This window comes from Mesorhizobium sp. M0136 (genome assembly GCF_040322515.1).
Classification (GTDB): domain Bacteria; phylum Pseudomonadota; class Alphaproteobacteria; order Rhizobiales; family Rhizobiaceae; genus Mesorhizobium.
The window spans coordinates 54,935-112,605 of record NZ_JAMYTP010000005.1; the positions used below are offsets into that span (position 1 = coordinate 54,935).

General features: G+C 62.9%; 48 protein-coding genes (2 of these 48 running past the window's edge). 37 read left to right on the top strand and 11 right to left on the bottom strand.

Annotated features, from left to right (window positions below; all coding sequences use genetic code 11):
- The 4 genes in view from NKJ35_RS07430 to thrC are tightly spaced (at most 15 nt apart) and all read right to left on the bottom strand, a layout consistent with a single transcriptional unit that may run on beyond the window.
- Positions 1 to 1,431: the beginning of an EAL domain-containing protein gene (locus NKJ35_RS07430; RefSeq protein ID WP_302895658.1), read on the bottom strand. 1,458 nt of this gene lie to the left of the window's left edge; only the first 1,431 of its 2,889 coding nucleotides appear in the window; the start codon lies at positions 1,429 to 1,431; its stop codon lies off the left edge, out of view.
- A gap of 3 nt (positions 1,432 to 1,434) precedes the next feature.
- Positions 1,435 to 2,031, bottom strand: coding sequence for a GNAT family N-acetyltransferase (locus tag NKJ35_RS07435; protein ID WP_254818464.1), 597 nt, complete (start codon positions 2,029 to 2,031; stop codon positions 1,435 to 1,437).
- A gap of 15 nt (positions 2,032 to 2,046) precedes the next feature.
- Positions 2,047 to 3,339: a M16 family metallopeptidase gene (locus NKJ35_RS07440; protein WP_292657506.1), complete on the bottom strand. Its 1,293-nt coding sequence runs from the start codon at positions 3,337 to 3,339 to the stop codon at positions 2,047 to 2,049.
- Between the two features lie 14 nt (positions 3,340 to 3,353).
- Positions 3,354 to 4,751, bottom strand: coding sequence for a threonine synthase (gene thrC, locus NKJ35_RS07445; protein WP_352645936.1), 1,398 nt, complete (start codon positions 4,749 to 4,751; stop codon positions 3,354 to 3,356).
- 128 nt (positions 4,752 to 4,879) lie between these two features.
- On the opposite strand from thrC, the gene NKJ35_RS07450 reads away from it, so the two are divergent.
- Positions 4,880 to 5,578 carry a hypothetical protein gene (locus NKJ35_RS07450; protein ID WP_352645937.1) on the top strand — a complete coding sequence of 233 codons (699 nt, stop codon included), beginning with the start codon at positions 4,880 to 4,882 and terminating at the stop codon, positions 5,576 to 5,578.
- 38 nt (positions 5,579 to 5,616) lie between these two features.
- Here NKJ35_RS07450 and NKJ35_RS07455 read toward each other — a convergent pair whose 3' ends face one another.
- On the bottom strand, positions 5,617 to 6,306 hold the full coding sequence (locus NKJ35_RS07455) for an HAD family hydrolase (protein ID WP_254818468.1): 690 nt from the start codon (positions 6,304 to 6,306) through the stop codon (positions 5,617 to 5,619).
- A gap of 179 nt (positions 6,307 to 6,485) precedes the next feature.
- Here NKJ35_RS07455 and NKJ35_RS07460 point away from each other — a divergent pair, with 179 nt between their 5' ends.
- Positions 6,486 to 7,619 (top strand): site-specific DNA-methyltransferase, encoded by a 1,134-nt coding sequence (locus NKJ35_RS07460; RefSeq protein ID WP_254818469.1) that lies wholly within the window; start codon positions 6,486 to 6,488, stop codon positions 7,617 to 7,619.
- A 62-nt stretch (positions 7,620 to 7,681) separates the two neighbouring features.
- Here NKJ35_RS07460 and NKJ35_RS07465 read toward each other — a convergent pair whose 3' ends face one another.
- Positions 7,682 to 8,293: an HAD family hydrolase gene (locus NKJ35_RS07465; RefSeq protein ID WP_352645940.1), complete on the bottom strand. Its 612-nt coding sequence runs from the start codon at positions 8,291 to 8,293 to the stop codon at positions 7,682 to 7,684.
- A gap of 11 nt (positions 8,294 to 8,304) precedes the next feature.
- Positions 8,305 to 9,417 (bottom strand): A/G-specific adenine glycosylase, encoded by a 1,113-nt coding sequence (mutY, locus tag NKJ35_RS07470; protein WP_352645942.1) that lies wholly within the window; start codon positions 9,415 to 9,417, stop codon positions 8,305 to 8,307.
- Between the two features lie 49 nt (positions 9,418 to 9,466).
- Between mutY and NKJ35_RS07475 the strand changes: the two genes are divergently transcribed.
- The 8 genes from NKJ35_RS07475 to nadE all read left to right on the top strand — a co-directional run bounded on the left by NKJ35_RS07475 (position 9,467) and on the right by nadE (position 20,461).
- Positions 9,467 to 9,967 carry a DUF721 domain-containing protein gene (locus NKJ35_RS07475; protein WP_352645944.1) on the top strand — a complete coding sequence of 167 codons (501 nt, stop codon included), beginning with the start codon at positions 9,467 to 9,469 and terminating at the stop codon, positions 9,965 to 9,967.
- 129 nt (positions 9,968 to 10,096) lie between these two features.
- Positions 10,097 to 10,825: a DsbA family protein gene (locus NKJ35_RS07480; RefSeq protein ID WP_254818473.1), complete on the top strand. Its 729-nt coding sequence runs from the start codon at positions 10,097 to 10,099 to the stop codon at positions 10,823 to 10,825.
- Positions 10,826 to 10,942: 117 nt separating this feature from the next.
- Positions 10,943 to 14,401: a chromosome segregation protein SMC gene (smc, locus tag NKJ35_RS07485; protein ID WP_352645946.1), complete on the top strand. Its 3,459-nt coding sequence runs from the start codon at positions 10,943 to 10,945 to the stop codon at positions 14,399 to 14,401.
- Between the two features lie 109 nt (positions 14,402 to 14,510).
- A complete protein-coding gene (locus tag NKJ35_RS07490; protein ID WP_352645948.1) occupies positions 14,511 to 15,482 on the top strand; it encodes an NAD-dependent epimerase/dehydratase family protein in 972 nt (323 codons plus the stop codon).
- Between the two features lie 184 nt (positions 15,483 to 15,666).
- Positions 15,667 to 17,604, top strand: a complete 1,938-nt coding sequence (asnB, locus tag NKJ35_RS07495) for an asparagine synthase (glutamine-hydrolyzing) (RefSeq protein ID WP_352645949.1) — start codon at positions 15,667 to 15,669, stop codon at positions 17,602 to 17,604.
- A gap of 19 nt (positions 17,605 to 17,623) precedes the next feature.
- Positions 17,624 to 17,887: an acyl carrier protein gene (locus NKJ35_RS07500; protein ID WP_254818658.1), complete on the top strand. Its 264-nt coding sequence runs from the start codon at positions 17,624 to 17,626 to the stop codon at positions 17,885 to 17,887.
- 22 nt (positions 17,888 to 17,909) lie between these two features.
- Positions 17,910 to 19,457 carry a class I adenylate-forming enzyme family protein gene (locus NKJ35_RS07505; protein WP_352645951.1) on the top strand — a complete coding sequence of 516 codons (1,548 nt, stop codon included), beginning with the start codon at positions 17,910 to 17,912 and terminating at the stop codon, positions 19,455 to 19,457.
- Positions 19,454 to 20,461: an NAD(+) synthase gene (nadE, locus tag NKJ35_RS07510; protein ID WP_352645953.1), complete on the top strand. Its 1,008-nt coding sequence runs from the start codon at positions 19,454 to 19,456 to the stop codon at positions 20,459 to 20,461. The genes NKJ35_RS07505 and nadE overlap by 4 nt, the downstream gene beginning before the upstream one ends.
- Before the next feature lie 47 nt (positions 20,462 to 20,508).
- On the opposite strand, the gene NKJ35_RS07515 is transcribed toward nadE, so the two are convergent.
- Positions 20,509 to 21,624: a hypothetical protein gene (locus NKJ35_RS07515; RefSeq protein WP_352645955.1), complete on the bottom strand. Its 1,116-nt coding sequence runs from the start codon at positions 21,622 to 21,624 to the stop codon at positions 20,509 to 20,511.
- Positions 21,625 to 22,135: 511 nt separating this feature from the next.
- Between NKJ35_RS07515 and NKJ35_RS07520 the strand changes: the two genes are divergently transcribed.
- From NKJ35_RS07520 to NKJ35_RS07580, 13 genes are all read left to right on the top strand, one after another.
- The gene (locus NKJ35_RS07520; RefSeq protein ID WP_352645956.1) at positions 22,136 to 23,263 is read left to right on the top strand and encodes a transporter substrate-binding protein; all 1,128 of its coding nucleotides are present in this window, start codon (positions 22,136 to 22,138) and stop codon (positions 23,261 to 23,263) included.
- Positions 23,260 to 23,862, top strand: coding sequence for an ANTAR domain-containing response regulator (locus NKJ35_RS07525; protein ID WP_352645958.1), 603 nt, complete (start codon positions 23,260 to 23,262; stop codon positions 23,860 to 23,862). Before NKJ35_RS07520 ends, NKJ35_RS07525 begins: the two co-directional genes overlap by 4 nt.
- Before the next feature lie 19 nt (positions 23,863 to 23,881).
- Positions 23,882 to 24,748, top strand: a complete 867-nt coding sequence (locus tag NKJ35_RS07530) for an ABC transporter permease (protein ID WP_502904620.1) — start codon at positions 23,882 to 23,884, stop codon at positions 24,746 to 24,748.
- A complete protein-coding gene (locus tag NKJ35_RS07535; RefSeq protein ID WP_352645963.1) occupies positions 24,745 to 25,665 on the top strand; it encodes an ABC transporter permease in 921 nt (306 codons plus the stop codon). The genes NKJ35_RS07530 and NKJ35_RS07535 overlap by 4 nt, the downstream gene beginning before the upstream one ends.
- 32 nt (positions 25,666 to 25,697) lie before the next feature.
- Entirely contained in the window at positions 25,698 to 27,341 is a 1,644-nt protein-coding gene (locus NKJ35_RS07540) for an ABC transporter substrate-binding protein (protein ID WP_352645965.1), read from the top strand.
- Positions 27,331 to 28,275: an acetamidase/formamidase family protein gene (locus NKJ35_RS07545; RefSeq protein ID WP_352645967.1), complete on the top strand. Its 945-nt coding sequence runs from the start codon at positions 27,331 to 27,333 to the stop codon at positions 28,273 to 28,275. The genes NKJ35_RS07540 and NKJ35_RS07545 overlap by 11 nt, the downstream gene beginning before the upstream one ends.
- Positions 28,272 to 30,068 (top strand): ABC transporter ATP-binding protein, encoded by a 1,797-nt coding sequence (locus NKJ35_RS07550; protein WP_352645969.1) that lies wholly within the window; start codon positions 28,272 to 28,274, stop codon positions 30,066 to 30,068. The genes NKJ35_RS07545 and NKJ35_RS07550 overlap by 4 nt, the downstream gene beginning before the upstream one ends.
- A 186-nt stretch (positions 30,069 to 30,254) precedes the next feature.
- Positions 30,255 to 31,139: a dihydrodipicolinate synthase family protein gene (locus NKJ35_RS07555; RefSeq protein ID WP_352645971.1), complete on the top strand. Its 885-nt coding sequence runs from the start codon at positions 30,255 to 30,257 to the stop codon at positions 31,137 to 31,139.
- 39 nt (positions 31,140 to 31,178) lie between these two features.
- A complete protein-coding gene (locus NKJ35_RS07560; RefSeq protein ID WP_352645973.1) occupies positions 31,179 to 31,838 on the top strand; it encodes a GntR family transcriptional regulator in 660 nt (219 codons plus the stop codon).
- A 62-nt stretch (positions 31,839 to 31,900) separates the two neighbouring features.
- A complete protein-coding gene (locus NKJ35_RS07565; protein ID WP_352645975.1) occupies positions 31,901 to 33,238 on the top strand; it encodes an extracellular solute-binding protein in 1,338 nt (445 codons plus the stop codon).
- Positions 33,238 to 34,176: a carbohydrate ABC transporter permease gene (locus tag NKJ35_RS07570; protein WP_352645977.1), complete on the top strand. Its 939-nt coding sequence runs from the start codon at positions 33,238 to 33,240 to the stop codon at positions 34,174 to 34,176. The genes NKJ35_RS07565 and NKJ35_RS07570 overlap by 1 nt, the downstream gene beginning before the upstream one ends.
- Positions 34,177 to 34,998: a carbohydrate ABC transporter permease gene (locus NKJ35_RS07575; RefSeq protein WP_352645979.1), complete on the top strand. Its 822-nt coding sequence runs from the start codon at positions 34,177 to 34,179 to the stop codon at positions 34,996 to 34,998.
- A gap of 39 nt (positions 34,999 to 35,037) precedes the next feature.
- Complete coding sequence (locus NKJ35_RS07580; protein WP_352571378.1) at positions 35,038 to 36,096, top strand: ABC transporter ATP-binding protein; 1,059 nt, start codon at positions 35,038 to 35,040, stop codon at positions 36,094 to 36,096.
- A 30-nt stretch (positions 36,097 to 36,126) separates the two neighbouring features.
- Here NKJ35_RS07580 and NKJ35_RS07585 read toward each other — a convergent pair whose 3' ends face one another.
- On the bottom strand, positions 36,127 to 37,200 hold the full coding sequence (locus tag NKJ35_RS07585) for a Gfo/Idh/MocA family protein (protein ID WP_502904621.1): 1,074 nt from the start codon (positions 37,198 to 37,200) through the stop codon (positions 36,127 to 36,129).
- Between the two features lie 60 nt (positions 37,201 to 37,260).
- Positions 37,261 to 37,956 (bottom strand): GntR family transcriptional regulator, encoded by a 696-nt coding sequence (locus tag NKJ35_RS07590; protein ID WP_352646299.1) that lies wholly within the window; start codon positions 37,954 to 37,956, stop codon positions 37,261 to 37,263.
- Positions 37,957 to 38,146: 190 nt separating this feature from the next.
- Here NKJ35_RS07590 and NKJ35_RS07595 point away from each other — a divergent pair, with 190 nt between their 5' ends.
- On the top strand, positions 38,147 to 39,304 hold the full coding sequence (locus NKJ35_RS07595; RefSeq protein WP_352645983.1) for an LLM class flavin-dependent oxidoreductase: 1,158 nt from the start codon (positions 38,147 to 38,149) through the stop codon (positions 39,302 to 39,304).
- Positions 39,304 to 39,786 carry a flavin reductase family protein gene (locus NKJ35_RS07600; RefSeq protein WP_352645985.1) on the top strand — a complete coding sequence of 161 codons (483 nt, stop codon included), beginning with the start codon at positions 39,304 to 39,306 and terminating at the stop codon, positions 39,784 to 39,786. The genes NKJ35_RS07595 and NKJ35_RS07600 overlap by 1 nt, the downstream gene beginning before the upstream one ends.
- On the opposite strand, the gene NKJ35_RS07605 is transcribed toward NKJ35_RS07600, so the two are convergent.
- Positions 39,771 to 40,838: a LacI family DNA-binding transcriptional regulator gene (locus tag NKJ35_RS07605; RefSeq protein ID WP_352645987.1), complete on the bottom strand. Its 1,068-nt coding sequence runs from the start codon at positions 40,836 to 40,838 to the stop codon at positions 39,771 to 39,773. The two genes, NKJ35_RS07600 and NKJ35_RS07605, sit on opposite strands and share 16 nt — an antisense overlap.
- A 111-nt stretch (positions 40,839 to 40,949) precedes the next feature.
- Here NKJ35_RS07605 and bglB point away from each other — a divergent pair, with 111 nt between their 5' ends.
- The 12 genes from bglB to NKJ35_RS07665 form a co-directional block, all read left to right on the top strand.
- Positions 40,950 to 42,050, top strand: coding sequence for a beta-galactosidase BglB (gene bglB / locus NKJ35_RS07610; protein WP_254818493.1), 1,101 nt, complete (start codon positions 40,950 to 40,952; stop codon positions 42,048 to 42,050).
- On the top strand, positions 42,050 to 42,880 hold the full coding sequence (gene kduI / locus NKJ35_RS07615) for a 5-dehydro-4-deoxy-D-glucuronate isomerase (protein ID WP_352645989.1): 831 nt from the start codon (positions 42,050 to 42,052) through the stop codon (positions 42,878 to 42,880). The genes bglB and kduI overlap by 1 nt, the downstream gene beginning before the upstream one ends.
- Entirely contained in the window at positions 42,877 to 45,396 is a 2,520-nt protein-coding gene (locus NKJ35_RS07620; RefSeq protein WP_352645990.1) for a hypothetical protein, read from the top strand. The genes kduI and NKJ35_RS07620 overlap by 4 nt, the downstream gene beginning before the upstream one ends.
- A gap of 87 nt (positions 45,397 to 45,483) precedes the next feature.
- On the top strand, positions 45,484 to 46,752 hold the full coding sequence (locus NKJ35_RS07625) for an ABC transporter substrate-binding protein (RefSeq protein WP_352645992.1): 1,269 nt from the start codon (positions 45,484 to 45,486) through the stop codon (positions 46,750 to 46,752).
- Entirely contained in the window at positions 46,749 to 47,771 is a 1,023-nt protein-coding gene (locus NKJ35_RS07630) for a carbohydrate ABC transporter permease (protein ID WP_502894241.1), read from the top strand. The genes NKJ35_RS07625 and NKJ35_RS07630 overlap by 4 nt, the downstream gene beginning before the upstream one ends.
- Positions 47,768 to 48,820 carry a carbohydrate ABC transporter permease gene (locus NKJ35_RS07635; protein WP_352645994.1) on the top strand — a complete coding sequence of 351 codons (1,053 nt, stop codon included), beginning with the start codon at positions 47,768 to 47,770 and terminating at the stop codon, positions 48,818 to 48,820. The genes NKJ35_RS07630 and NKJ35_RS07635 overlap by 4 nt, the downstream gene beginning before the upstream one ends.
- A gap of 7 nt (positions 48,821 to 48,827) precedes the next feature.
- Positions 48,828 to 49,916, top strand: coding sequence for an ABC transporter ATP-binding protein (locus tag NKJ35_RS07640; protein WP_352645996.1), 1,089 nt, complete (start codon positions 48,828 to 48,830; stop codon positions 49,914 to 49,916).
- A gap of 191 nt (positions 49,917 to 50,107) precedes the next feature.
- Positions 50,108 to 53,236 carry a PAS domain-containing protein gene (locus tag NKJ35_RS07645; RefSeq protein ID WP_352645998.1) on the top strand — a complete coding sequence of 1,043 codons (3,129 nt, stop codon included), beginning with the start codon at positions 50,108 to 50,110 and terminating at the stop codon, positions 53,234 to 53,236.
- 392 nt (positions 53,237 to 53,628) lie between these two features.
- Positions 53,629 to 56,466 (top strand): sensor histidine kinase, encoded by a 2,838-nt coding sequence (locus NKJ35_RS07650; RefSeq protein ID WP_352646301.1) that lies wholly within the window; start codon positions 53,629 to 53,631, stop codon positions 56,464 to 56,466.
- Positions 56,463 to 57,104, top strand: coding sequence for a response regulator transcription factor (locus NKJ35_RS07655; RefSeq protein WP_352476711.1), 642 nt, complete (start codon positions 56,463 to 56,465; stop codon positions 57,102 to 57,104). The genes NKJ35_RS07650 and NKJ35_RS07655 overlap by 4 nt, the downstream gene beginning before the upstream one ends.
- Positions 57,105 to 57,106: 2 nt before the next feature.
- Entirely contained in the window at positions 57,107 to 57,496 is a 390-nt protein-coding gene (locus NKJ35_RS07660) for a response regulator (protein WP_352476712.1), read from the top strand.
- Positions 57,486 to 57,671: the start of a response regulator transcription factor gene (locus NKJ35_RS07665; RefSeq protein ID WP_352476713.1), read on the top strand. It continues 498 nt past the right edge of the window; only the first 186 of its 684 coding nucleotides appear in the window; its start codon is at positions 57,486 to 57,488; its stop codon lies off the right edge, out of view. Before NKJ35_RS07660 ends, NKJ35_RS07665 begins: the two co-directional genes overlap by 11 nt.

Here is a 57,671-nt window from a genome sequence, read left to right on the forward strand (position 1 = left end):
CACCCGGCCACGCCGGTGCTCGAGCACCACGTCGAGCGTCGTGCGAAACGTGTCGCGGTCGTCGGCATGCAGCACCGGCAGCCAGTTGCGGGCGGGACCGCCGAGACTGTTGGGAGCAAGGCCGAGCTGAATGCTGACGTCGGGACGAGTGACGACGCGGTCGCGCAGCACGTCCCAGTCCCACACAGTATCGCCCGATCCGGCAACCGCCAGCGCCTGCCGCTCGAGATCGGAGAACAGGCCCTGATGCAGGGCGCCGCCAGCAAAAGCGTGCTGCATCACCGTGAAGCCGATCAGCAGGATGATGAGGATCAGCCCGCCGCCCAGCGCCGGCTGGGCGATATCGTTGTCCAGCATGCCGGTGATCGCCATCCACGATCCGCATAGCCACAGCAGAACCATCACCCAACTGGGCACGAGCATGATGGCGCGGTCGTAACCGCGGATACCGAGGAAGATGATCAAGCCGAGCCCCGTCAGTGCGGTGGCTGCGAAGGACAGCCTGGCAATGCCGGCGGCAACCGCCGGATCGATGATGGCGACGCCGGCGATCAGCACCAGCCCGAGAATCCAGACCAGCGCGCCGTAGCTGAAATGGCCGTGCCACCGGTTGAGGTTGAGATAGGCAAACAGGAACACCACGAAGGTCGCCGCAAGCGCCACCTCCGTTCCGGCGCGCCACATCTGCTCGTTGCCCGGGGATATTTCTATGATCTTGTTAAGAAAGCCGAAATCGACGCAGATATACGCAAGCACCGCCCAGGCAAGGGCCGCCGTCGCCGGGAACATCGAGGTCCCCTTGACGACGAAAAGAATGGTCAGGAACAGCGCCAGCAGGCCGGCGATGCCGATGACGATGCCACGAAACAGCGTGTAGGAATTGACCGAGTCCTTGTAGGATTCAGGATCCCACAGATAGACCTGCGGCAGCTTGGGCGAGGCGAGCTCGGCGATGAAGGTGATCACCGTTCCGGGGTTCAACGTCACCCGGAACACGTCGGCGTCGGGGCTGGTCTGGCGGTCGAGCGCAAAGCCTTCGCTGGGCGTGATCGCAGCGATACGGGTCGAGCCGAGATCCGGCCAGAACAGGCCGGAATTCACCAGCCGGAAATGCGGTGCGACAATCAGCCTGTCGAGCTGCTGGTCGGTGGTGTTAGCGAGCGCGAACACCGCCCAGTCGCCGGTCGAGCGCGCGTCATTGGCCTCGACCTCGATGCGCCGCACGATGCCGTCCGGGCCGGGTGCCGTCGAGACCTGGAAATTCTCGCCTTGGTTGCGGTAGATTGCGACGGCACCCGAAAGGTCGAGCGCCACGTCGTCGCGGGCAATCTTGATCGGTTCGACCGCAAACGCCGACGATGCCGCGCAGAGCGTGACGATTGCCGCCAGCATAAAGGCAAGCAGCGACCCGTTGCGCAGAAAGTTCGTCAAAAATCAGTCCTTTGTTCCAACGCCCGGCGGATCGTCCGCGATTCGGGCGTATAGGTAATGGTCCTGCCAGATGCCGTTGATCCTGAGATAGGATCGTAGCAGTCCTTCGCGCCGGAATCCGGCTTTTTCAAGCACGCGGATCGACCGGGCATTATCGGGGATACAGGCAGCTTCGATCCGGTGCAACCGCAGCGTTTCGAAGGCGAAACGCGTCACCACCTTGACGGCATCGGTCATCAGCCCGCGTCCGCTGAAGCGCTCGCCGATCCAGTAGCCGATATGGCCGCTTTGGGCGACCCCGTGGCGGATATTGCCGAGGGTGATACCGCCGGCCAGCTTGCCGCTGCTTTTCTCGAAGATGAAGAAGGCGATCGCCGTCCCCTGCGCGTAGTCCTCGCGGTAGCGGCCGATACGGTGCCGCCACGCCGTGCGGTCGAGCTCGTCAGGCGTCCATCGCGGCTCCCACGGCTCGAGGAAGGCGCGGCTTTCACTGCGCAGCACCGACCACTCGCGATAGTCGTTGGTCAGCGGCACGCGCAGCGTGACCAGCTCGCCCTTCAGTGCCGGCAGGTCGCGGCGAAAGAAAGGGAGCGCGAACACGATGCTCGAATGGGCTTAGACGGCAAGCTTACGGGCAGTGGTCTGCGTGCCCGAAAGCGAATCGAGGATCGCCTCATAGGGCGCGAGCGTACCCACCGGCCCGACAGCTGTAAGCGTCGGCTTGGTCGAAAAAAGCCGGGACGACAGATCCGTCAGCCGCTCGACAGTCAACGCCGACAGGCGCTCCATCAGCTCTTCCTTGGCGATTGGCCTGCCGAACAGAAGCAACTGCCTGGCGATCTGCGAGGCGCGGCTGGCCGGGCTCTCGGCCGACATGATCAGCCCGGCGCGGTATTGGGCCCGCGCCCGGTCGAGCTCCTCCTGCAGGATGTTTTCGCCGGCCTTTTGCAGCTCGTCGATGATCACAGGCACCAGCTCGGCAATATCGCTTTGTCCGGTCGCGGCATGGACCCCGAAGACGCCGGTGTCGGAAAAACCCCAATGGAAGGCATAGACCGAATAGCACAGGCCGCGTTTTTCGCGGACTTCCTGGAAAAGTCGCGACGACATGCCGCCGCCGAGGATCATGGACAGGACCTGGGAGGCATAGAAATCGCGGACGTGATAGGCGCGGCCCTCGAAACCCAGCACGATCTGGGCGTCCATCAGGTCGCGATCCTCGCGAAAATCGCCGCCGACATACTGCGCATATTGCGGGATGGTGCCGTCGGCCTTGCCGCGGAAGCTGCCGAGACGCTTTTCCACCTCCCGCACGAAATCGTCGTGCTTGATATCGCCGGCCGCCACCATCACCATGTTCTCGGCGCCGTACTGTCGTTCGATGAAGTCGTGCAACTGCTTCGAAGTGAAGGATTTAACGGTTTCCGGCGTGCCGAGAATCGAGCGGCCGATAGTCTGGTGGCGAAAGGCGGTCTCGGTAAAGTGATCGAAAACGACGTCGTCGGGCGTATCGTGCGCGGCGCCGATCTCCTGCAAAATCACATGCTGCTCTCGTTCCAACTCCTGCGGATCGAATTCGGATTCCTGCAGGATGTCGGAAAGAATATCGACCGCCAGCGGCACGTCGTCGCTCAGAACCCTTGCATAATAGGAGGTCGTCTCGACGCTGGTGGCGGCATTGATCTCACCGCCGACGTCCTCGATCTCCGAGGCAATCTCGAAGGCGCTTCGCCGCCTGGTGCCCTTGAAAGCCATGTGCTCGAGCAAGTGCGCCATTCCGTGCTCTTCGTCACGCTCGTTGCGTGCGCCCGACTTGACCCAGGCGCCAAGGGCAACAGATTCGAGGCTTGGAAGGGTTTCGGTGGCGACTGTCAGGCCGTTCGACAGACGGCTTACCTCAACACCCATATGGCAATTACTCCCTAACGCGCCGCCCGCGTGTGGCGGCCGAGGTAATCTTCCACCATTTTCAGGTCGGATGGAAGTACCGTGTATTTTTCCTCGGCGCTCATCAACCCGCCTAGCCATGCAGGCAGGGCAGGCGACACGCCGCTGGCGGCTTCGACGGCGGCCGGAAACTTTGCCGGGTGCGCAGTGCCCAGCACCACCATCGGCACCTCACCCGCAGCCTTGCCGGCGGCCACATGCATGGCCGCGGCCGTATGCGGGTCGATCAGATAGCCGCTCGCCGCAAGTGTGGTGCGGATGGTGGCGGCGACCTCGTCCATGGTGGCGCGGCCGGCGTCGAATTCGGAGCGGATCTTGGCGATTTCGCCAGCCTCGATGGTGAAGGCGCCGGACTGCTTGAGCCCGTTCATGTAGCGCCGCACGGTCGAGGCATCGCGGCCGGACGCTTCGAACAGCAAGCGTTCGAAGTTCGAAGACACCTGGATGTCCATCGAGGGCGACGTGGTCGAAAAGACCCCCTTCATGCGGTATTCGCCGGTCGCCAGTGTGCGCGCCAGAATATCGTTGTCGTTGGTGGCGATGATCAGCCGTTCGATCGGCAGCCCCATTTTCTTGGCGGCATAGCCGGCAAAGATGTCGCCGAAATTGCCGGTCGGCACGGTGAAGGAAACCGGTCTGTCGGGCGCGCCGAGCGACAGCGCGGAGGAGAAATAATAGACGATCTGGGCCATGATGCGGGCCCAGTTGATCGAATTGACGCCCGACAGCGATACCCGGTCGCGAAAACCGTGGTCGTTGAACATGTCCTTCACCAGGCCCTGGCAGTCATCGAAATTACCTTCGATCGCCAACGCATGGACGTTTGCGGCGGTCGAGGTCGTCATCTGCCGCTGCTGTACCGGCGAGACGCGGCCATGCGGGAAAAGCACGAAGATGTCGGTGCGGTTGCGCCCGGCAAAGGCATCGATGGCGGCCCCTCCGGTGTCGCCGGAGGTGGCGCCGACAATGGTGGCGCGCTGGTCGCGCTCGGCCAGCACATGGTCCATCAGCCGTGCAAGAAGCTGCATCGCCACGTCCTTGAACGCGAGCGTCGGGCCATGGAAGAGCTCGAGCACGAAGCTGTTCGGCCCGGTCTGCACCAGCGGGCAGACGGCCTCATGGCGGAAGCTCGCATAGGCTTCGCGCACCAGCCGTTCGAACACCGGCGCCGCGATCTCGCCGCCGAGGAACGGCGACAGCACACGGATGGCAAGATCGGGATAGGCAAGGCCGCGCATGGCGCGGATCTCGGCTGCTGAAAAATGCGGCCAGGCGCTCGGCAGGTAGAGCCCGCCGTCGCGCGCCAGTCCGGCCAGCACCGCGTCGGAAAATCCAAGCGCGGGCGCTTCCCCGCGGGTACTCACATATTGCATCGTCGCGTTTCCATTGCTGTCGGGAATTTTCGCCCGCCGCGAGGTGGTGGATTTCTGCGCTGGCTCAGTCGCATTTTTGCCGCGCGGTTGATATACGTCACCGGCTTTGCGAGAGGGAAGTGCAGTTCATGGCGTTTCATTCATTCAACGGTCGTTTTGTCGCGGGTCTGGGGCTCGCCGGCTTTATGCTTGCCGCCGCAGGCTGCCAATCGAGCGACAATGGTATTCTCGGCTTCGGCAAGAAGGACACGACGCCGCCACCGCCACCCGATCCCAAGGTGCTTTCCAGCCAGCTGCAGGCCTATTGCCCGAAAGTGACGTTGCGTGACGGCACCGCCTTCTTCAATACCTACGCCAAGAGCGGTCCGAAGCCGAAGAAAAAAACCGATGTCCCCGCCGAGGAAGCCGCCCAGCCGGCAGCGGGCGCGGCAGGCGTCGATCAGCCGGACGATTCCGCCAAGATCATCTATCAGGCTTCGATTACCGATGTGACCCGCGACTGCAGCCGCGCCAACGGCTCCTTGTCGATGAAGATAGCCGTCGCCGGCAAGGTCGTGCCTGGCCCGATGTTCACCCCCGGGACCATCACCATGCCGATCCGCATCGCGGTGATGCACGGCACCGAAGTCCTCTATTCGCAGCTTCACTCCTATCAGGTCCAGGTTACCGATCCTTCGAGTGCCACACAGTTCGTCTTCACCGATTCCAACGTCGTCGTTCCGGAGCCGACGGCGAAGGACTACCAGGCATATGCCGGGTATGACGAGGGCGCTCCGAAAGTAGCGACAGACAAGCCAAGGAAGAAGAAAGCCGCCGCGACCAACTAAGCCGCTGCATTCGCGCCACGGCGGCTGGAGGCGGCCTCTCACGCGTCCGCCGACCATTCCGACAGCGCGGCGATCACGCTTTTCAGTTCCGCCCAGCGGCGGATGACCGTTTCCGCGCCGGCCTCGGTCAGCGCATCGGCGTGGCCGGGATAGCTGTGCGCCGCGCCGGTAAAGCCGATGACGCGCATTCCCGCCGTCTTGGCGCCGGTGACGCCATGCACCGAATCCTCGATGACAAAGGTGTTCGCCGGATCGGCCTTGAGCTTTTCCGCGGCGAACCGAAACACGTCCGGCGCCGGCTTGGTTTTCCCGGTCGGGGTTTCCAGCGAGGAAAAGATCCGGCCGGCAAAGAACGGCAAAAGCTGCACCTTCTCCAGCATGAATTCGATCCGCTCAGAACGCGAATTCGAACAGACGCAGCGCGGCACTGCTACCGCGGCGACAGCTTCGTGCGCTCCGTCAATGGCACGCACGTCGCTGCGCAGCCTACGATCGACAAGCTGTTCCTCCTTGTCGATCAGGGAGGCCTGGAACGGGATCCGGGACTTTTCCTCGACCCGCATCATGATGTCCTTGAATGTCAGCCCGGCATAGACCTCGGAGATCTCCTCGGCCGATATCTCGTAGCCAGCCGAGGTCAAAAGCTCGGCATCGATACGCGCGGCGATGATTTCGGAATCGACGAGCACGCCGTCGCAATCGAAGATGACAAGATCTGGCTGGGGCATGGTGATCCGGGAAGCGGGATGAGGGGAATGCGGAGAGGCCTTGGTCAAAACGGCTCAGGCGGCGCGGCATACACGAACAGGCCGGGCTTCGCAAATTCGGCGGGCTGCTTCACTGAATATTTACGCTGATCGGTAACCATAACGGACAGTAAACAGTAACGCGTGCCTTGGGTGTCACAATGTCTGCCGTGCGTCTTCTCGACGACCTTTCCGATGCTCCCCAGCAATCCGAGTGGCTGGATACGATCCTGAAGGGCGACTGCGTCGCCGCGCTCGAACGGCTGCCGGAAAAGTCGATCGACGTGATCTTTGCCGATCCGCCTTACAATCTGCAGCTCGATGGCGATCTGCACCGGCCCGACCAATCCAAGGTCGATGCCGTCGACGACCATTGGGACCAGTTCGACAGTTTTGAGGCCTACGACGCCTTCACTCGCGCTTGGCTGCTGGCGGCGCGCCGCGTGTTGAAGCCCAACGGCACGATCTGGGTCATCGGCTCCTACCACAATATTTTCAGGGTCGGCGCCAAGATGCAGGACCTGGGCTTCTGGATCCTCAACGACGTCGTCTGGCGCAAGACCAATCCAATGCCCAATTTCCGTGGCCGCCGTTTCCAGAACGCGCATGAGACGATGATCTGGGCATCGCGCGACCAAAAGGGCAAGGGTTACACATTCAACTACGAGGCGCTGAAGGCGTCGAATGACGACATTCAGATGCGTTCCGACTGGCTATTTCCGATCTGCACCGGCGGCGAGCGCCTGAAGAACGACAATGGTGACAAATTGCATCCGACGCAGAAGCCGGAAGCGTTGCTTGCCCGCGTCATGACGGCATCGACCAGGCCGGGCGACATCGTGCTCGACCCCTTCTTCGGTTCAGGTACCACCGGGGCTGTGGCCAAGCGGCTTGGCCGCCACTTCGTCGGCATCGAGCGTGAGCAGGCCTATATCGATGCCGCCATGGAACGTATCGATGCGGTCCGGCCGCTGGAAGGCGCCAATTTGACGGTGCTGACCGGCAAGCGGGCCGAGCCGCGCGTCGCATTCGTCACGCTTCTCGACAATGGCTTGGTGGCGCCCGGCGCCACGCTCTACGACGCCAAGAAGCGCTGGGCGGCAAAAGTGCGTGCCGACGGCACGCTGGCGATCGGCGACAATGCCGGGTCGATCCACAAGATCGGCGCACACGTGCAGGGGCTGGACGCCTGCAATGGCTGGACCTTCTGGCATTATGAGCGCAGCGGCGGCCTAACCCCGATCGACGAGCTTCGCCGCATTGCCCGCCTGGGCATGGAGCGGGCAGGAGCCTGAGGCTCCGAGTTGCGACAGATCGGTTATGCGAAGGCTCACCCAACCTCTGGAAGCGATTCAAATCAGACTTTGATCCCAAGGCGCTCAAGGTCCGCCCTGAGCGTCTTTGCGTCGGTGAACAGCACAGCCTGCCAGCCGGCCGCCTTGGCGCCGTCGACATTCTTCTGGCTGTCGTCGATGAACAGCGTGGCTGCCGGATCGAGGCCGAACGCGGCGACGTGGTGATCGTAGATGGCGCGATCCGGCTTGATCTGGCGGATGTCGCCCGACACGGTCACGCCGCGCGGCCTATTGAGGAAATCGAACCGCTCGCGGGCCTCGGCAAGCGTATCGGCCGCGAAATTGGTAAGCATCGTCACGTCGTGGCCGCTCTCGATCAGCCCGATCATGATGGCGACGCTGTCCTCATAGGCATGAGGCACCATCTCGTGCCAGTGCCGGCGGAAATTGCGGATGTTTTCGGCATGGTCGGGATACTGAGCGATTGCCAGCGCTTCGGCCTCTTCCCAACTGCGGCCGCGGTCCTGCTCGATGTTCCAGTCATGCGTGCAGACATTGTCGAAGAACCATTTCCGTTCGTCGGGATCGGGGATCAAGCGGCTGAAGGGCAGGTTCGGATCATAGTGGATCAGCACTTTGCCGATGTCGAAAACGATGTGGCGGATTTCGGACATTCTTCTCTCTTTCAATGCGGCCGCTGCTTTTTCGTCGCGCCCGGTATCGCCGCTTCGATTACCTTTTTCATGACGCTCGGCAGCGCCTCCCCGGAAATTTCATGGGCCAGCGACCAGAAATGCCCGGCCGGGGCGGCACTGTCGGTCTCCGCCTTGAACACGTCGAGTTCAAGCGCAAAATGGGTAAAGATATGGCCGATGCGTCCGGCCTGCCGCCAGTCGCCGGGGAACGGGGCTGCCGCCGCCGTGGTGGCGCCATCGATCCGCGCGGTCCAGCCGGTCGTCGGCACTTCTGTCATGCCGCCCAGCAGGCCTTTATCCGCGCGCTTGCGCAAAAGGATGGCGCCGTCGCTCCTGACGGCGACGAAGGCGGCGCCGCGGCGCAAGGGTTTCTCGGCCTTGGGCAGGCGGACCGGAAAGCGCTCGGGATCGCCCGAGATTGTGGCGCTGCAATCCTGCCTGACGGGGCAGAGCATGCAGCGGGGCCGGCGCGGCGTGCAGATCGTCGCGCCCAGGTCCATCATCGCCTGCGCGAAGTCGCCGGGCCTTGTCGGGGGAACCATGCGTTCGACCTGGCCGCGTATCTCGCCCTTGGCGTCGCCCAGCGGCGTGGCGATCGAATACAGCCGTGAGACGACCCGTTCGACATTGCCGTCGACGACCGCGGCTGGTCGGTCGAAGGCGATCGCCGCGATCGCCGCCGCCGTATAGGCGCCGATGCCGGGCAGTTCCCTCAAGCCGGACTCGCTGTCCGGAAAGCGGCCGCCTTGCCGCGCGACGAGATCGGCGCAGGCTTTGAGGTTACGGGCGCGGGAATAATAGCCGAGCCCGGCCCAGGCCTTCATGACGTCTTCGGTCGGTGCCGCCGCCAGTGCCTCGACAGTTGGCCATTTCTGCACGAAAGCCCGGAAATAGGATTTTACCGCCTCGACCGTGGTTTGCTGCAGCATCACCTCGGAAAGCCAGACCAGATAGGGATCTGGCTGGGCGCCGCCTGCCAGCGCACGCGGTGGAACGCGCCACGGCAGCTCGCGGTGATGCGCGTCGTACCAGCCAAGCAGCCGGAACGCGATCTCGCCATTGTCTCCGGATACGGCCTTGCGGGTCTGGTCGTGCAGTGCCATTGATCGAGGGTCGGCTCTAATCCACTGGTGCTGAAGCTGGAGAACGCACATGGCAGGGAAAAGGCCCTTCGGCAATCCCGTTCCGGTGAGCGATCTCGCAACCGAGATCCTCGACCCGGTGCTGCGCAAGCGGGCCGGCATGTCGATCGGGCTGGTCCAGTCGTGGGAAGAGATTGCCGGACCGCGGCTTGCCGGCCGCTCACGCCCGGAAAAGATCCAGTGGCCGCGCCGCATGCACGAGGACGATCCGTTCGAGCCGGCAGTGCTGGTAATTGCCTGCGAGGGTGTGGCGGCACTGCATCTGCAGCACGAGACCGGCGAGATCATCAACCGGGTCAATGCGTTTCTCGGTTTCAATGCGATCGGCCGGATCAGGATCGTGCAGAAGCCGGTAATGGCGGGCAAGGAAAAGCCGAAATCCAGTTTGCGGCCGCTGACCGTGGCGGAGAAGGCGAAGCTGTCGGGCACTGTCGGTTTGATCGAGGACGACGGGCTGCGCGCCTCGTTGGAGCGGCTTGGCGCCACCATTCTTGGTCAAAAGAAGCCGTGATCTCGCGCTATCGTGATGGTATGCCCGGATTTGGCGATTGGAATAGGGGCGGTAATGCCTTAATTCGCGCCAACTCTCGCTTTTTGTAGCCTTTGCATTGCAAAATCCAACTATTGCCAGGTGATTCGTATGCTTCGTTCCTTGTCCCGCAGACACCTTTTGACTTCGCTGGCCGCAATACCAGCGGCGGCCCTGCTTGCCGCCTGCAGCGACTCGGGCGAGAAAGCCGAGGCGCAGGATGTGAAACCTGCGGCTCCGGCGGAACCTGCGAAGCCGGCCGCCCCGGCCGCCGCCAAAGCGCCGGAAGCTCAGGGCACGGTGGATATGGCAGCCTTGTTGAAGCCCGGCGCGCTGCCCGACATGCAGCTCGGCAAGGACGATGCAAAGGTCACTATCGTCGAATATGCATCGATGACCTGCCCGCATTGCGCGCATTTCGCCGAGACCACTTTTCCGGAGCTGAAGACGAAATATATCGACACCGGCAAAGCCCGTTACATCCTGCGCGAGTTTCCGTTCGATCCCAGCGCCGAGGCCGGTTTCATGCTGGCGCGCTGCTCCAAGGACAACTATTTCCCGATGGTCGACGTTCTGTTCAGGCAGCAGGCCAACTGGGTTGGTGTGAACAATACCAAGGACGCACTGCTGCAAATCGCCAAGCTTGCCGGTTTTACACAGGAGTCCTTCGAGGCCTGCTTGACGGACCAGAAACTTCTGGACGATGTGAGATCCGTCCAGAAGCGCGGCGCCGACGAATTCAAGGTCGATTCCACACCGACCTTTTTCATCAACGGAAAGACCTACAAAGGGGCGATGTCGATTGCGGAAATGTCGGCCATCATCGACCCTCTGCTCTGACGTTTCGGCAGTGCCGAAGCGGCGTCGCTTCGGCGTACGCACTTCTTTGTCTTGCCGCGGGTTCTCCTTGCAAAACCCCGGAACAGTGTTGCGAAACTTGGTTATGGGCCGGCGCGAATGAAGTTCTCGCGCCTTCGCCTGCTCGGCTTCAAATCCTTCGTAGAACCCGGCGAGTTCGTCATCGAACGCGGTCTGACCGGCATCGTCGGGCCGAATGGCTGCGGCAAATCGAACCTCGTCGAGGCGCTGCGCTGGGTTATGGGCGAAAGCTCCTACAAGAACATGCGTGCGTCCGGCATGGACGACGTCATCTTTTCCGGTTCCGGAACACGACCGGCCCGCAACACCGCTGAAGTCACGCTTTTTCTCGACAACAGCGAGCGTAGCGCGCCCTCGGCCTTCAATGATGCAGACGAGTTGCAGGTTTCGCGCCGCATCGAACGCGAGGCGGGTTCGCTCTACCGCATCAACGGCAAGGAAGCCCGCGCCAAGGATGTGCAGCTGCTGTTCGCCGACCAGTCGACCGGCGCGCGTTCGCCATCGATGGTCGGGCAGGGCCGCATCGGCGAGCTGATCCAGGCAAAGCCGCAGGCGCGCCGCGCGCTGCTGGAAGAGGCAGCCGGAATTTCCGGACTGCACACACGGCGCCACGAAGCCGAGCTGCGGCTGAAGGCGGCGGAACAGAACCTCGAAAGGCTAGACGACGTCGTCGGCGAACTGGAAAGCCAGATCGAAAGCCTGAAACGCCAGGCCCGCCAAGCCTCGCGCTTCAAGAACCTGTCGGCCGACATCCGCAAGGCCGAAGCGACGCTGCTGCATCTTCGCTGGACGCTGGCCAAGACGCAGGAAGGCGAAGCGCGTTCGGCGCTGGCGATTGCCACCGCGCTGGTCGGCGACCGTGCCGCAGCCCAGATGGCTGCCGCCAGGGAACAAGGCATCAACGCCCACCGGCTGCCGGACCTGCGCGATGCCGAAGCCGCCGCCGCCGCAGCCTTCCAGCGTCTGTCGATCGCCAAGGCGCAGATCGAGGAAGAGGCAGGCCGCATCCGCGCCCGCCAGGCAGAGCTCGACCGCCGACTGCAACAGCTTGATGGCGACCTTGCCCGCGAGCAGCGCATGGTCCGCGACAATGCGGATATCCTCGAACGTCTCGCCGCCGAAGAAGCCGCGCTCAACGCCGAAAACGCAGGCGCCGCCGAGCGCGAGGCCAGCACCCGCGCGGCTTTCGAGCAGGCGGCATCGACGCTTGCCTCGAGCGAGGCCAGGCTCGCCGCGCTGACCGCCGAACGGGCGGAGGCCGCCGCCTCGCGCAACCAGATCGAACGGACGCTGCGCGACACCGCTGAGCGCCGCGACCGCTTTGCCCGCCAGCTTGCCGATGTCGACCGCGAATTGTCGGAGATCGTCTCCAGGGTCGCCGGCCTGCCCGATCCCGCCGAGAAGCGGCTGCTGGTCGAACAGGCGCTGGCACTGCTCGAAGGGGCCGAGGCAGCAGCGATTGCAGCAGAACGGGCGGTCGCCGAGGCGCGTGCGGGCGAAGGTGCTGCCCGCCCACCGGTTCAGGACGCAAAAGCCGAGCTGGCGCGGATCGAAACCGAGGCCCGCACGCTTGCCAAGATCCTCAACGCTGCGAGCGGCGACTTGTTTCCCTCGGTGCTGGAGCAGATCAGCGTCGAGCGCGGCTACGAGACGGCGCTGGGTGCCGCACTTGGCGAAGATCTCGACGTGCCGCTCGACCGCAGCGCGCCGGTGCATTGGGGCCAGAGCGAAATCCAGCCCGGCGACGCCGCGTTGCCCGAAGGTATAAAGAGCCTCGCCAGCGTGGTGCGCGCGCCGGCGCAGCTGGCCCGCCGGCTGGCCCAGATCGGCATTGTCGAAGCCGCCGACGGAAGAAGGCTGCAGACGCTGCTGGCCCCCGGTCAACGGCTGGTCAGCCGCGAAGGCGCGCTGTGGCGCTGGGACGGCTTTACCGCCAGCGCCGATGCGCCGACCGCCGCCGCGCAGCGGCTGGCGCAGAAAAACCGGCTGGCCGAACTCGACGCCGAAGCGATCCATGCCACCCGCATACTGCGCGACGCCGAACAGGCTCTTGCCCGGGCCGAACAGGCGCTTGCCCAGGCGAGCGAAGCCGAACGCTCCGCTCGACAGGCCGGGCGCGACGCCCAGCACGGGCTGGACGCTGCTCGCAATGCGCTGGCCGAGGCCGAAAAGGCCGGCGGCGAACTGTCGAGCCGGCGTGCAGCACTTGACGAGGCGCGCGCCCGCATTGTCGACAGCCATGAGGAAACGGCGACAGCATTCGTCGAGGCGGAAATGCTGCTGCAGGACGCGCCCGATCTCGGCGATCTGCAGTCGCAACTCGACCAGTCGGCCGCCAACGTCGCCCGCGACCGCGCCGCCCTTGCCGATGCGCGCGCCGTTCACGAGGGCCTGAAGCGGGAAGCCGAGGCACGTGCGCGCCGGCTCGACGCCATCGGCGCGGAACGGCGCAACTGGGTGGAGCGCGCCGAAAACGCGTCGACGCAGATCACGGCGCTCGGCGAACGCAAGGCCGAGGCCGAGGCCGAGCGCGAGCGGCTGGCCGACGCCCCCGACGAGATCGACGCCAAGCGGCGCGCCTTGCTGTCGCAGCTCGCCGAGGCCGAAAGCCTGCGCAAGGCTGCCGGCGACCGCTTGCAGGAAGCGGAGAACCGGCAGTCCGAGCTGGACAAGGCTGCGACCGCTGCCATCCAATCGCTCGCTGAAGCGCGCGAAACGCGTGTTCGCGCCGAAGAGCGGCTGACCGCCGCCGACGAGCGTCGGCTGGAAGTCGAAGCGCGCATCCAGGAAACGCTGAACACGCCGCCGCATCTGGTGATCCGCCACACCGGCCTCGAACCCGACAGCCCGATGCCCGAAATGGCCGAGATCGAGCGTCAGCTCGACCGGCTGAAGGTCGAGCGCGAACGGTTGGGCGCCGTCAATTTGCGCGCCGAGGAAGAGCAGAAGGAACTGTCGGACCGGCTGGAGACCATCGTCTCCGAACGCGACGACATCATCGAGGCGATCCGGAAGCTGCGGCAGGCGATCCACAGCCTGAACCGTGAAGGCCGCGAGCGGCTGCTCGCTGCCTTCGAGGTGGTCAACGGCCATTTTCAACGGCTGTTTTCGCATCTGTTCGGCGGCGGCACCGCCGAGCTGCAACTGATCGAGTCCGATGATCCGCTCGAAGCCGGGCTCGAGATCCTGGCGCGACCGCCCGGCAAGAAGCCCCAGACGATGACGCTGCTGTCCGGCGGCGAGCAGGCGTTGACGGCCATGTCGCTGATCTTCGCAGTGTTCCTGACCAACCCGGCGCCGATCTGCGTGCTCGACGAAGTCGACGCGCCGCTCGACGACCACAATGTCGAACGCTTCTGCAATCTGATGGACGAAATGGCCGCAACCACCGAAACGCGCTTCGTCATCATCACACACAACCCGATCACGATGGCGCGCATGGACCGGCTGTTCGGGGTAACCATGGCCGAGCAAGGCGTCAGCCAACTGGTGTCGGTTGACCTGCAGGCGGCTGAGGCCATGCGCGAGGCAAGCTGACGCATCAGCTTAGTGGTGGTCTCCACGTCGGCTTTCGACTATAGCACGACGAAATGGGCTGGATCTGCCGCTCCAGATACCCGTCAGGCTGTGCACGTGGAGAAGCTTGTTGCCTATACTTGTCACCGGAGCTGCGGGGTTCATTGGCAGTCACGTTTGCCACTATCTGCTCGACCGGGGACAAGCGGTCGTCGGCGTCGACAACATGAACGACTATTACGACCTGGCGCTCAAAAAGGGGCGGCTTGCCCGCCTTCTGCCCCGCAAGGATTTTTCGTTCCACCAGCTCGATATTGCCGAACAGGGCGCGCTTGCGGCTGCTCTGGCCGGGCAAGGCATCGTCAGGATCGTGCATCTCGCCGCGCAGGCCGGCGTGCGTCACTCACTCGACAATCCGCGGCTCTATGTCCGCTCCAATGTCATGGGCCACCTCGAAGTGCTCGAATTCTGTCGCGCCGAACCGGCATTCGAGCATCTGGTCTATGCCTCGTCGAGCTCGGTGTATGGCGGCAACCGCAGCGTGCCGTTCAGCGAAGCCGATCAGGTCGACAAGCCCGTTTCGCTCTACGCCGCCACCAAGAAAACCGATGAGTTGATGAGCCACACCTACGCCCATCTGTTCGGCATACCGCAGACCGGCCTGCGGTTTTTCACGGTCTATGGTCCCTGGGGCCGCCCCGACATGGCCTATTGGATGTTCACCCGGGCGATGCTCGAGGGCAAGCCGATCCGGGTTTTCAACAATGGCGAAATGTGGCGCGATTTCACCTACATAGACGATGTGGTCAAGGCGGTCGTCGCCGTGCTCGACGAGCCGCCGTCAGCTGACGTTCCGCCGAACAGGCTTTACAATGTCGGCAACAACCGGCCGGTGCGCCTCGGCGACTTCATCGACATTCTGGAAAGGCTGCTCGAGGTCAAGGCAATCCGCCACAACGAGCCGATGCAGGCGAGCGACGTCGAGAAGACTTACGCCGACATGACCGCGCTGGAGCGGGATTTCGGCTTCAGGCCTAGCGTTTCGATAGAGGACGGGCTGAAGAAGTTTGTCGACTGGTACCGGCCGTACTCGAAGCAGTGATTTGCACCACTCCCCGTGACGCCTTCAAGCGGGACACCTGGAGTGGGCACAAGTCGGTCCGCAAAAGCATCATTTTGTCCTAACATCCTGTTAACCACATGCTCGCTGAAAGGTATCCGATTAACCTTTGAGGCGCTTATGACCGCTATGTTTCGTGGCTTGCTGTTCAATATGAGCTGTGTGGATGTGCGGATTCGGGGGCTATTTCGGTTCAGTCCGGGATGCGGAAGCTTTGCTTGCGCGCATGACGTCCGCGATCGCCCATCGCGGACCGGATGAACAAGGCAAATTCGTAGCGCCCGAGGCTGGACTTGGGCATGCGCGGCTGTCGGTGATCGGGATTGGTGATGGCCAGCAGCCGATGTCCGACGAAACCGGCAATTTGACGATTGCGTTCAACGGCGAGATTTTCAATTACGTGGAATTGCGCGAAGGGCTGCTGGCCAAGGGCCGATGCTTCCGCACCTCGAGCGACACCGAAGTTCTCCTGCAGCTGTATGACGAGATGGGCGAAGACTGCCTGCCGCTCCTGAACGGTGATTTCGCCTTCGCGATTTGGGACAACCGGCGGCGGCGGATGGTGCTTGCAAGAGACCGCATGGGTGTTAGGCCGCTGTTCTATACCAGCAAGGACGGCGTGCTCTACTTTGCGTCCGAGATAAAAGCCCTGCTGAAGGTACCCGGCATCTCTGCCGAAATCGATCCGATTGCACTCGACCAGATCTTTACGCTGTGGGCGCCGATCGCTCCACGCACGGCTTTCCGCGATATCCACGAGCTGGAGCCGGCAAGCGTAATGATCGCGACACAGGGGCAAGTGACGATCAAACCATACTGGCATCTGGACTATCCTCATCGAGATACGCCATCGAAGATCACCAATGAGGACGACGCGGCCGAGGAACTGCAGGCCCTGTTGACCGACGCGGTGAGGCTTCGCATGCGCGCCGACGTGCCGGTCGGTTCTTACCTTTCGGGCGGGCTCGATTCATCCCTCGTTTCGGCACTCGCGGCCGGTATGACTCCTCTTAAGCTGCAGACATTTTCCGTAACGTTCGACAGCGCCGAGCATGACGAAAGCGCCTTCCAGACCGAAATGGCGTCAGCACTTGGCACGCGCCATCGAACCATAGCCTGTCGTGCCGGTGATATCGCCGATGTGTTTCCCGAAGTCATCCGCTTTACCGAGCGGCCGATCATCCGCACCGCCCCGGCCCCCCTCTATCAACTGTCCGGCCTCGTTCGCCAGGCCGGTTTGAAAGTGGTGCTGACAGGCGAAGGCGCCGACGAAGTCTTTGCCGGCTATGATGTCTTCAAGGAAGCGCGGGTTCGCCGTTTCTGCGGACGACAGCCGGCGTCGCGCATAAGACCACAGCTGTTCCGGAAGCTTTATCCCTATCTGCCAGGTCTGCAGCAGCAGTCCGTAGAGTACCTGGCCGCGTTCTTCGGCACCGGCAGCGCAGCCCTGGACGATCCGCTGTTCTCGCATCGGCCGCGTTTCAAGACCACATCAGCGGCCAAGATGTTTTTCTCCGGTGACCTGCGTGCGACATTGAAGGGCTACGACGCAGCCGAGGAACTGGCCGGCCGGTTGCCTGAGGCGTTTTCCCGGTGGCATCCGCTGCATCAAGCGCAATATCTCGAAACCCGCTTTCTCCTGCCGGGCTACATCCTCTCCAGCCAGGGCGATCGCATGGCCATGGCGCACGGTATCGAAGGGCGTTTCCCCTTCCTTGACCATCGCTTGGTGGAGTTTGCGGCAAGACTTCCGCCGGAGATGAAGCTCAAGGGACTGGTGGAAAAACACATACTGCGCAAAGTTGCCAAGCACCTGCTTCCGACGGCCATCAGCGAGCGCACCAAACAGCCTTACCGGGCGCCGGAAGCCCGCTCCTTCGTTGGACCCGGAGAACTGGACTACGTACGCGACTCGCTGAGCGAGGCGAGCATCGCCGCCGGAGGACTATTCAACGCCAAGGCGGTGGCGAACCTGCACGAGAAATGCCGCTTGCAGCCCGCGTCCGGATTCCGCGACAATGCGGCTTTCGTCGGCATTTTGTCGACGCAGCTGTGGCAGAAGATTTTCACCGGCGAAAAGGTCGGTGCAGCACGAGCGGCCTGAGAAATCGAGGGAATGAAAAATCATGGTAGCAATCAAGGACAAGGTCAAAACCTTTATCGTCGACAACTTCTTGTTCGGCGACACGTCCTACGAGCTTGCGGACTCCGCATCACTGATCGAGAACGGCATCATCGATTCGACGGCCGTGTTGGAGCTCGTGGCATTCATAGAGGATGATTTCGGCATAGCGATGGTCGATGCCGACATCGTACCGGCCAATCTGGATTCGATTGACCGCATCTCAGCCTTCATCAAGGCAAAAGCAGAAGCGCTGGCTGCGTAGGCGCCATCGGCGAGGAGCGTCCGTGCGGATCGAACATTTTCTGACGGCGAAAGCCGCTGCCCATCCAGCCAAAACGGCATTGATCACCGAGCACAAAAGGCTGTGCTACGAAGAACTGGACGATCTCTCGAGCCGCCTGGCCGCCGCCCTTTTCATGAATGGCGTCAGACGCGACGACCGGGTCCTGATCTTCATGGACAATTGCTGGGAGGCTGCGGTTTCGATTTTCGCGGTTCTTAAAGCAGGCGCGACTTTCAGTCCGATCAACGCATCCACTAAGGCCGAAAAGCTGGCCTACATCATCACCGATTGCGATGCGGCCGCGATCCTCACGCAAGCAAGACTGATGCCGGTGGTTGCGGAGGCGTCAAGATACTCCGGCAAGACCGGTATCTTCGTGGCTTCCACCGTTGCTGCCGATAACCAATGCCCGGCAGGAGCCACATCCCTGACGGATTGCTTGACGTTTCAAGCCGGGGAGATTGACCATCGCGGCATTGACGTCGATCTTGCGATGTTGATCTACACCTCGGGCTCGACCGGCCGGCCCAAGGGTGTGATGATGACGCACCGCAATTGCGACGCGGCGGCCGACTCCATCACCACCTATCTGCGCAACTCGCCCGACGACATCATCTTGAATGTTCTGCCGCTCGCCTTCGACTACGGCCTCTATCAGTTGCTGATGGCCGTCAGGCTCGGCGCCACGCTCGTGCTCGAGAAGTCCTTCGCTTTTCCCCAGGCGGTCTTTGAACGCATCCGCCAGGAACGAGTCACCGGGCTTCCGCTCGTGCCCACGATGGCAGCGATGATCCTGCAGATGCGTGATCTGGCGCCGGGCTTCCTGCCCAGCCTTCGCTATATTTCCAACACGGCGGCTGCCTTGCCGCCCTCTCACATAGAACGCCTTCGGTTCCTTTTCCCCGGTGTCAGGCTCTATTCGATGTATGGCCTGACGGAATGCAAGCGCTGCACCTATCTGCCGCCCGAGGAGCTCGACCGCCGGCCGGGCTCGGTCGGAATAGCCATTCCGAACACCGAAGCCTTTGTCGTCGACGACCACGGGCAACGGGTGCCGCCGGGCGTAGCAGGCGAGCTGATCATTCGCGGGCCGCACGTCATGCAGGGTTATTGGCGAAACGAAGCTGCGACGGCACGAGCCCTGCGCCCGGGTCCGAACCCTTGGGAGAAGGTTCTCTACACCGGCGATCTGTTCAGGGCCGATGAGGAAGGCTTTCTTTATTTCGTCGGCCGCAAGGACGACATCATAAAGTCGCGGGGGGAGAAGGTGGCGCCCAAGGAAGTGGAAGCCGTGCTTCACGCTCATCCGGGCATCGCGGAAGCGGTGGTTGTCGGTGTGCCGGATCCCGTGCTCGGGCATGCGATCGGTGCAGTTATCGTACGGTCCGACCCGGCGCTCAGCGAAAAGGATATCATACGTCACTGTGCACGCCACCTTGAGGACTTCATGGTCCCCAAAGTCATCGAGTTCCGCCGGGAGCTGCCGAAGACCGATACCGGCAAGGTCAGCCGTCGGCTTGCGGCAGAAACCATGGAGGCCGCGCAATGAATGTTCGCCCGACCGAGGATGCGCGGACCTTTCTGACGCAGGCTCTGGCAATCGACCTGATCACCGAAACGGACCGTATCGTAACGGCCCTGCGCCAGCAGGTGCGCGGGCTTCGCAAGCGGGGCCTTGTGCTCGGTCTTTCGGGCGGGATCGATTCGAGCGTGTCGGTCGCGTTGGCGGCACGAGCCGTCGGGCCCAAGAATGTGCTTTGCCTGTTCATGCCGGAGAGCGATTCCGATCCTGAAAGTCTGCGGCTCGGCCGCCTCGTCGCCGAAACTTTCGGTGTCGAGGCTGTGACAGAGGATATCGGGCCGATCCTGCGCGCAATGGGCTGCTACAAGCGTCGCGACGCCTTCATCCGGGAAGTGGTCCCGGAATACGGCGAAGGCTGGGCCTCGAAGATCGTCATCGCGAACGCGCTCGAGGGCGGGGGTTACAACATCTCATCCCTGGTGGTGCAGGATCCGGAAGGCAAGCAGACGAAACTGAGAATGCCGCTGCCTGTCTATCTCGGCGTTGTCGCCGCTACCAATATGAAACAACGCACCCGCAAGCAGATTGAATACTATCATGCCGATCGCTTGAACTTCGCCGTTCTTGGAACGCCGAACCGGCTGGAATACGATCAGGGTTTCTTCGTGAAGAACGGTGACGGCGCCGCGGACGTCAAGCCGATCGCCCATCTCTATAAAACGCAGGTCTATGCGCTTGCGGCCCATCTCGGTGTTCCGGAGGAAATCCTTAACCGGCCTCCGACCACCGATACCTACTCGCTGGCGCAGACCCAGGAGGAGTTTTACTTCTCGCTTCCTTATGACCGAATGGATCTTTGCCTTTACGGTCTCAACAACGGCGTGGCGGCTGAGGTAGTGGGGCAGGCGGCGGGGTTGGCCGCCACACAAGTGGAAAGCGTCTGGGCCGATATCATCGCCAAACGCAGGGCGACACGTTATCTGCACCAGCGTCCGCAACTCGTCGATGTCGTCGAGGAAATCGGCACCTGACAAACAGGTAGAGCGGTGTGCACGGTTCGATTTGCATGCATCCCGCTCTAGCTGAAACGGCTCCCGATCAGCCGGCTCCATTGCTCGCCCGCAAGCCCGTTCAGGAAAACTTGCGAGTTCTTCATCGCGTCCAACAGCTCTGGATCACGTGAATGCACCACCGTTGAAGCAACGGTCAGGAAAGCGATGCGTCGTCCAAGCATCGCCTCTAGAAGTGCAGGTTGAACACGTCCACGCAGGCCGCTGACGCCGCGCGCGGCGGCATGATCGATCAGGCAGTCTATCACGGAGCCCGCCTGGCCGGGCAGGGCGAGGATCTGCAGCACGCGGCCAATTTCATACTTCCGTGCGTAATAGGCGAAAGCGCCGACATTGGTGCCGACTGGCGACGTCACGCAAACGTAGACAAGCTCGCCCAGATCCGGCTTTTGTGCGGCATCGGTCAGGATGTGGTCGAGTTGGTCTTCCGTCCATTCCGGGCGTAGCGCGAAACGCGCGATAAACGGCTCGATTAGCTTGGCAAATGTGTGGCTATCGATTTCGGACATCCGAAATCCCCCGTGACCAGCCCCGTCCGCCGCCACACCCGACCAGCGTCGTTCGCTGGACGTCATCCTCCTGCAATAGAATCGGTCGACGGCACGCGCCAACGGATTGAGCACTCGGGCAAGCTCCATGCGATTGGCGGAAAGGCTGAGCATGAAGGTCGCTGGCCGCATCACACGCACCCAGTCGAGGCTGTATTGCGGCAGGACCACGCCGCGCAGCCGGGTCCACAATTTCACGGAGATATCGTTGGCCGTCTCGCTGAAGGAGATGTCCTGCGGACCATCCAGGTAAGCTTTCAACAAGCGAGCGCCGGCCAGCGGGTCGTGCTCATGGTCCTCGACCATGAGCGAGCTACAGATGGCGGCGCGTACTTGACGGCCGTTGAACGTCATCGGCAACACATGAACACCGACAAACCCGGAGACACGACCGGCGTCGTTGACGTGGACAAGCGACCGGAGGTTGTCTCCGCAACCGGGCGCATCCAGATAAAACCGTTTCATGTATTCCACGAGAGAGGCCGGCGCTTCGGTCCTTTCCTTCAACAGCACGCGTTGAAACATGTTCGCGACTGCCGGGAGATCGGCGCCTTGCAAGGCGCGAATGACGCTCAAGCCCGGCTCCCGCCACCAAAGTTCCGCCCACCGAGCTCCCGGGCCAAGGCGACACGAGGCACGAGAACATCGGGCGCGCGTTCCAATTCGACGCCCATGAAGCCGTGGAACCTCGGCCAGTTGCGATCGCCCGGGTGACCGAACGGAGTGCTGAATTGCTGCGGCAAGGTGGAACCCTTTGCTTGACCGACGAAAAACCGGCGTCATTGCTGCTAGCAGATTCAGGTAAACCGATATTAAAGTCGTTGCTTTGAATGGTAGCGAACCTGGTTGTCCGGGCCTCATACCTGGGCATCAGCAATTTTGGTTCCTGGCGGACGACCGGCGTGAGTTGCGTGCTCCACGTCGAACCGTTTCGGCTAGCCAAAGTTTCGTGCGGCGGCTCTTGACTGCGGGCGCGGGCGGAATACGGTGAGGACAAATACCGGCTCTGGCCGCCGGGCGGCAAGAATGCCTCGTATGCCTCGCCTTGCGGCGGTGGCTGCGGGGCATTGTCATTTTGAGGCTTTGCTTGAAACGGCATATCGAGATCGGCATTCTCTATTCACGGTCCGGCAACTACCGGCTGGTGTCCGAATCCTGCCGCGCGGGCGCGATGAACGCCATCGCCGACGTCAATGCCGATCCCGCTGTCCCCTTCGAATTCGTCCCGGTCGAGCGCGACCCGCAGGGCAACATCGATCGGTATGCAAGGGGCTGCGCGGACATTCTCGCCAACAGTGGCGCGCGTCACATCATTGGCTGCGTGACCTCGTGGAGCCGCAAGGAGGTCATTCCAATCCTGGAAAGGGCAGGCGGCACGCTGTGGTACGCCTGCCCGTACGAAGGCTTCGAAGCCAACGAGCACGTCGTCTACACGCACGCCTGCCCCAATCAGCATCTCGTACCGCTGCTTGCCTATGTCGTGCCTCGTTTCGGCGCCGACGGCTTCCTGCTCGGTTCCAACTACATCTGGGGTTGGGAGACCAACCGTGTGGCGCGCGACCTGATTGCGGACGCCGGCGGCAAGGTGCTGGGCGAACGCTACCTGCCGCTAGGGGAGGTCGATGTTGCGCGGCTGATCGCGGAGGTACAGGCGACGAGACCTGATTTCATTCTGAACAATCTCATCGGCCCTTCGTCCTATGCCTTTATCGCCGCCTATGCCGAGCTTGGCCGGCGCGACCCGCATTTCAGGCCGGAGCGTTGCCCGATCCTGTCCTGCAATCTCACGGAATGCGAATTGCCGGCGCTCAACGGGGCAGGCAATGGCCATCTTTCCGTTGGGCCCTATTTTCACGACATCTCGGGTGCGGATCGCGGAGCGGCTTCAGTGTCTTCCGTTATGCCTGCCTCATCCTTCGAGGCGGCGGCTTATGCCTCGGTGCGCACGCTCGCAGAGATACTCACCCGCAACCCCGGTGCACAATGGATGGACCTTCCCAAGGTCTTTGCCGGAACATCATTTCGAACACCGCTGGGCGACATCGCCATCGACCCGCAAACCCAGCATGCTACGTTGCCAGTGCAGATCGGACGTATCGATGGAACATCGTTCAAAACGGTCACGCTGACGAAGGGCGTGGCACCCGATCCCTACCTTTCCCGCTATGACCGGACGGAGACGTTCGGGCGGCCACGCCTGCGGGTGGTGTCGTGAGCAAGATGGCGCGTATCCCGAACCTTGGAGGCGCCAGGGCTTTTGTCCTGCATCGTCCACATCCGACCGTGCAGGCGATCACAAGACAATTGTCGGCCATCGGCCTTGAGGCGATTGGCTTCTGGCCGGAACTGCCGGCCGAAGCCTTGGCGGCGGACTTCGTCTTCTTCGACGTCGACCTCGGCTTTGACGAGCAATTTCCGTGGAAGCCGGGCGAGGCCCCGATGCCGCTGATAGCGCTGATCGGCTCCGAGGCGCCGGGGCGTGTCGAATGGGCACTGTCGCACAAGGCCGATGCCCAATTGCTGAAACCAGTCGGCAATGCCGGCGTCTATAGCGCGCTTTTGATCGCAAGGCAGAGTTTCGAGGCGCGCAAGCTTCTGGCCGGCGAGATCGCCTCGCTTCGTCAGCGGGTCGCGGAGCGCCAGACCATCGTACGCGCGGTGGAGGCCTTGTCGAAGGGCGTCGAGGACGGCCGTGCCTATGCGCAGCTCCGCTCGCTGGCAATGAGCTGGCAAATCAGCGTCGAGGAAGCAGCGCGCAGGATCGTGGCGATGACACAAGAAGAAGGCGACGATGACCAATCCGATCGCGCCTGAGCTTTCAGCCGCCGGGCGTATGCCGGCCAAGTCTCGCGCCGGCGTCTGGCGACGTCTGCTAAAACGGCCTCTCGCTTTGCTCGGCCTCGGGATTATTGCCCTTGTCTTGGCCGGCGCCATCCTTGCACCGTGGCTGACAGGCTACGATCCGAACGAGCAGATGTTCGACGGGCTCACGCTTGAAGGCGCGCCACTGCCGCCGGGAGCCCAGTTCTGGCTAGGCACCGACCTGCTTGGCCGCGACCTGCTGACCCGTCTCCTATTCGGCGCGCGCACGTCGCTGATCATCGGCATCGTCGCCAATGGCGTGGCGCTTCTGATCGGCACGCTAGTCGGCATCACCGCCGGCTACTTCCGCGGCTGGATCGGAAGCGCGCTTATGCGCTTCACCGATTTGATGATGGCTTTCCCCGCGCTGCTGCTCGCCATCTGCCTGGCGGCGGTCCTCCAGCCGAGCCTGTGGATCGTCGCCATGGTGATCGCATTGGTGAACTGGGTGCAGACCGCCCGCGTCATCTACACCGAGACAAGTTCGCTCTCCGAGCGCGAGTTCATCGATGCCGAGCGCACGATCGGCGCAAGCGCTCCACGTATCCTGTTTCGCCATATCCTGCCCCACCTTTTGCCGACGATCATCGTCTGGGGCACGCTCGGCATCTCGACGACGGTGCTTCTGGAAGCGACGCTCAGCTATCTCGGCATCGGCGTGCAACCGCCGACTGCTTCCTGGGGCAACATCATCTTCGAAAATCAAACCTATTTTCAGGCAGCGCCCTGGCTGGTTTTCTTTCCGGGTGCGGCGATCCTGGCGCTGGCGCTAGCCTTTAACCTGGTCGGCGATGCGCTGCGCGACATCCTCGATCCGACGCAAAGGGGGCGGCCATGATCGCCTATCTCGGCCGCCGCGTTGTCCAGTCGGTTCTCATCTTGCTCGGCGTCTCCCTGATCACCTTTGCGCTGCTCTATCTGCTGCCCGCCGATCCTGTCCGCCAGATCGCCGGCCGCAGCGCAACGCCCGAGACGGTCGAGAGCATCCGCCGGCAGCTCGGTCTCGACCAGCCCTTTGTCGTCCAGTACTGGCACTACCTGGCCAGCCTTCTCAGCGGTGATCTGGGGCGCTCCTACATTCAGCGCTCGGAGGTCACGGAGCTTATCGTCTCGCGGCTGCCGGCAAGCCTGCTGCTGATGGTTGGTGCCATTGCTTGCGAAGTCATGATCGGGCTGACGATGGGCCTCATCGCCGCCATCAAGCGTGGCACCGCCACCGACCAGTCGCTGATGGTCGCCTCCTTCGTCGGCGTCTCGGCACCGCAGTTCGTCGTCGGCCTGCTGCTGCTTTATGTATTCGCGGTGCGGCTCGGCTGGTTCCCGATCGGCGGTTACGGCACCTGGCGTCATCTGGTGCTGCCGTCGCTGACCATGGGAATTCTTGGCGCCGGCTGGTACGCCCGCATGATGCGCTCGTCGATGATCGACGTGCTGCGCCAGGATTACGTGCGTACCGCGCGTGCCAAGGGTCTTGCACGCAGCGCCATTATCTTCCGGCACGCGCTGCCCAACGCCATCCTGCCGGTCATCGCCATGATCGGCATCGACATCGGCATCTTCATGGGCGGCATCGTGGTTGTCGAAAGCGTGTTCGGCTGGCCAGGCATCGGCCAGCTAGCCTGGCAGGCCATTCAGCGCATCGACATTCCGATCATCATGGGGGTCACCCTGGTTTCGGCCTTTGCCATCGTGCTCGGCAATCTCCTGGCCGACACTGTCGCACCGTTCATCGACCCACGCATCAAGCTCAGATGAAAACCAAGAACACCAGAGAAAGGGAACATGACATGAGAAGATATCTGATATCCACCGTGGCAGCATCGGCGCTTGCGCTGGTGCTTGGCATGACGAGCGTACGCGCCGAAGACATTGTCGATCCGAATGCCAAGCAGGGCGGCGCGATCACCATCACCTACAAGGACGACGTCGCCACGCTCGATCCGGCCATCGGCTATGACTGGCAGAACTGGTCGATGATCAAGAGCCTGTTCGACGGGCTGATGGACTACGAGCCGGGCACCACCAACCTGCGGCCCGACCTTGCCGAGAGCTACGAGATTGCGCCTGATGGCAAGACCTTCACCTTCAAGCTGCGCCATGGAGTGAAATTCCACAACGGCCGCGAGATGACCGCCGACGACGTGAAATATTCGCTCGACCGGGTCACCAATCCAAAGACACAGAGCCCGGGTGCCGGCTTCTTCGGCTCGATCAAAGGCTATGACGATGTCGCTGCCGGCAAGGCGGAAAGCCTGGCCGGCATAACCGTCGTCGATCCCTACACGATCAAGTTCGAGCTGACCCGGCCCGACGCCACCTTCCTGCATGTCATGGCGATCAACTTCTCGCACGTCGTGCCGAAGGAAGAGGTCGAAAAATACGGCGCGGATTTCGGCAAGCATCCGGTCGGAACCGGCGCTTTCAAGCTCGCCGAATGGACGCTCGGCCAGCGCGTGGTCTTCGAGCGCAACCCGGATTACTGGCACAAGGGTCTGCCGCATCTCGACAAGATCACCTTTGAGATCGGCCAGGAGCCGATCGTGGCGCTGCTGCGGCTGCAGAAAGGCGAGATCGACGTTCCCGGCGACGGCATTCCCCCGGCGAAATTCCAGGAGGTGATGGCCGATCCCGAGCAGAAGGCCCGTGTCGTCGAGGGCGGCCAGCTGCACACCGGCTATATCACCATGAATACCACCATGGCGCCCTTCGACAATGTGAAGGTACGGCAGGCGGTCAACATGGCGATCAACAAGGACCGCATCGTCCAGCTGATCAACAACCGTGCGGTGCCGGCCAATCAGCCGTTGCCGCCGTCGATGCCTGGCTACGACAAGGAATTCAAGGGCTATCCCTATGACGTGAGCAAGGCCAAGGCTTTGCTGGCCGAGGCCGGGCATCCGGACGGATTTGACACGCAGCTGTTTGCCATGAACACCGATCCCAACCCGCGCATCGCGCAGGCCATTCAGCAGGATCTGGCGGCGGTCGGCATCAAGGCCAGTATCCAGTCGCTCGCGCAGGCCAACGTGATCGCCGCCGGCGGCGACAAGGCCGGTGCGCCGATGATCTGGTCCGGCGGCATGGCCTGGATCGCCGACTTCCCCGATCCGTCGAACTTCTACGGCCCGATCCTCGGCTGCGCTGGTGCCGTCCCGGGCGGCTGGAACTGGTCGTGGTATTGCAACAAGGAGCTTGACGCCAAGGCAGCCGAAGCCGACTCCATCGTCGACCCGGCCAAGGCTGGCGAGCGCGCCAAGATGTGGAGCGAGATCTACGGCAAGATCATGGAAGACGCGCCCTGGGCACCGGTGTTCAACGAGCAGCGTTTCACCATGAAATCAGCCCGCATGGGTGGCGCCGACAACCTCTATGTCGACCCGGTCCACATCCCGATCAACTACGACAATGTGTATGTGACCGATGTGCAATAACTGCGACTACACCATCCACGGGCGCCACCATCATTTCGGCTGGGACAATTCCTTTGTCCCGGCCGAACGAGTGGCGCCAGGGTCGACGATCGAGTTCCAGTGCCTGGACTCGTCCGGCGGGCAGTTGACGATGGAGAGCACCGTCGACGACGTTGCTGTGCTCGATTTTGCCAAGGTGAACCCGGTCACTGGGCCGATCTATGTCGACGGGGCGGAACCGGGCGACGCCCTGAAAATCACTATCGAGGCGTTCAAGCCGTCCGGCTTCGGGTGGACGGCAAATATCCCGGGATTCGGTCTGTTGGCTGATGACTTCACTCAACCGGCACTGAATATCTGGAAGTACGACGCCGCCTCGCTCGAACCGGCGCTGTTCGGCAAGAGCGGCCGGGTGCCGCTCAAGCCCTTCGCCGGCACCATCGGCAATGCCCCGGCTGAGCCGGGTCTGCATTCGGTGGTCCCGCCGCGGCGCGTGGGCGGCAATCTGGACATACGCGATCTCGCTACCGGCACGGTGCTCTACCTGCCAGTAGAGGTCGCGGGAGCGTTGTTCTCGGTCGGCGACACGCACGCCGCGCAAGGCGACGGCGAGGTCTGCGGCACGGCAATCGAGAGCCCCATGAATGCCGTGCTGACGCTCGATCTGGTCAAGGATGCCCGGCTGCGGACGCCGCGTTTCACAACGCCCGGTCCGGTGTCGCGGCATCTCGACGCGAAGGGCTATGAGGTGACAACCGGTATCGGGCCGGATCTGATGGACGGCGCCAGGAGCGCCGTCTCCCAGATGATCGACCTGCTCTCCGGCCGCTACGGCATGGATCCGGTAGATGCCTACATGCTCGTCTCGGTTTGCGGTGACCTGCGCATCAGCGAGATCGTCGACATGCCCAACTGGGTAGTTTCGTTCTACTTCCCCCGCTGCGTCTTTGAATGAACGTGGAGGACATCAAACGATCCGGGCAGGCCGCCGCGGAGAGTGGCTCCATTAGGCCGGTACTCAGCGTCTCAGGTCTGAGCGTCGCCGTGCGTGGCGAGGAGGGCGAGCGCGACGTCGTTTCCGACCTGACATTCGGCCTGATGCGCGGCGAAACGCTTTGCATCGCCGGCGAGTCCGGTTCCGGCAAGTCGATGACGGCGCTGGCCATCATGGGCTTGCTGCCGCAGCCGGCGGCACGCATCAGATCAGGCTCCATCCGGCTCGGCGATCAGGATCTCGCGGCTCTCAGCGAGAGCGGCATGCGCCGCATCCGCGGCAACCGTATCGCAATGATCTTTCAGGAACCGATGACATCGCTCAATCCGGTTCTGTCCATCGGCCGTCAGCTCACGGAGGCGATCGAGGCACACACCTCGCTGTCGCGCTCCGACTCGCGGTTGAGGGCGCTCGAGGCACTGAAGGCAGTCCGAATTCCGGATGCCGAACGGCGGCTCGAGCACTATCCGCACGAACTCTCAGGCGGCATGCGTCAGCGCGTGATGATTGCCATGGCTCTGGCCCTGAACCCGGATGTGCTGATCGCCGATGAGCCGACGACCGCCCTCGATGTCACGGTTCAGGGCGAGGTGCTGGAGCTGCTGCGCGACCTGCAGCGCCAGCACGGCACCAGTGTTATCCTGATCACGCACGACATGGGCGTCGTCGCCGAGATGGCGGACCGCGTCATTGTCATGCGCGACGGCCGGATGGTCGAGCAGGGCAGGGCGGCTGACATCTTCAATCGCCCGCAGGCCGACTATACGCGCGAGCTTCTGGCCGCGGTGCCGCGTATCGGCGGCGGACGGATGGCCGAAGACCGACAAGATGCCGCCAACATGCCGGCCGCGCTTGTACATGTCGGCGATCTTCACGTCCGCTTCGACCTGCGTGGCGGCTTCTTCGGCCGCGTTGACCGCAGGGTGCACGCGGTCGAAGGCGTCAGTTTCTCGATCGCGCCGCACGAAACCCTGTCGCTGGTCGGCGAGTCGGGCTGCGGCAAGTCGACGACGGCCAAGGCGATCGCCGGGCTGGTGCCCTACATCGGCAGCATTTCAATCGACGGCCAGGACTTGTCGGCACTCAGCCGAAAGGAGCGCAAGGCTGTCCGCCGCAATGTGCAGATGATCTTTCAGGATCCCTTCGCGTCCCTCGACCCGCGCATGCGAGTAGGCGATCTCGTCGCCGAGCCTCTGCTGATCCACGGCCTTGGCGACAGAGAGCAACGGCGTGCCCAGATCGCCGCCCTGTTCGAACGCGTCGGCCTCTCAGCTGACCAGATGGAGCGCTATCCGCATGAATTCTCCGGTGGGCAGCGCCAGCGAATCTGCATTGCACGGGCGCTGGCGCTGCGACCGAAGCTGATCATTGCCGACGAGAGCGTCTCTGCTCTCGACGTGTCGGTGCAAGCGCGCGTGTTAAGACTGCTGAAGGAACTGCAGCGCGAATTCGGCGTCGCGTATCTCTTCATCTCGCACGACATGGCGGTGGTAGAAAACATCTCCGATCGCGTGGCGGTAATGTATCTGGGGCAGATCGTCGAAATGGGCACTCGCGACCAGATCTTCTCCAACCCGTGCCATCCTTACACAAAGCGGCTGATCGAAGCCGTTCCGGTTCCCGATCCAGGCCGCCGGCGCGCCCGGTTCGCCCGCTTGGACAGCGAAATTCCAAGCGCTGTGCGGCGCATCGGCGACGAGCCCCGGAAGCTCAAGCTTGAAGATGTTGGCGACGGCCACCTCGTCGCCACTTGAGCGAGCTTAGGCTACCTCGTCCAGCCAATCCGCAGAGGCTCGGGGACAGCTAATGATGCTCGGGCGGGGAAATGATCGGCGATGCCGCTGCCGCGACAGGGCCAGTCGGCGGTGCCGATCGCCAGTTTACATCTAACATGTTAGCGTGCTAACGCTACGTGCACATTGCTTTCAACGGAGTTCGCATTGGCTTCCCGCTTTGGTCTTTCGGTTGCCCTAACCACACCCTTCGACCCGTCGGGGCAGATAGCGCTCGTGCCGATGATCGCGCATGCCCGAGCCTGCCTTGGCGCCGGCTGCAGCAGTGTGACGCTGTTCGGCACCACCGGCGAAGGAGCCTCGGTCGGCACCGACGAGCGGCGGATCGTGATCGAGGCCATGCTGGCGGCCGGTATTCCGGCACATCAGCTCGTTACCGGCGTGCTGGTCGATGCAGCCGAAGATGCCGCCGATCAGGCCCGGCACGCTTTGCAGCGCGGCGTTCGCAACATTCTGCTGGCTCCGCCGAGCTACTTCAAGAATGTCGGCGAGGACGGGCTGTTCGGATGGTTTTCCGCCGTCTTCGCCGCACTCGGTCCGCTGGCGCGCGACGTGCTCCTCTATAACATCCCCTCAGTCACCATGGTGCCGCTCCCGCTTGGGCTGATCGGCCGGCTGCGCACCGCTTTTCCCGCCGCGGTGGCCGGGGTGAAGGATTCCGGTGGGGACTGGAGCTACAGTGAGGCGCTGCTTGAAGCGCACGGCAATCTGGTGATCCTCATCGGCGACGAACGGCATCTGGCGAGAAGCGTGCGCCGCGGTGGACAGGGTGCGATTTCCGGCATGGCTAATTTTGTTACCGGCGAAATCCGCGCAATGGTCGAAGAGGGCCGCGACGACTCACGCGTCGAGGACTTCGTGCTCGAATTGCTCAAATACCCGGTCACGCCGGCGGTGAAGGTCATGGTCGCGCGCAAGATCGGCGACGAGCGCTGGCTGGCGGTTCGCCCGCCCCTGGAGGCGATTGGCCCGCAAGGACAGCGGCAGCTTGCTGCTGCCTACGACAGGCTGTTTGCGACAGAGGCGGCCTGACCGACAAGACCTGGCTGACCGACAAGGAAGCGAGCTGAAGTGGAAGACGGCAGCGAACCGATCACTCTCCGGGAGAAAGCCTATGCCAGCTTCACGCGGCATTTGCTGGCCCGTGATCTGCGGCCGGGGCAGTTCGTGTCACAGCGCGAACTGGTCGCTTTCACCGGACTGCCGCTGGGCGCCATTCGCGAGATCGTTCCGCGTCTCGAGGCTGAGGGACTGCTGACCACCATCCCGCAGCGCGGCATGCAGATCGCGCATATCGACATCAATCTGATCCGCGAGGCGTTTCAGTTTCGGTTGTTCATGGAACGCGAGGCAGTGGCGCTATTCACGACCAGCGCTTCTGATGCCGAACTTGCCCGCATGCGGCGCGAACACGAGGAGATGTTGGCTCAAGTTCTGGGACAGGCGCCGACGCCGGAAATGGAGGCCAAGGCCCAGAACATCGACTGGGCCATGCACGACACCTTCATCAATGCGCTCGGCAACGAGATTATCGCCAAGGCCTACCTGGTCAACTCGGTGAAAATCCGGCTGATCCACCAGGAGCGTTTTCGCATCGACGGACGTGTGGTGCCGGTGATGCGCGAACATTTGGCGGTCATCGAAGCCATGGAGAGCCGCAATCCGCAAAAGGCGGTTGAAGCGATCAGTCTGCATATCGACAATGCGCGCCGGCTGGCGCTCCAGATCTGAGGAAATATAGCCGCGCCGCGGGTTCGCGGCGCATCCACAACGACAGCAACCGGGAGGAAGAAATGTCGTCCAATCTGTTCAACCCAACCAGGAGGCAACTCCTTGCCGGAACCGCAGCGCTAACCGCTGCCGGCCTTGTGGGGCTTCGCCCCGGCTTTGCCGCAGGCGTCGACTGGAAACGCTTTGCCGGGACGACGCTTGACGTCAATCTGGTGAAAAGCCCGCGCAGCGACACCATCCTGAAATATCTTGCCGAGTTCGAGGAACTGACCGGCATCAAGGTCAATGCCGAGGCAACGCCCGAGCAGCAGCAGCGCCAGAAGACGGTGATCGAGTTGAGCTCGGGCAAGCCGAGCTTCGATGTCGTACATCTGAGCTACCACGTGCAGAAGCGCCAGTTCGAGAAGGGCGGCTGGCTGGCCGACATCGCCGGCTATCTCGCCGACCCGTCGCTCACCGATCCGGCGCTGGTCGAAAGCGACTTCGCCGAAGCCGGCATGCTGTTTGCCAAGGACGGCCAGGACGTGCTGCGCTCGCTACCGTTCTCGGTGGACTACTGGATCCTCTACTGGAACAAGGAGCTATTCGAGGCCAAGGGCCTCAAATACCCCGAGACCTTCGAGCAACTGGTGGCCGCCGCCGAAGCGCTGACCGACCCCTCGACCAATACATACGGCTTCGTCGCCCGCGGGCTCAAGAACGCAAACACGCCGGTATGGACGTCGCTGATGCTCGGCTACGACATGACGCCGCTCGATGACAAGGGCAAGCTGCGCACCGAGGCTCCCGAGGCGGTCGAGGCTGCCGCGCTCTATCAAAGATTGATGACCAAGTCCGCCCCTCCGGGCGTCACGGGATTTAATTGGGCCGAAGCTCAGTCTGCCTTCCTGCAGGGCAAGATCGGCATGTGGTTCGACGGTGTGGGTTTTGCCCCGCCGATGGAAAACCCGGAAAAGTCGCGGGTGGTCGGCAAAGTCGGTTACGGCGTCATGCCCAAGGGTCCCAAGGCGCATGCCTCGGGCACCTTCGGCGACGGGATTGGCGTTACCGCGGCCAGCGAGAAGAAGGAGGCTGCCTATCTGTTCTGCCAGTGGGCGGTATCGCCAGCCATGGGTGCACGGCTGTTGCAGGCCGGCGCCGGTGTTCCGTTCCGCAAATCCGTGCTGGAGGATCCCAAGGTGCGCGAAGGCGTCACCATGCCGGCAAGCTGGCTTGATGCCGTGGTCGGCTCGGGCAATATCAGTCGGCTGGCGCTGCCGGTCATCATCCCCGTCACCGAATTCCGCGACATCTATGGCGTAGCGCTGACCAACATGATTGCCGGCGCCGATCCCGCCGCGGAGCTGAAGAAGGCCACCGAGCAGTTCCAGCCGGTTCTCGACAGGAGCGAGCAGGGCTGATGTCGGCCACCACCTCAGAACAGACCGGGGTGACGATTCCGGTTATCGACGGGAGCCAGACCATCCGGCTGGCTCCCAACTACTGGCCTTTCGTTGTCCCCGCACTCGTCGTCGTCGGCGCCGTCATCGTCTTCCCCTGGGCTTTCACCCTGTGGATGAGCGTCAACCGCTGGACGCTCGGCCAATCGCGGAGCTTTGCCGGGATGGAAAACTATCTCCGCCTGGCAAGCGACCCACGTTTCTGGGAATCCCTTGTTCATACGTTGACCTACACCTTCCTCTCGGTTGCAGCGCCGATGCTGCTGGGCACTCTGGCCGCCCTGATTTTCGACGCCAGGTTTCCGCTGCGCGGCTTGCTGCGCGGCGTCTTCGTCATGCCGATGATGGCGACACCCGTTGCCGTGGCACTGGTTTGGACAATGATGTTCCATCCTCAGCTTGGCGTGCTCAACTACCTGCTGTCGCTGGTCGGCATCCCGGCTCAGGAATGGATATTCAACGCCAACACGGTCATCCCGTCGCTGGTTGCGGTCGAGACCTGGCAGTGGACGCCGCTGGTCATGCTGATCGTGCTTGGCGGGCTGGCCTCGGTGCCGCGCGAGCCCTTCGAAAGCGCCGAGATCGACGGCGCCAATGCCTGGCAGCAATTCCGCTATCTCACTCTGCCGATGATCGCGCCGTTCCTGATGATCGCGGTCATCATCCGGACTATCGATGCGTTGAAGAGCTTCGACATCATCTACGCGATGACCCAGGGCGGCCCGGGCACGGCGTCGGAGACCATCAACATCTATCTCTACAACACCGCCTTCTCCTACTACGATATCGGCTACGGTTCAGCCATGGCCGTGGTGTTCTTCATTGTCATCGTGGCCCTGTCCTTCGTCCTGCTGATGCTGCGCCAACGCTCGCAGTGGATCGATACGGAGGGCAAATAGATGAGTTCACGGCTGCTCAACCAGATCGGTCTGTTTTTCGCTGCCCTGGTTTTCGTCTCGCCGGCGATCCTGTTCTTCCTCTGGATGATCTCGTTGTCGCTGAAATTCGAAATCGATAACGGTGCCTATCCGCCGATCCTGATCCCCGAACATTTCGCCTGGTCGAACTATGTGAAAGTGTTCGAGGAGAACAATTTCCTGCTGTATCTCTGGAATTCGGTTCTGGTCACCGGCACGGCGACCTTGCTGGCGCTGTTGATCGGCGTACCGGCCGGCTATGGTATCGCACGGCTCAAGGCTGAACGATCGGCGGTCGTCATCATGATCGCCCGCATGACGCCCGGACTATCCTATCTCATCCCGCTGTTTCTGCTGTTTCAATGGATCGGGATCCTCGGCACGCTCTGGCCGCAGATCATCATCCACCTGGTGGTGACGGTGCCGATCGTGGTCTGGGTGATGATCGGCTATTTCGAGACCACGCCGATGGAACTGGAGGAGGCGGCCAACATCGACGGCGCCAGCTCGTGGCAGGTTTTCCGGCTGGTTGCCCTGCCCATCGCCAAGCCGGGCATCGTCGTCGCCTTCATCCTGTCCGTGATCTTCTCGTGGAACAATTTCGTTTTCGGCGTGGTGCTCGCCAGCCGTGAGACGCGCACACTCCCGGTCGCCGTCTACAACATGCTGTCCTACGAGCAGGTCAGCTGGGGCCCGCTCGCCGCGGCGGCGCTGGTGGTGACGCTGCCGGTGCTGATCCTGACCATGTTCGCGCAAAGGCAGATCGTCGCGGGGCTGACCGCCGGCGCCGTCAAGGGCGGCTGAGGGCGCGTCCTGACATCACTCTTTTCCAGGAAAGATCCAATGGCATCGGTAACAATCAACAACGTGCAGAAGGCCTTCGGGGCCACCAAGATCATTCACGATGTCAGCGTCGACATCGCCGACGGCGAATTCGTCATCCTGGTCGGTCCGTCGGGATGCGGAAAATCGACGCTGCTGCGCATGATCGCAGGCCTTGAAACGATCTCCGGCGGAAAGATCGCCATCGGCGAACGCATGGTCAACAATCTGCGCGCGCGGGACCGGAACATCGCCATGGTGTTCCAGAATTATGCGCTCTATCCGCATATGACTGTTGCCGACAATATGGGCTTTGCCCTCAAGATCAAAAGAGCCGATCCGGCCGACACCGCTGGCCGGGTCCGGAAGGCAGCCGGCATTCTTGGCCTGGAAAAGTTGCTTGACCGCTATCCGCGCCAGCTTTCTGGCGGCCAGCGTCAGCGCGTTGCCATGGGCCGCGCGATCGTACGCGACCCACAGGTCTTCCTGTTCGACGAGCCGCTCTCCAACCTCGATGCCAAATTGCGCGTCCAGATGCGCGGCGAGATCAAGGCCCTGCACCAGCGGCTGGGTACTACGACGATCTATGTCACGCACGACCAGATCGAGGCCATGACCATGGCCGACAAGATCGTCGTGCTGCATGACGGCCTGGTCGAGCAGATCGGCGCGCCGCTGGACCTCTACGACCATCCGGCCAACCTCTTCGTTGCCGGTTTCATCGGCTCGCCCGCCATGAACTTCATTGCCGGCCGCATCGAGGAGGGCGTGTTCCGCAGCGCCGGCGGGTTGATCCTGCCGTTGCCGGAAGGCGCCCAGCCGGCGGATGCCGCGGGACGCGAACTCGTCTACGGCATTCGACCAGAACATATCCGGGCGACCGGGCAGGGCGTGCCGGGCACGATCACGCTTCTCGAGGCGACCGGCTCGGAAATCTTCGCCAGGGTCGACTGCTCCGGTGAAGAAATCTCCTGCCTTTTCCGAGAACGGCTTGCGCTCAAGCAAGGCGAAGGGGTGCGGATCGAGATCGACCGCGCATGTGCGCATCTGTTCGACGCAGCAACCGGTCGGCGCATCTGACTCGGTGGTCCGGTGAAAGCGTGGTCGGCCTTAGGTCGGCAATGCGAATTCACCGGCGAGTTCGATGGCGCGGCCTTCGCGGGCCGATCTCTCGGCGGCGAGGCCCATGACGACGGCCCACCAGCCGTCTTGCAAGGTCACTTCCACTTTGCCTTGTCCGCGCACCGCAGCGGTGAAGCGGGCGTGCTCGAAAAAGGTCGAACCGTTATGGTCGCCTGCCTCGAGCAGCCGGGGGTCGACGGGAATCTCCAGCAGTCGTGGTCCAGGCGGATTGCGCGGGCTGACGATCAACTGGGGCACTGGCGCAGGGCCAAGGTGGGTCGGCCAGAAACGGCCTGGTCCGGGCACCAGACATTCGATCTCTCCGTCGCCGCCAACAGCGCAGAGTTCCTCCTGGTAGCGGCTGCCCTCGGCAAACATGCACAGTTCCAGCATGGCGCGCGCGCCGCTCGCGAAATCAACCAGCACATAGCCATGGTCAAGGATATCCGGCCTCTCACCGCCATAGCGTTCGTCGAGATGGTTTACGGCCTGTCCAGCGCTCGCCATCACGCGGACGGGATCCGATTCAAGGATCAGCCGCATCAGGTCGAAGAAGTGGCAGCACTTCTCGACGAACGTGCCGCCGGTGTTGCGGTTGAAGCGGTTCCAGTCGCCGACTTTGGCCAGAAACGGGAAGCGGTGCTCGCGGACCGTCAGCATGCGGATGCCGCCGGTGGCGTGGCGCGCCTGCTCGATGAATGCGGCGACGGGCGGCATATAGCGGTATTCCATGGCCACCCAGACAAGCGGAAGCCGAGCTTTCAACGCCGCGATCCGCCTCTCGTCGGCGGCCGCGGTGAAGAGCGGCTTTTCCACCAGCACCGGCAGTGGTCGAAGTGCGGCGATCTCCTCCATCTGACTGAGGTGGTGGTGGTTGGGGCTGGCAATCAAAATGCAGTCCACCTCGTCCATCGCCAGCAGCTCGGCGATCGATGCCGCCGATCGCGCGCCCGACGCCGCCGCCAGTGATGCCGCCAACATGCCGGGGTCCGGCTCGAAGATCGCGGCCACATGCGCGTCGGGCAACAGAGCGATGTTGCGGATATGCTCGCGGCCCATCATGCCGCAGCCGATGATGCCGTAGCCGATCGATGATCTGGTCACGCTGCCTCTTGCTCCGGCCTATCTGAAACGTGTGACGTACCGCGCCGCGCCCGGATCGAACCAGCTGCGGGAATATTCCGCGCTGGCGCCGTCGCCAGCCCAGGCGATACGTTCTATGAAACCCACGACCGTCCCCGGCGGTGGCCTGAACTCGAGCGGGGCCCAGTCCGGCACAGGCGCGACGGCGACATGGTCTTCGGCGCGAACGATCGAAAAGCCGAGCGCGAGCCGGTAGTGGAGATAGAGGGATTCAGACAGGTCCTCGCGCTTGAGCCGCTCGGCGCGGCTGACGTCCAGCCAGATATCCTCGACCGCGGCAGGCTCTCCGTCGAGCCGCCGCAGCCGGCGTATACGATGGGCTTCGCCGGCGCTGCCGAATTGCGGCAGGTCGGCTGGCTTGGGCAGTCGCTCGACGGATAGCACGTCGGCGCTCGGCAGGCCGCCGCCACCGATACGCTCCAGGCGAAAGAAAGCATAGATCCCGAGCAAGTCGCCGCGCGCCCGCACATAGTTACCCGAGCCCTGGATGCGGTCGAGAAGGCCCTTTTCGGTCAAATCTGCCAGCGCCCGCCTGAGCGTGCCGACGGCAATCCCGAGGCTCGCGGCCATCGCGCGCTCGGGCGGCAGCCGCGCCCCGTCGGCTAGCCGTCCGGCCGCGATTTCGCGGATCAGCATTTCGCTGGTCTGCAAGTGCACAGGCAGGGGGCCGCGCATCTGGCTGGATCGGTGGCCGGGGTCCGCCCTTGTCAAATGCATCCGGTGTTCCAATCGCATCCCGGTTTCGGGTTTGGCTCCAAAATTGATACAGTATTGATCTACATCAAAACGAATGCTACGCAAGCCCCATTCGCAGCTCCGGAGGTCATGGAAGAGTGGCCCGGACGTCTTTTTCTGAAGAGTGGCAATGAGCATCGTCCCAATCACCTCGCCGGATCTCGATGCAGCCGAAGTCTCGTGGTTCGCCGCACTCTGCTCGGACGACTATCGCTATCTCGGTGTGTCGGACGGCGCGCTGCGCTCGAGCTGGGCGCATTGCTCCGAGATCGTGAAGACGTCCGAGGAACTCGGTTTCCGCAACATCTTGTGTCCGTCGTCCTATCAGGTCGGCCAGGACACGCTGAGCTTCGTAGCCGGTTGCGCGCCGATCACCTCGAAGATCAATCTGCTCGCCGCTGTGCGCTGCGGCGAGATGCAGCCAATCATGCTGGCGCGCACGATTGCGACGCTGGATCACATGCTGGAAGGCCGGCTGACGGTAAACATCATTTCGTCGGACTTTCCGGGCGAGACGGCCGACAGCGCCTACCGCTATCAGCGTTCCCGCGAGGTGGTGCAGATACTGCGCCAGGCCTGGACCAGGGACAGCATCGATTTCGAGGGCGAGGTCTATCGTTTCAAGGGGCTCTCGACGGCACCGGCGAAGCCCTATCAGCAAAATGGCGGTCCGCTGCTCTATTTCGGCGGTTATTCGCCCGACGCACTCGAGCTTTGCGCCGAACAGTGCGACGTCTACCTGATGTGGCCTGAAACCAGGGTGGAACTTGCCGGCCGCATGAAAGCCGTCCACGAACGCGCCGAGCGCCATGGGCGGACGCTCGACTACGGCCTGCGCGTCCACATGATCGTGCGCGACACCGAGGCCGAGGCAAAGGAATATGCCCGGGAGCTGGTTTCGAAGCTGGACGACGAGCAGGGCAGGGCGATCCGCGAGCGCGCGCTCGACGCCCGATCGCTCGGCGTATCGCACCAGGCCAGGAACCGCCAGATCGCCGATGCCGAAGGCTATGTCGAGCCGCATCTGTGGACGGGCGTCGGGCGAGCGCGCTCCGGCTGCGGCGCGGCGTTGGTGGGCTCGACCGATCAGGTTCTGTCGGAAATCGAGGCGTATATGAAGATGGGGATCCGCGCCTTCATCTTTTCCGGCTACCCGCATCTCGACGAGGCGCGCCATTTCGGCACCAAGGTGCTGCCCCAGCTCAAGACATGCTCGCTCCCCTACGCCTATGGCCGGGTGCCGGAAAGGATTCCGGCGACACCACTGGGAACGGGGGAGCGCCGCTGATGGAGCATGTCGTGTGCGATCCACGCCTTTTGCGCAATGCCTTCGGGCGTTTCGCCACCGGCGTCACGGTCGTCACAACCGGCACGGCCGACGGCCCGGTCGCAATCACTGCCAACAGCTTCTCATCCGTGTCGCTCGACCCGCCGCTGGTGCTCTGGTCAATCGGCCGCCACTCGCGCCGGTTCGAAGCCTTCGCCAATTCCGCGCACTACGCCATTCACGTGCTGGCGGAAGATCAAATCGATCTGTGCTGGCGTTTTTCGAAGTCGGGGACGGACTTTGCCGATCTTGACCTGTCGTGGAGCGAGCACGGCGTGCCATTGCTGCCGCGCGCGCTGGCGCGGTTCGAATGCAGCGTCGCCGACCGTTTCCCGGCTGGCGACCATATGATCCTGCTTGGACGTGTCCTTGAACTGGAGACGCAAGAGGGTTTGCCGCTGCTCTTTGCTGGCGGCAAGTCGCGCGCTCAAGAGGCCAGTTGATGACCGCCGGCGCCGCTCCGGGCTGGTGCCGTAGACTGGCGCACCACGAGATTGCAGGCAAGCTCGACGCGGCGCGGCGGCGACCCCGAATGGGCCATGTCGTCGAGCAGCAGGCTAAGTGCTGCCGATCCGATCTCGCGCATGGGAATGTGCATCGCCGTCAGCGGCGGGTTGCAGAAGGCAGCGAGCGGCAAGTCGTCCATACCGACCACGGACACATCGCCAGGCACCGAATATCCGGCCTCCTGGACGCCGGCGATGGCACCAAACGCCAGGCTGTCGCCGGCCGTCAGCACGGCGGTGAAATCGAGGCCGCGGCCCGCGATGCGCTCGGTCACGGCTCTGCTCGCAAGTTCCGGCAGCCAGTCCTGCACCTCGACCACGAAGTCGTCGAAGCCGGCAATGCCGGCCGTGATCAGCGCGTCGCGCCAACCTTCATAGCGCCGCTCGATTGTGCGCCGGCCACGCCGCATCAGGAACAGGATGCGGCGGTGGCCAAGGCCGATCAGATGCTGCGCGGCAAGCATGGCGGCAGAGCGATTGCAGGGCGTCACGCTCGAATGGCGCATCGAGGGATCGTCGCCGTTGACGAGCACGATCGGCTTGGCGAAGCCGGCTGTCAGCGTCAGCACATCGTCATCGTCCAGCGTCAGAAACAGGCAACCGGCGACACTGTCGTCGCGCTCGGATTCACGCAGCAGCGCGATTTCGTCCTCGGGCGCCGAAACCGGCCGGGTCACCAGTTCGACGCCCAGCAACCGGGCGCGCTCGTTGAGTCCATCAAGGACATGGTAGGTGAACTGATTGCGGGCACTGTCCACCATTGCCACGCTGCTTGCGGCCAGGATGACCTTGCGGCCGGCAACCGAGGCGGGAATGGCGTAGTTCATCGACTTCGCTATTTCGATGATCCTGGTGCGAAGCTCATCCCTCACGCCGCCGACGCCGCTCAGCGCACGGGAGGCGGTGCTGACCGACACGCCGCAACGCGCCGCGATCTCCTCAAGTCGAATGCGGCGGCTGGGGCGGCCGCGCTTGCCCTGGATATTCATCCGCTTCGTCATCTCCGGCAAAGTCATCCGATTAATGCAAAAAATTTTCAGATTGCGCAAGAAAAATGGCTGTGAAACAGTTCTGATGAAGCGGGAGAAACGGGAGGAGTGATGCCGCTATCGGCCGAACGCCTGAATTCCGCGCTTGCCAGCCTCGTGGCGGGCATGACCGGCTTGCGTCATGACGGGCGGTTCCATGAGCCGAATCTCGACGGCACGCCGGGCGACTATGTCAGCTTCGACAGCTGGGAATGGCCGCAAGGCGTGGGGCTCTACGGGCTGGTTCGGCTGTGGGCGCAGACCGGCGACGATCGGCTGCTGCAGACGATCGAGGCCTGGTACGATCGACGCATCGCTGCCGGTCTCCCGGCGATGAACGTCAACACCACTGCGCCTCTGCTGGCGCTAAGCGAATTGTGGCGACGCCGGCGCCAACCGCGCTTCGAGCCGGTGCTGCGCGAATGGGCCGAGCAGGTAGTCACCGCCTTGCCGCGGACGCCCGAAGGCGGTTTCCAGCATGATGTTTCGGATCGGGTCAACGACGACGAATTGTGGGACGACACGCTGTTCATGGTGGCGCTGTTCCTCGCATCCTACGGCCAGGCTGCCGGCCAGCGCCGCTTCGTCGAGGAAGCGGAACGGCAATTCCTGGTTCACGCCCGTTATCTCGCCGATCCGGCATCAGGGCTGTGGTTCCACGGCTGGACGTTCGCGGGCCGGCACAATTTCGCACGCGCGCTTTGGGCGAGAGGCAATGCCTGGATTACCGTCGGTATCCTGGAACTGGTGGAGTTCGCCGAAGTTGCGCCTTCGGTTCGGGCCTATCTGCTCGGCGTGCTGGAGACGCAGATCAACGCCCTGCTTGAGGTGCAGGCGAGTTCGGGCGCCTGGCACACTCTGCTCGACGACCCGACGTCTTACGAGGAGATTTCCGCCACCGCCGGCTTCGGCTACGGCTTAATGAAAGCCGCGCGGCTCGGAATCGGCTCGACAGAGTGCCGTGCCGCCGGCCTCCGCGCCTTGGAAGCCGTGGTGGCCAACATCGATGACAAAGGTGTGGTTGCGAACGTGTCCTATGGCACACGCATGGGCGCCGACCTGCAATTCTATCGCGATATCCCCATCCATCCGACGGGCTACGGGCAGGCGCTGGCCATTCTGTGCCTGACCGAAGGCGCGCGGCATCTGCAGTCGAAGGTGGAGGCGGCGTGATGCGGACGCTCTATGGCGCGTCGCCGGCCGATATTGCCGGCATGGACACGGACCGGCTGAGGGCCGAGTTCCTCGTCGACGGCTTGTTCCGGCCTGGCGCGATCGAATTCGTCTACACCCATGTCGACCGCATGATCGTCGGTGGCGCGGTGCCGCTGGCCAACCCGCTGGCATTCGGCAACGGGGCCGAAGTCGGCACCCCGCTCTTCTTTGACGCGCGCGAGATGGGCATCGCCAATCTCGGCGGCAATGGCGCGGTCGCGGTGGACGGCCGGCGCTTTCACGTGGCTAACCGCGACATCGTCTATGTCGGACGCGGAGCGCGTGAGGTGACGCTGGAGAGCGACGATCCGGAGAGGCCGGCACGCTTCTACATGAACTCGGTGCCAGCCGGCGCCGATATTGCGCATCGGCTTATCGTCAGCAGCGAAGCCAAGCCGCTTGTGCTCGGCGATGAGGCCCGTGCGAACAGGCGTACGCTGCGTATGTACATCCATCCCGAAGTGGCCCCGTCCTGCCTCTTGCTGATGGGGATCACCGACCTCGCGCCGGGCAGTGTGTGGAACACCATGCCGCCGCATCTGCATGAGCGGCGCATGGAAGCTTATTGCTACTTCGACCTCGCCGAGACCGACCGTGTGGTCCATCTGATGGGCCGGCCTGACGAGACGCGCCACCTGATGGTCGCTGAGGGCGACGTCGTCCTGTCGCCCGCCTGGTCTATCCATATGGGTGCCGGCACCGGCCCCTATGCTTTCGTCTGGGGCATGACCGGCGAGAACCAGGCCTATACCGATGTCGATCCAGTTGCCGTGAAGGATTTGCGATGAGCGAGGCCGTGCAAGGCGTTCGGACGGACTTTACGCTGCGCCGGCCGCTCACGGCGGGGCAGCCTATCGTCTATTGGCGGCTCGGGTCCATCGCCGAGCAGCGCTACGACGTGGCCGACCAGCCCATGCAAGGCGAGATGGATCCCTTCTTCTTTCTGACCAAGCACAAGAATTTTATTCCGCATGAATATCCGTGCCGCACGCAGTTCGCAGCGGAACGACGCGGCAAGCGACCACAGGTCAGCGCCGAATTCGGCGCCGAGCGCACCTGGCTGCCCTTCGCCTCACCGCGCATCGACCTGTCGGGCTTCTGGTTTCGGCCGACGGTGCTTGGAACCTGGGCCGAGACCACCATCGAGGCGGCCTCGACTGGCGAGGCACTGGTGCGGCTGCGCACATGCGGCGGCGCCATACTCTTTGCCAACGGTGGGGAAGCCGGCTGGATGGCGCCCTACGGCCGCAATCTTGAAAGTGCCGAGCATTTCAAGATCGCGCTGAAGGCCGGCCGTAACGACATTCGCGTGTGGTTCGACGATCTCGCCGAGCGCGACGCCCGCTACTATTTCCAGCTCGACTATCTATCCGGTCCGGCTGCTTCGGTGGCACTGCCGATCGAAGTCGAGAGCGGCGTTGCCGATGCGATGGAAGCAGCCCTCGACGACATGCATTTCGAGCGTCCCGCCTATGACGGCGGCGAGGTGGCGCTCGTCACCGGCGTGGCCCTGCCGCGCGACGCGCAAGTCGAGGTCGAGATCGAAGGCGATTTCATGTCGATCGAGGCGCCGGTGCGCTTCGCCTTCGATCTGCCGGCGGGCCAGGCGCGGCTGCCGATCGCCGATACCGAGCAGCTGCCGGCCGACTTTCGCCATTTCAAGGTGACGCTGAGGGTCGCCGACCATGCCGTATCGCGTGTCTTCGGCGTCGAGATATGCCACGCGCGCCGTCAGGGCGATGCGCCAGAAACGCTTACCGCGCGTATAGATGAAGCCCTGCGCGAGGTCGCCGGTCACGCCGAGGCCGACACCGTGCGCGCGCTGGCGCGCCTGGCGATCGGACAGCAGGGCGCCGAGACCGACGCCATGATCGCCGGCACGCTGCCGGCGATCGAGGATTGTCACGATTGCGCCGACTTCATCCTGGTACCGCTGCTGTGGTGCCGCACGGCCTATGGCGATCGGCTGGAAGCGAGCCTGCGTGCGCGCGTCGACAACGCCATCCTCGGCTATCGCTACTGGATGGACGAGCCCGGCAATGATGTACAGTGGTACTTCTCCGAGAACCACGCGCTGCTCTTCCACACCGCCGCCTATATTGCTGGGGGCGTGTTGCCTGATGTGCGGTTCGTGCGGTCGGGCCGCCTTGGCCGCGAACAGTCCGCGGTTGGAGCCGCGCGTGTGCGCGCCTGGCTCGACCATTTCGAGGCATGGGAGATGGCCGAGTTCAACTCGGCGCCCTATTTCCCGATCGACCTCAAGGGCCTGTGCGCGCTCTACGCGCTGGCCCCGGACAAGGACATCGCCGAACGCGCCGGCAAGGCAATCATACGCCTGCTTGAAGTCGTCGCGCGCTCGGCGCATCGCGGCATCCTCACCGGGGCGCAGGGCCGCTCCTATGAGCACACGCTGCGCGCCGCGCGTTCCCTGGAATTATCCGGCATCTGCCGCATGCTTTGGGGCAAGGGCAATTACGGCATGCGCTTTCACGCGCTGCCGCAGCTGGCACTCTGTCTGCGGGATCACGATTTGAGCGTTCCCGATGGGTTGGCTGCAATTGCTTCCCTCACCGACGATACGGCGTGGGAATGGACTTTCGCGCAGGGACAAGACCGCTTCGCGCGGCTCTACCACTATAAGACGCGCAACCATGCGATGGGCAGCGCCGCTGGCTACCGCTGGAACCAATGGGGCTATCAGGAAACCGTCATTCACGCCCGGCTGGGCAAGAATCCGGATGCGCAGATCTGGATCAACCACCCCGGCGAAGTGCTGCAGTCGGGATATGGCAGACCATCATATTGGGGCGGCTCAGGCACTTTGCCCCGGCTTCACCAATACCGCGACCTCGCCATAGTCAGCTTCTCCTGCTCGGATGAACAGCCCGACTTTACACACGCCTGGTTCCCCGCAAGTGCCTTCGATGCCGTGCAAGTGGGTGGCGATCGGGCGCTCGCGCAATCTGGCGACGCCTTCGTCATGTTGAAGACGGATGTTCCGCTCACGCAGGTCGTGGCCGGCCCGACCGCCGGCAACGAGTTGCGGGCGGCGGGACGCAGGACGACATGGATCGTCCGCCTCGGTGACCGGAATGCCAATCTGCCGGCGCTCGACGCCTGGGCGGGCGCCTTTGCCGGCCTGTCTGTGCGGTCGGGTCCCAACGGCGAGTTGACCGTCGAGGATCCGGAGTACGGCACGGTGCATTTCCTGGCCGACGCAAGGATTGTGGCTGAGGGACGCACACTCGATCCGTCCAATTGGACCGTGCGCGGTGAGGCGATGCGCATGAAGCAAAGAGAGTAGGGAGGAAATCGGCTGCGACGCTCAAGAGGAGAGGGCGTGGCCGCTTGAACCATCGGGGCGCCGCCCCGCTAAAGGAGGAGACGAAGCATGAATAAGACCCGCACTTTGCTGGCCGCGCTATCGGTCAGTCTGCTCGCATCGACCAGCGCGTTTGCCGGCGACGTGCGCATCATGTGGTATTCGGACGGTGTCGAGGGCGATGTCATCCAGGACATTCTGAACCGCTTCATGAAGGACAATCCCGACATCCACGTCACGCTCGACAACGTCGCCTACAAGGTGATCCAGGAGCAGCTGCCCATCCAGCTCGAAGCCGGCCAGGGGCCGGACATCGCCCGCGTCACGAACATCAAGGAGCTTGCCCAGCACTGGCTCGATCTCAGGCCACTGGTGGCCGATCCGAAATATTGGGAGGCCAATTTCGCTGACACGCTGGACTGGATGCGCCCCGATGGCTCCAACGCCATCCCGGGTTTCATGACCCAGCTCACGCTCACTGGCGGCTTCGCCAACAAGACGCTGTTCGAACAGGCCGGCGTGCCGCTGCCCGGTGACAAGGCGACCTGGGACGACTGGATCGCCGCCGCCGCCGAGGTGGCGAAGAGCCAGCAGCTTCCGGCTGCCTTCGCCATCGACCGTTCCGGTCACCGCATTTCGGGTCCGAATGTCTCCTTCGGAGCGAACTATATCGGCCCCGATGGCATCCCGGCGAAAGTGGACGACGGCACCAAGGCGTTCGTCGGCAAGCTCGTCGACTGGACCGCCAAGGGGCTGATGCTGAAGGATACCTGGGTGTCGGCGGCAGGCTCGACCTATCGCGCGGCCGCCGACGACTTCATCAACGCCCAGATCCCATTCTACTATTCGGGCAGCTGGCAGGTCGCCAATCTGTCGACCAAGATCGGCGATAGTTTCGACTGGGTGGCAACCGGCTCGCCCTGCGGTACCGCAGGATGTTCGGGCGTGAAGGGCGGCGCGGCGCTGGTCGCCATCAAATACACCAAGAATCCCAAGGACGTCGCCAAGGTCATGGATTATCTGGCCCGTGAAGACGTGGTGAAAGAATTCAGCGAGCGCACGCTGTTTCTGCCCGCGCACAAGGGCGTCGTAGACAAGGGCGGGCTGAAATGGGTCTCGGCCGACAAGAACGTCGGTCCGGCGCTCGACAAGTTCGTCAAGGCGGCGGGTGAAACCCTGCCGGCGGCCGATGCGCTGCCGCCGTGGAAGTGGGCCAACGCTTACTTCGCCGCGCTGGTGACGCGCGTCAGCCAAGTGATGGCCGGCGAACTCAGCCTCGACGATGCCTGGGGCAGGATCGACCAGGATATCGCCGACAAGGTTGCCGAGGCGAAGTGACCGCCGCCGCGACACTGAAGGCATGGACTGGCGCCGCGCTCGCGGCGCCGGTCGTCTGGCTGGCATCGATCGTCAACGTGCCGCTGAAGTTCTGGCAGCGCGCGACAGGCACCGGTGGCATGGCCGCGTTCTTCCTCGCCCCAAACATGGCGATCTTCGGCATTTTCGTCCTGGTGCCGATGATCATCAACTTCTTCTATTCGGCCACGTCGGGAACGGCCTATTTCCTGCAGGACCGAACCTATGTGGGGCTCGAGCAATACCAGCGCTTGCTCGATTGCGGCAACTACCTGGACACTGCCACTTGCCACGAGGATCTCTTCTGGAAGGCCGTGCACAATACGGGCCTGTTCGTCGTCGTGCAGGTGGCACTGATGACGGTCGTGTCGATGGCGACAGCGTTGATCCTCAACCGCGAGATCGTCGGGCGCAGCTTCTGGCGCGCGGTGTTCTTCTTTCCGGTGCTGCTGTCGCCGGTCGTCACCGGCCTGATCTGGCGTTGGATCCTGCAGCGCCAGGGCCTGCTCAACCTGATCGTCCATGATCTGGGCGGCGAGCCGCACAACTGGCTGACGGACCGTTTCTGGGCCTTCACCGCCGCCGTCAGCGTTTCGGTCTGGGCACATATGGGCTTTTACACGCTCATCCTGCTTGCCGGATTGCAGGCGATCCCGCGCGACCTTTACGAAGCGGCCGAGATGGACGGCACGAAGCCGGCGCGGGTGTTCTGGCGCATCACGCTGCCGCTGCTGATGCCGAATCTGCTTGTCGTCATCGTACTGACGCTGATCCGCGCTGTGCAGATCTTCGACGAAGTCTATGTGCTGACGGGTGGAGGGCCGGGAACTTCGACCCTCTATATCACGCAGTATATCTATGAGATCGGCTTCGCCTCCCTGTTGCGCAATCCGGGGCTGGCTTCGGCGGCTTCGATCCTGATGGGATTGGTGCTGGTCGTGCTCACCTTGGTTCAGCTGCAGGTCGGACGCCGGGGTGAGCGGAAAGGAGCCCGCGAATGAGCCGGGTCGTGACATTCCTGACCCGCCGGCGCGGCGGTCGCGGCTGGCACTGGACGGATATCGTGAGCTGGCTGTGGCTGCTCGGCGGCGTTGTCATCATGTTCGGTCCGGCCGTCTGGCTGGTGGGTTCGTCATTCAAGACGCCGGCACAGCTCGCCGAGTTCCCGCCGACCATAATGCCTTATGTCAGCCAACAGGCGAGGGTCGAAGGCTACGACAAACCGCTGACCCTCTACAAGGTGAAGCTGCCGGATGGTTCGACCAAGGTGCTGGCCGAGGTGCGGCGCATCGGCATCATGGCGCAGATGGTGGACCCGCAGGCGCCGAACGATGTCCTCAAGATCAACATCGCCGACCGGCAGCCGGTGCGCGAAATCGGCTTCGCGACGGAGAACTACACCGAGCCCTTCGTCCATTTCGACTTCCTGCGCTATCTGCGCAATTCGGTTTTTGTGACGGCAATGGCGACGCTGATCACGCTGCTCACCAATTCGATGGCCGCCTTCGCCTTGTCGAAATACAAGTTCCGCGGTCGCGATCTGACGATGCTTGTCATCGTCGGTACGCTGATGGTGCCGTTGTCGGTCATCCTGGTGCCGCTCTATTCGGTGGTGGGTGCCGTTGGGCTGCTCGATTCGCTGTGGGGCGTGATCTTGCCGACCGTGGCGACGCCAACCGGCGTCTTCCTGCTGCGCCAATATATGCTGACCATCCCCGACGAGCTGCTCGATGCGGCGCGCATGGACAACGCTTCCGAATGGCAGATCTACTGGCGCATCGTATTGCCGCTTGCAGCACCGGCGCTCGCCGTGCTGGCGATCTTCTCGGTCGTCTGGCGCTGGAACGACTTTCTGTGGCCGCTGGTGGTGCTGTCGCGCAAGGAACTCTACACACTCCAGGTCGGCCTCAATACCTATGCCGGCCAGCTAAACGTGCAGTGGCACTACATCCTGGCGATGACCGTGGTGACGATGATCCCCGTCGTCCTCGTCTTCGTCTTCCTGCAGCGTTACATCACTTCCGGCATTGCCGGCACCGGGCTGAAGTGAGGATGTCATGGGACGGATAACGCTGACCAACATCGATCGCGCTTACGGCAAGATGAAGATCTTGCACGGCATCAACCTCGACGTCGGTGACGGCGAGATGCTGGTCCTCGTCGGCCCGTCGGGTTGCGGCAAGTCCACGTTGCTGCGGCTGATTGCCGGGCTCGATCGACCGACCGACGGCAAGATCGAGATCGACGGGGTCGACGTCACCAACGTTTCGGCCGCGCAGCGCGGTCTGGCGATGGTGTTCCAGTCTTACGCGCTCTACCCGCACATGAGCGTGCGCCAGAACCTCGCCTTCGGCCTCGAAAACATCCGTATGCCCAAAGCCGAGATCGACGCGCGGATCACGGAAGCGACGCGCATGCTGGAAATCGCTCCCTATCTCGACCGCCGGCCCGGTCAACTGTCGGGCGGCCAGAAGCAGCGCGTGGCAATCGGCCGTGCGGTGGTGCGCAATCCGACCGCCTTTTTACTCGATGAACCGCTGTCCAACCTCGATGCCGAACTGCGTATCACCATGCGCGCTGAACTGGCGGGCCTGCACCGGCGGCTGGCAACCACGATGATCTACGTCACCCATGACCAGATCGAGGCGATGACGCTGGCGGACCGCATCGTGGTCATGCGCTCGGGGCGGATCGAACAGGTCGGCCGGCCACTCGATCTCTACAACGCGCCGGCCAACCTGTTCGTCGCCGGCTTCATCGGCGCGCCGCGGATGAACCTGCTGCCGGTGAAGGTGCGTTCGGCAAGCGGCGCCGAGGTACGTGTCGAAGGTCCAGGCGGGCTCTCAGCCTCGATCGCGGCCGATGGGGTCGCGCTGAAACCGGGAGACGACGCGACGCTTGGCATCCGGCCACACGACATCCAACTTTCGAATGGCAGCAAGGGATCGGTGGAAGCGCGTGTAACGCTGGCCGAGGCGTTGGGACCGGAAACCGTTGTCCACGCCACCATTGCCGGCGGCACCAAACTGATCGCCGTTCTCCAGCAGCAGGGCGTTGAAACGCAAGGGCCGCCGATCAACCTCGCTCTGCCGCCGGAGCGCATGCATCTCTTCGATGCCGCCGGGCTGCGTGTCGCACCGCGTTAGCCTCACGCGAGGCCATCGTTAGGGGCCTCGTAGCGGCGATATCTCCGCGCAATACATGGATTTCCATGAGATGCAGCCGAGGCATGGCGGAACTAGATTTAGGCGGTGAGTTCGCCTGTCCAGATATTGAAAACAAGTGCTATATCAAGCGCTGACCCTCCCCAGGCTTTTTTGTCCGACAGGAGAAGCCAATGACAGCAGCGTCCGACTCACTTGGCGAAATCGACCCCGAAGCAACGCTCGCGCTGCAAATCATCGAGAGCATGCCCGGCAACGCGTGGGCAGCCGATGCCATCGGAAGGTTCACCTATGTCAGCCCAAATACCCTGGCGTTCATCGGCAACACGCATGAGGGTCTCAACACCTCCGAAGACAACGATGAGTTCAGCTGGCGTCGAGCCGTCCATCCCGACGATTATGATCCTGTAGCCGCCAGATGGCGGCATTGCCTCGAAACCGGCGATCCCTATGATGCCGAGCATCGCCTGCGGCGCGCCGATGGCGCCTATCGCTGGTTTCGAAGCTCAGGACGACCTTTTCGCGATAGCCAGGGGCGCATCATTCAATGGTACGGCACGACAATAGACATTGAGGACCAGAAGCGGGCCGAGTCAGCATTGCGCGACCGGGAGCGGGAACTCTCGCAGCTCGTGGATATGGTCCCGAGTCACATCTGGCGGCTCGATCCCGACGGCGAGCCGATCTTCTTCAATGGGCGCATGGTTGACTTTCTTGGCCTCGACGTAGCGGATCTGGACCGACCGGGCATGAGCCGGCTGGCGGCGATGATACAGGCCGCCGTTCATCCGGACGACGCGGCAGCATTCGGCAATGCACTCCGTGGTTGCTTCGCTACCGGTGCGAGCTTCGCCATGCGCTATCGCCTGCGCCGTGCCGATGGCGTCTATCGCTGGATGTCGAGCCGGGCGGAGCCGATGCGCGATGACGCCGGCCGCATCGTCCAGTGGTACGGCCTCTGTCACGATATAGACGATCAGATGCACGCCGAAGCGGCGTTGCGGCAGAGCGAGCAACAACTTCGGCACATGATCGACGCCGTGCCGGTCCGTATCTGGAGCGTGATGCCGACCGGCGGGCCGGTCTACTTCAACAAGCGATACCAGGACCATTTCCGCTCCGTTATCGCGAACTTTGACGCGCTCGGCGAGCCGGGAATCGAAACGTTGCTGCACGAGGTGATTCATCCCGAAGATGCTCCCGAGGTGCAGCGCACGTTGCTGAGGTGTTTCGAAACTGGCGGCGGCTCCGCGATGCGGTTTCGCTGGCGCGAAAAAGACGGCACCTATCGCTGGGCTGAGTGCAGGGTCGAGCCGCGGCGCGATGACGACGGAACGGTCGTGCAGTGGTACGGGGTTTCTCTCGACATCGACGATGAGGTGCGCGCGCAGGCGGCGTTGCGCAAAAGTGAGCGGCGCCTTCAGCAGCTTATCGACACCGTGCCCGCTTTGATCTGGAGTACGACACCGGAAGGGACGCCATCCTACGTCAACAAGCGGTTCACCGATGTAACCGGGGCCACGCTCCATGACATCACGGCCCCGGACGGCTCGCCGTCGCTGAGCGTCATCCATCCAGACGATATCGACACCGCACGGCAGGCGATCCGCCATTCATTCGCAACGGGCGTGCCTTACGTTCAGAGATATCGCCAACGGCGGGCCGACGGCGGCTATCGCTGGACCGAGACTCGCGCCGAGCCGCTGCGCGACGAAGATGGCAGCATTCTCCAATGGTACGGTGTGAGCGTCGACATCCATGACCTGGTGACCACGCAAGCGGCGTTGCACGACCGGGAACGAGAGCTCTCGCAACTCGTCAACATGGTTCCGAGCTACCTCTGGCGGCTGTCTCCCAACGGTGAGCCGACCTTCTTCAACAAGCGCCTGATAGATTTTCTCGGCCTGGACATAGCGGACGCGGAAAAGCCGGACACGAGCCTGCTGGCGGCCTTCATTGCCACCGTCGTCCATCCCGACGATGCAGCCAGCCTGAAGGAAGCACTCGACAGCTGCTTTGCCACCGGCGAGCGCTTCTTCATGAGGTATCGCCTACGCCGTGCCGATGGCGTTTATCGTTGGATGGAGGGCCGCGCGGAGCCGCTGCGGGATCACGGCGGACGCATTGTCCAGTGGTACGGTCTTACGCACGATATCGACGATCAGCTGCGCGTCGAAGCGGCGCTGCGCGAGAGAGAACGCGCTCTCTGGCAGCTCGTTGAAACGCTGCCGGCAATGATCGATTGCGCCGCGCCGGATGGCGAACCGATATATCGCAGCCAGCAGCTCCGCGAATTCCTCGGATACAATCTTGAGGAATTGGACGAAGTGGGAAAGTCGCGGCTGGCTGGCACACTCGACGCCGGTGTTCATCCCGACGACCTGACAGGTGTCAAAGAAAGATATGCCCATTGTCTGTCCACAGGCGAGCCGTATGCGCGACGGCACCGTCTGCGGCGCTTCGATGGTGAATATCGCTGGGTCGAGACGCGTGCCGCGCCGATGCGCAATGCTGAAGGCGCCATAGTGCAATGGAACGTTATCTGCCTCGACATCGAAAATGAGGTGCGGACACAAGAGGAGCTTCGACTGGCACAAGAGAGACTTGCGCGTGCGAGTCAGGCGGCGAGCCTTGCTGAACTCTCCGCATCCATCGCTCATGAGGTGAACCAGCCGCTGGCCGCCATCGTCGCCAACTCGAACGCATGCCACCGTTGGCTGTCCGCCGAGCCCCCGAACGTCGAGCGCGCGAAGATCACGGCCGAGCGCATCATCCGCGACGCCAACTCGGCGGCGGATGTCGTCAGCCGCATCCGTGCCTTGTTCAGACCTTCGCTTGAAATGAGAACCAGCACGCCGATCCCCAGCGTCGTTGCGGAAGCCCGTGACCTTATGGCCGAGGAAGCCATGCGGCGTCGCGTTCGCATGGACATCGACGTCGAAAGCAACCTTCCGCTGGTTGCGTTCGATCGCGTCCAGATCCAGCAGGTCCTGGTCAACCTCATTCGCAACGGCATGGAGGCGATGGACACCACCGCGGGCGACAAGGTTCTTGGGATGCGCGTGCACCGGATAGAGGACACGATCCAGACCGAGGTCAGCGACCGAGGCCCGGGTATCGAACGTCCTAACAAGATATTCGAGCCGTTCTTTACAACGAAAGGGAACGGGATGGGCATGGGGCTCGCGATCTCCCGTTCGATCATCGAGTCTCACGGCGGCCGCCTTTGGGTGGAAAATAGCGTGCCGCGTGGGGCGACATTCATCTTCACCCTCCCGGTTGAAGCGAAAGCTGCGCAATAAGTCGGGCGACACCTCGGCCACCGGCGGCGCTCAGTAAGGCTTGGTTTTTCGGCTCTCGGTGAAGGGGCGCCGCCGCCCTGTGCAATGCATGGATTTCCATGAGGTGCGGTTGGGGCGTGGCGGGATTAGGGTGGCGACGTGAGTCCGTCAGCCCAGTCCAGCTATCAAGAACAAGTGCTACACGAAGCGCCGACAATCTCCAGACTTTGTTTGTCCGTCAGGGGCACCCGATGACGATAGCGCCCAACTCACTTGGCGAGACCGATTCCAACGCAACGCTCGCGTTAACGCATGAGTTGGACCGATCCGGACCGGGAAGTGGCCGACCTTTCGCGACGAATGAACCGGGCCTGATTCGCGGCAACATGATCAGCGATCTTGAAAGAGGCAGGTTGTCGCGCGTCTGGTCGCACCGTCCTCAATTCTCGCATCTGGGGCTTTTTATTACGGCCTATGTCCTGGGCTGCGGCTTCGCCCAGTCGCTCGCAATCATACCTGGAACAGGGATTTCCATTTGGCCTCCGAGCGGGCTTTTCATCGCTACGCTTGTCTTCGCCTCCAGGTATAGCTGGCCGTGGTGGGTGCTGGGGGCCTGTGTGGCAGAACTGTTCAGCAACTTCTTGTGGTTCCACACTCCGCTGCCCGCGGCCTTCCTGATCTTTGCCGGCAATGCTCTTGAAGCGGTGACCGGGGCATGGCTTGTGAACCAGACCTGCAAGCGCCCAGTTCGGCTGGAAACGTTGCGGGACGTCCTCGCATTCGTCGTACTGGCCGCTGGAGTTGCGCCGGTTGCAAGCGCCACGGTCGGAAGTGCGGCGCTTGCGTGGTTTGGCATACAATCGCAAAGCTTTGCGACGGCTTGGCCGCTGTGGTGGATCGGAGACGCGACGGGAGTCCTGATCGTAGCGCCACTGGCGCTGGTCGTGTTCCAGAACTGGCGCGGCAAGGCGCAGCTCTCGGCAGCGCGGTGGATGGAAGCTTGCGTCCTAGGGCTGATCTTTCTTGGGATCGCCGCCCTTTCCTTGAGCGGCTATCTGCCCTTCGCCTACATCATCATGCCGCCTCTTCTTTGGGCCGCGGTGCGCTTTGAGTTCCGAGGCGCCGCCGTAGCATTGACCGTTCTCGCTCTGATCACGGCGGTATTCACGATATCCGGCGCCAGCCAATTTGCCGGCGATCCCGAGTCCCAGAAGCACAACCAGATCATGCTGCAGCTTTTTCTGGGCATCTCTGCATTTTCGGCGCTCGTCGTAGCCGCCATTTCCAGGCAGCATCAGGCGGCGGTGCTCACTTTGCGCCAAAGTGTGGAGACCTTGCGGGAGCGGGAGCGAGAACTCTCGTTGCTGGTCGAAATGATCCCCGCTCACATCGCCCGCATGGCGCCCAACGGCGAACCAACCTTCTTCAGCAAGCGCACGACAGACTATATCGGCCTCAACGACATCGCGGGCTGGGACAAGCCGGGCACGAGCCGCCTGGCGACCGTAGTCGCGGCAGCCGTCCATCCCGACGATGGACCCAGGATGAGAGAATGGCTCAGCCGCTCCCTCGCCACCGGCGAACCCTATCCCATACGGTATCGCCTGCGTCGCGCTGACGGTGTCTACCGCTGGAGGGAGGGCCGCGCCGAGCCGCTGCGGAACCAGAGTGGAGCGATCGTTCAATGGTACACTGCCAGCATCGACATCGACGATGAGGTGCGCGCGCAGGAGGCATTGCGCGACCGGGAGCGGGAGCTCTCGCAGCTTGTCGACATGGTTCCGAGCCACGTTTGGCGCCTGACGCCGGACGGCGAGCCGACCTTTTTCAACAAGCGAATGGTCGACTTTCTCGGCCTTGACGTAACGGATTTGGACAAACAGGGCATCGGCCGGCTGGCAGCGATGATAGCGGCCACCGTCCATCCGGACGACGCAGCAGCATTCGGCGACACGCTCAGTCACTGCCTTGCTACCGGCGAGCGCTTCTCCATGAGGTATCGCCTGCGCCGCGCCGATGGCGTCTATCACTGGATGTCGAGCCGGGCGGAGCCGATGCGCGATCACGCTGGCCTGATCGTGCAGTGGTACGGCCTCTGTCACGACATAGACGATCAGATGCAAGCCGAAGAGGCGCTGCGGCGGAGCGAATTGCAGCTTCAGCAGATGATCGACGCTGTGCCGGTCCGCATTTGGAGCGCGGTGCCGACCGGCGGGCCGGCCTACTTCAACAAGCGATACCAGGACCATTTCCGCGCCGTCATCGCCAATTTCGAAACACTCGGAGAGCCGCGCATCGAGGAATTGCTGCAAGAACTGGTTCATCCCGAAGATGCTCCCGAGGTGCTGCGCACGTTGCTGACCTGTTTCGAAACAGGCAGCGGTTCCGCGATGCGGTTTCGCTGGCGCGAAACAGATGGCTATCGCTGGGCGGAGTGCAGGGTCGAGCCGCGGCGTGATGAAGACGGGGCGGTTGTGGAATGGTACGGGGTTTCCCTCGACATCGACGAAGAGGTGCGCGCGCGGGAAGCGCTGCGACAAGCCTCCGACAAACTCGCGCAAGCCACTCAGGCTGCAAGTCTCGCCGAGCTTTCCGCTTCGATCGCGCACGAGGTGAATCAGCCGCTGGCCGCGATCGTCGCCAATTCCCATGCATGCCACCGTTGGCTGGGCGCCGTCCCGCCGAACGTCGAACGCGCGAAGATTACGGCCGAGCGCATTATCCGGGACGCCAATTCGGCGGCGGACGTCGTCGGCCGCATCCGCGCGCTGTTCAAGCAATCCACCGAGACGAGGACCAATGCGGCGCTCAGCAGTGTCATCGCAGAGGCACGCGACCTCGTGACTGAGGAAGCGATGCGGCGGGGCGTTCGCATCAGCGTTGATGTCGAAAGCGACATTCCGCTAGTCGCGCTCGATCGCGTCCAGATCCAGCAGGTTCTGGTCAATCTCATTCGCAACGGCATGGAGGCGATGGACTCTGGTGCGGATGACGGAGTTATCAGCATCCGCGTGCGCCATATCGGGGATGTTGTCCAGGCCGAAGTCAGAGATCGCGGCCGGGGCGTCGAGTTTCCCGACCGGATATTCGAACCGTTCTTTACCACGAAAGAGCAAGGGATGGGCATGGGACTGGCGATCTGCCGTTCGATCATCGAGTCGCACAGCGGGCGTTTATGGGTCGAGAAGAACGAACCACGTGGAGCGACGTTTATCTTCACGTTGCCGGTTGAAATGGAAGCGGCGTCATGACGACGGACGGCCAAATTGTCTTCATCGTAGATGACGATGAACGCATTCGCGAGGCGCTTAGTGAGCTGCTGGCCGCACATGGCCTGCGTGCCGCAGCGTTCGGATCAGCGGGTGATTATATCCGCGCTGACAAGCCGGACGTCCCTGCCTGCCTCATCCTCGATATCGAGTTGCCGGATATTAACGGCCTCGATCTGCAGCGGCAGATTGCCGAGGGCGATCATCCGCCGATCGTTTTCCTGACAGGACATGGCGATATCCCGTCCTCCGTGCGTGCGATCAAGCACGGCGCCGTGGATTTCCTGACCAAGCCCTTCAGCGATGCAGACCTCATGGCCGCAATCCATGCGGCGATTGCCCAGGATCGGATACAGCGATCGGAGCGCGCCGAGCTGGGCGTGTTGAAGCAACGTTATCTCGAGCTGACGCCGCGCGAACGTGAGGTGCTGCCGCTGGTGGTCAGCGGCCTGCTCAATAAGCAGGCCGCCGCTGAACTAGGGATCAGCGAAGTTACGCTGGAAATTCATAGAAGGAACGTCATGCAGAAGATGATCGCGGCGTCGCTCGCCGACCTAGTGCGCATCGCCGAGCGATTGGGAATACCGATCACGCACTCGCGCCGGGCAGGGGGGAGCTGAGGGTGAGCAAGCGGAGGCCTGTCGTTGCGATTGTCGACGATGACCCAAGACTGCTCGAGTCGCTGGAGGACCTCTTGGAGTCCGCCGGCTATGTGGCCCGCAGCTTCTCGTCGCCGGGGGCATTGCTGGTCAGCGGCCTGTCTGGATTGGACATGCTCATCACCGACATCGGGATGCCCGGCATGGACGGCTTTGAACTTCGTGACCTGGTCAAGAAGGCGCATCCGGACCTGCCTGTGTTCCTGATCACCGGTCGCCACGAGATAGTGGATCAGCACCGCGCCAAGGGCATTGGCGGGCTTTTCTGCAAGCCCTTCGATGGCCAGGCCCTGCTTGCGGCGATCGGCGATGCTTTACGCAACCCCAAAACGGAGCCTAAACATGACAGTTGACCAATTGACATTACGGAGATCGACGCCGTCATCACAGCAGCGGAGGGCTGAAGCCGAGCAGCCGCTGGTCATTATTGTTGATGATGATGCCTCTGTTCGGGAGGCGCTGTCGGAATTGATCCTGTCGGCGGGTTTCCTGCCGGTCAGCTTTACCTCGACCCGCGAATTGCTTGAC

Coding starts and splice junctions, on each gene's coding strand:
- NKJ35_RS07440 (WP_292657506.1), bottom strand. CDS start 3,339: ATGGGTGTTGAGGTAAGCCGTCTGTCGAACGGCCTGACAGTCGCCACC.
- thrC (WP_352645936.1), bottom strand. CDS start 4,751: ATGCAATATGTGAGTACCCGCGGGGAAGCGCCCGCGCTTGGATTTTCC.
- NKJ35_RS07450 (WP_352645937.1), top strand. CDS start 4,880: ATGGCGTTTCATTCATTCAACGGTCGTTTTGTCGCGGGTCTGGGGCTC.
- NKJ35_RS07455 (WP_254818468.1), bottom strand. CDS start 6,306: ATGCCCCAGCCAGATCTTGTCATCTTCGATTGCGACGGCGTGCTCGTC.
- NKJ35_RS07460 (WP_254818469.1), top strand. CDS start 6,486: ATGTCTGCCGTGCGTCTTCTCGACGACCTTTCCGATGCTCCCCAGCAA.
- NKJ35_RS07465 (WP_352645940.1), bottom strand. CDS start 8,293: ATGTCCGAAATCCGCCACATCGTTTTCGACATCGGCAAAGTGCTGATC.
- mutY (WP_352645942.1), bottom strand. CDS start 9,417: ATGGCACTGCACGACCAGACCCGCAAGGCCGTATCCGGAGACAATGGC.
- NKJ35_RS07475 (WP_352645944.1), top strand. CDS start 9,467: ATGGCAGGGAAAAGGCCCTTCGGCAATCCCGTTCCGGTGAGCGATCTC.
- NKJ35_RS07480 (WP_254818473.1), top strand. CDS start 10,097: ATGCTTCGTTCCTTGTCCCGCAGACACCTTTTGACTTCGCTGGCCGCA.
- smc (WP_352645946.1), top strand. CDS start 10,943: ATGAAGTTCTCGCGCCTTCGCCTGCTCGGCTTCAAATCCTTCGTAGAA.
- asnB (WP_352645949.1), top strand. CDS start 15,667: ATGTGCGGATTCGGGGGCTATTTCGGTTCAGTCCGGGATGCGGAAGCT.
- nadE (WP_352645953.1), top strand. CDS start 19,454: ATGAATGTTCGCCCGACCGAGGATGCGCGGACCTTTCTGACGCAGGCT.
- NKJ35_RS07530 (WP_502904620.1), top strand. CDS start 23,882: ATGCCGGCCAAGTCTCGCGCCGGCGTCTGGCGACGTCTGCTAAAACGG.
- NKJ35_RS07535 (WP_352645963.1), top strand. CDS start 24,745: ATGATCGCCTATCTCGGCCGCCGCGTTGTCCAGTCGGTTCTCATCTTG.
- NKJ35_RS07540 (WP_352645965.1), top strand. CDS start 25,698: ATGAGAAGATATCTGATATCCACCGTGGCAGCATCGGCGCTTGCGCTG.
- NKJ35_RS07545 (WP_352645967.1), top strand. CDS start 27,331: ATGTGCAATAACTGCGACTACACCATCCACGGGCGCCACCATCATTTC.
- NKJ35_RS07550 (WP_352645969.1), top strand. CDS start 28,272: ATGAACGTGGAGGACATCAAACGATCCGGGCAGGCCGCCGCGGAGAGT.
- NKJ35_RS07565 (WP_352645975.1), top strand. CDS start 31,901: ATGTCGTCCAATCTGTTCAACCCAACCAGGAGGCAACTCCTTGCCGGA.
- NKJ35_RS07570 (WP_352645977.1), top strand. CDS start 33,238: ATGTCGGCCACCACCTCAGAACAGACCGGGGTGACGATTCCGGTTATC.
- NKJ35_RS07575 (WP_352645979.1), top strand. CDS start 34,177: ATGAGTTCACGGCTGCTCAACCAGATCGGTCTGTTTTTCGCTGCCCTG.
- NKJ35_RS07580 (WP_352571378.1), top strand. CDS start 35,038: ATGGCATCGGTAACAATCAACAACGTGCAGAAGGCCTTCGGGGCCACC.
- NKJ35_RS07585 (WP_502904621.1), bottom strand. CDS start 37,200: ATGATGGGCCGCGAGCATATCCGCAACATCGCTCTGTTGCCCGACGCG.
- NKJ35_RS07590 (WP_352646299.1), bottom strand. CDS start 37,956: ATGCGCGGCCCCCTGCCTGTGCACTTGCAGACCAGCGAAATGCTGATC.
- NKJ35_RS07595 (WP_352645983.1), top strand. CDS start 38,147: ATGAGCATCGTCCCAATCACCTCGCCGGATCTCGATGCAGCCGAAGTC.
- NKJ35_RS07600 (WP_352645985.1), top strand. CDS start 39,304: ATGGAGCATGTCGTGTGCGATCCACGCCTTTTGCGCAATGCCTTCGGG.
- NKJ35_RS07605 (WP_352645987.1), bottom strand. CDS start 40,838: ATGAATATCCAGGGCAAGCGCGGCCGCCCCAGCCGCCGCATTCGACTT.
- bglB (WP_254818493.1), top strand. CDS start 40,950: ATGCCGCTATCGGCCGAACGCCTGAATTCCGCGCTTGCCAGCCTCGTG.
- kduI (WP_352645989.1), top strand. CDS start 42,050: ATGCGGACGCTCTATGGCGCGTCGCCGGCCGATATTGCCGGCATGGAC.
- NKJ35_RS07620 (WP_352645990.1), top strand. CDS start 42,877: ATGAGCGAGGCCGTGCAAGGCGTTCGGACGGACTTTACGCTGCGCCGG.
- NKJ35_RS07625 (WP_352645992.1), top strand. CDS start 45,484: ATGAATAAGACCCGCACTTTGCTGGCCGCGCTATCGGTCAGTCTGCTC.
- NKJ35_RS07635 (WP_352645994.1), top strand. CDS start 47,768: ATGAGCCGGGTCGTGACATTCCTGACCCGCCGGCGCGGCGGTCGCGGC.
- NKJ35_RS07640 (WP_352645996.1), top strand. CDS start 48,828: ATGGGACGGATAACGCTGACCAACATCGATCGCGCTTACGGCAAGATG.
- NKJ35_RS07645 (WP_352645998.1), top strand. CDS start 50,108: ATGACAGCAGCGTCCGACTCACTTGGCGAAATCGACCCCGAAGCAACG.
- NKJ35_RS07655 (WP_352476711.1), top strand. CDS start 56,463: ATGACGACGGACGGCCAAATTGTCTTCATCGTAGATGACGATGAACGC.